Below are 55,771 nucleotides of genomic sequence, written 5' to 3' on the forward strand. Positions count from 1 at the left end.
GGACTGCAGGCTTGCACCAGCGAACTCCCCGCGCGGGGGTGTGGATGGCGTCGGCCTCAGGCCTTGTCTTCCGGGGCGCCGTGCTTGCCTTGCTGCGTGCCGTCGGCCCGGTCGTGCCCGGGGCCAACGTGGCCGGAGTCGGCAAAAAGGCTCCATGCCGCCATGAACAGCGCCGCGATCACCGGCCCGATCACGAAGCCGTTGATGCCGAAGATCGCCATGCCGCCGATGGTCGACATCAGCACGATGTAGTCGGGCATCTGCGTGTCCTTGCCCACCAGCACGGGGCGCAGGATGTTGTCGACCAGGCCGATCACGAACACGCCCACGAAGATCAGCGTGCCGCCCTGCCAGAAATGCCCCGTGGCGAGGAAGTAGATGGCCACCGGCCCCCAGATCAGCGCCGCGCCCACGGCCGGCAGCAGCGACAGGAAGGCCATCAGCACCGCCCACAGCAGCGCGCCCTGCACGCCGAGGAACCAGAAGGCGAGCCCGCCGATCGAGCCCTGCGCGACCGCCACGGCCACGTTGCCCTTGACGGTGGCGCGGATCACGGTAGTGAACTTGTTCAGCAGGTAGTGGGTGTGCGGCTTGGCCAGCGGCAACGCGTCGCGCACCTTCTTCGAGAGATCGGAGCCGTCGCGCACAAGGAAGTAAAGCAGGTACAGCATCACGAAGAAGCTGACGATGAAGTCGAAGGTGTTCTGCCCGATGGTCAGCGCCTGGCTCGCGATGATCTGGCTGGCCTGACCGGCGGCGGCCGAGATGCGCGCCTGCCAGGCCGCCATGTCGCCGAGGTTGAAGCGCTCGACCAGGTTCAGCAGCCACTGCGGCGAGGCATCGAGGATCTGCTGGAAGTAGGCCGCGAAGTTGATCTGCCCCGACCGGATGTTCTGCGTGACCAGCGCGACTTCCTGCACCAGCGAAACCCCCACCATGGCCAGCGGCAGGATCACGATGAACAGGCAGATCGCCAGCGTGGACAGCGCCGCCGCATTGGGCTTGCCGCGCATCCTCCTCAGCAGCTTCTTGTAGAGCGGCGTGAACAGGATCGCCAGCGCCACGCCCCACAGCACCGCGCCGAAGAACGGCATCAGCACCCAGAGGAAGGCGGCAGTCACGGCGGCGAGAAGGGCGAGGAACACGCCGCGCTGGAGTTGGGGTGAGTTCATAAGTGTCTCGGACTGTAGCCGAGCGCGGCGACGGCAGGCCCCATCGGCCGGCTGCAATTCACGCGATCGATCCGGGGGCTGCTTTCTTGCATTGCGAATATCGAGATAAATCGCACCAAAGCCCGCTCGTTATTCCAGGGTGGCCGTGTTTGCGCCGGCTCGCTTCCTAGAATTATTTGCAACAAACAAAAAGAGGGAGGTGGGCGTGAGCTCAATTTGCAATTGTTATTCGTGCACGGCCATTGCTTGGCGGGCCGTGGATGTTTTGTGGTGCTTGCACGCATCGGTACATCACATGATCCGACGCACCCGAATTCGGGTCACGTCGGCAGAGGCGCCGTAATTCCGCAGGTCGGCAGCCCGGTTACATAGCCATAGCCACTTTCGCCGCCGGTACCGCAGCCGGTTCGGTGCGGCAGGCGCTGCCACGCCTCTTTCTTTCCCAATTGATTTTCGCCACGCAAACAGACGCAGTCAGGGAGACTGAACAATGGGAACAGGCACGCCCCAGCGGCCACCATCGGGCATACCTCAAGGCCAGCCCGCATCGACATCGAATGCCGAGCGAGAACCTCAGACGGCCGTCGCCCCGCTGAACACCATCGCCAAGGAAGATATCGCCGCCGCGAGCAAGGTGGTGGACGAATGGCTGCGGTCCTTCACCGGCGGTTATGTCACGCTCGAGCGGCTGACCACGGTGCTGGGCAGCATCCCGATCGTGGGCAACATCATGGCGCTGGTGGATGTTTTTCTCGACATCGTCACCATCCTCGAGAAGAAGTCGACCGATGCCGCCACCAGGTTCCTGAACTGGGCCAGCCTGGGCATCAATCTCATCGGACTGATTCCCGCACCACCCACCATGGCCGCAGCGCGCATGAGCCTGCGACCCACGCTGCATCTGGTCAAGCAGGAGCTCCTGCATGGGGCCAGGAACCTCGGCGGGACCATCGTCACCATGCTCGTGGGGCACCTGAATGCATCCATCGTCGGTGAGCTGGAAACCTTCATCGATGGAGCCATCGCAAGGCTCTCGGGCATTCTGGAAGATTGCGCGAGGCTCTCAGACGGCATCCTGGACAACCTGATCGGCATCCTTCAGCGCGTGCTCGGCGGCCAGGACCTCTTCACCGTCGCCAGGCCGGGCGCGGCGGAAGCCAACGACTACGACCCCAAGACCCAAAGCGCGTGGAGCGGCATGTGGCGCCGGGCGGTGAAGTATTCCGAAGGCACGGCCAAGCGCGCCGCCAACTACGCCGCCAGGAAGGCCGCCGCCTATCTGCCCGAAAGCGTCAGGGCCAGGGTCAACGAGGTGATCGATAGCCTGGGTGCCCTGAAGGCGGACTTCCGCAGGCAACTGGCGGACCTAGCCAACCAGGAACTGCAGGGCAGCATCATGTGGCTGCTGCGCCAGCTGCTGTCGGCCATGGCGCAGAAGAAGAGCCTGCGTGCGGCCATGGTGCCGCCCGGTGCAGGTGCCGAAGCAAGAAGAAGCAGGCCCGACACCCAGGTCGAGCACCTCCGCGTGCAGGCGCCCGTCAAGGGTGATCCCGGTTGCAAGAACTGTCCGCTTTCCGGCGCACAGGTTCCCTCTTCAAGCAAGTTCGCCATCAGCCTTGCGACCGGCTGCGAAAGCTTCACCCATGTCGACTTCGCGCTGGTTGCGCCGTTGCCGATCACCTGGGCGCGCACCTACCGCAGCAATCTTGGCGCTTTCGACGAGGGCAGCCTCGGCGCAAGATGGCTCACGCCCTACAGCACTCGCGTGGACATCGCCACGCCGGCCCAAGGTCTGCGGGCCGGCGAGCTCAGCCTGATCTACCACGGCGCAGACGGCCGCAGCCATGCCTACCCGCTGCTGGCCGTGGGTCAGAGCTACCGCGATGCCATCGAAGAAGCGACGCTGACGCGGCTGAGCGAGACGCTGTTGAGCGTTGATTTCGGCAAGGCCGCACCGGCGGGGGAGGCCGGCGACTGGCGCGAGATCTACGAGCTGGTGGATACCGCGGCTCGCAAGGTCGCTACGCAAGGCAGGCAGCACTTCCGGCTCGTCTCGCAGCATGCCGGCAAGGAAGCCAGCATCGGCCTGCGCTACGACCACGTGATCGCATCCACCGGCGAACAGGTCTTGAGCGACATCGTCAGCAAGCAGGGCGATGTCACGATGGCCCATGTGGGCACTCGTCCCGATGCGCGAAGCGGGTTGATTACCAGCCTGTGGGAGATCAAGGGCGGTCAGGTCGTGCGTCAGCTCGCCGCCTATGTGCACGACGCCGAAGGCGACCTCGTCTCGGCTCAGGACGAAAACGGCGAGACCTGGAACTACCGCTACAGCCATCACCTCGTGACCCGATACACCGACCGCACGGGCCGGGGCATGAACCTCGAATACGACGGCACCGGCGTCGATGCCAGGGCGGTGCGCGAATGGAGCGATGACGGGAGCTTCGCCCTCAGGCTGGAGTGGGACAGGAACATCCGCTTGACCTATGCGACCGACGCGCTCGGCGCAGAGACCTGGTACTACTACGACATCCTTGGCTACACCTACCGGATCATCCATCCCGACAAGCGCCAGGAGTGGTTCTTTCGCGATGAAGCGAAGAACATCACGCGGCATGTCCGTACCGACGGCAGCACCGACGACTTCAGCTACGACGCCGACGGCAACCTGCGGACACACACGCGGGCCGACGGCAGCCAGGTGCACTTTGCGCACGACAGTCGCGGACGCATGACGGGCCTGCGCGACGCCGAGGGTGGCGTCTGGACGCGCGACTACGACGCTGGCGGCAACCTCGTCGAAGAGATCGACCCGCTGGGACACAAGACCGCGTACGCCTACGACAAGGCCGGCCGGCCCGTGCGAATCACCGATGCGAAGGGCGGCATCAAGACGCTGACCTACACCCCTGCGGGCCAACTTGCCAGCCACACCGATTGCTCGGGCAAGACCACGCGGTGGGAATACGACGAGCAGGGACGCCTGGTCAAGGCGACCGATGCCATGGGCCACAGCACGCGCTATCGCTATACGAGCGCGAACGAACAGGGAAAGGCGGCTGTCGCAGCGGACGCCAACCGTCCGGGTCGACTCGAGGAAATCATCCTGCCGGACAACAGCAGCGAGCATTTCGTGCACGATGCCGAAGGGCGCCTGCTCGCGCACACCGATGCGCTGGGGCGCAGGACGCGCTATGGCTACACGCGGTCCGGCCTCGTGTCCCAGCGCACCGACGCGGCAGGGCACACGCTCAAGTACCGCTGGGATCTTCTGGGACGTTTGAGCGAACTGCACAACGAGAACGGCAGCCGTTACGACTTCCGCTACGACCCCGTGGGGCGCTTGCTCGAAGAAGTGGGCTTCGACCGCAAGACCACAAGCTACATCTATGACGACTCCACTGGGGCGCTGACGGAAGTGGTCGACGGCGGTCAAACCACGCATCTGCAATTCGACCCGATCGGCCGCCTCATCGAGCGCAGCGCCGACGGTGCTGCCGAGAGCTTTGCCTACGACCGGAACGGCCGATTGGTCAAAGCCGGCAATAGCGACGCGAAGCTTCAATGGTTCTACGACCCCGCGGGCAACCTGACGCGCGAGCACCAGCACTACCTGGAGGGCGCCCGCACCGCGGTCTGGCAGCACGGCTACGACGAACTCAACCAGCGCGTCGCGACCATCCGCCCAGACGGTCATGTGACTCAGTGGCTCACCTATGGCTCCGGCCACGTGCACGGATTGCTCGTCGACGGGCAGGAGATTCTGGGCTTCGAGCGCGACGACCTTCACCGAGAGATTGCGCGCGAACAGGGCAACGGGCTCCTGCAAAAGCAGAGCTACGACCCGGCCGGCCGATTGCTGGAGCAGCAGATCTCCCAGACCAGGCGCGACGCGCTTCAGCCCACCGGCATCCGCCGCAGCTACCAGTACGACAGGGCCGGCCAGTTGATCTCCATCGGCGACAGCCGGCGCGGCAACCTGAGCTACCGCTATGACCCCGTAGGGCGGCTGCTCGAAGCCAACAGCCGATTGGGACGGGAGACCTTCGCGTTCGATCCGGCGGGGAACATCGGCAACCCTTCTTCAGAAGCCGAAGGCACAGCGGAGCCGGCAGGCCGCATCACCCATCGCGTCCCCGTTCGCGGGGGCGCTGACGGTCGCGGCTCGGTCGGCAAGCTGATGGACAACCTCCTGAAGGACTACGCCGGCACCCGCTACAAGTGGGACGAGCGCGGCAACCTCGTCGAGCGCAGCCGCAAAGGCGAGAAGACCGTGTTCACCTGGGACGGCTACAACCGAATGCGCAGCGCCGAGACCTTCGGCGAAACCACGACCTTTAGCTACGACCCCCTGGGCCGGCGCATCGCCAAGCGCACGCGGCATGCCTGCACCTTGTTCGGCTGGGACGGCGACACGCTGGCGTTCGAGAGCACGCAGAGCACGCAGAGCACGCAGAGCACGCAGAGCACGGAGGGCACGCAGAGCACGGAGGGCACGCAGAGCACGGAGGGCTGGCGGGCGCATGCCTGGCAAGGCGACAGCGTCCACTACATCCATGAACCCGGGTCGTTCGTGCCGCTGGTGCAGATTCGACAAGCCCAGCCGGTCGTGTTGAGCCAGACGACGGATGTGAAGGCGCTGATGGCCGACAACGGCGGTCGCTACGACATTGATCTGGACCCGCTATGGAACGGCGAACAGAGTCGAACGCCCGCGCCATTCGCCAGGGAAGAGATCGGCTTCTACCAGTGCGACCATCTGGGCACGCCGCAGGAGCTGACGGATCATGAGGGGCGTGTGGCGTGGTCGGCGAGCTACAAGGCTTGGGGGGAGGCGCGGCAGGCGATCAGTGAGGCTGGACGGCGGGCTGGTTTTCGAAACTCCATCCGCTTTCAAGGGCAGTACTGGGATGAAGAGACGAGGCTGCATTACAACCGGTATCGCTATTACGACCCCTTCTGCGGTAGGTACGTAAGTCGAGATCCGATCGGCCTGGATGGCGGGAATAATATTTACCAATATGCGCCAAACCCTTGTCAATGGGTGGATCCGCTAGGCCTAGCCAGAAATGATCAGAAAAAACAAAAACCATGTCAAAGCAAGAAAAACTCTACTGAACCGAAGTTGCCTGAAAAAGTCATTGCACAAGATGGCGCGCTACGTTTGGAGCACTACGTTCGAAGCGGCGATCATGCGCCCGCTCATTTTCATTTGAGAGGTGAGGGGGGTTTGAACATTCAGATCGGACAAAATGGAAAGCCAATAAATCGATCCGAAGAGTTGACCGCCGTACAGCGGGATTTTATTCAAAACAATAAACCTAAATTAAGATCGTCTGTTGATAAAATCCAGCGGTGGCATCGATATGGAAATTTGCCTGAGGAATGTGAATGACTGATATTAAGGAAGTTTGGGTTTTTAATGGGGTTAATGCGAAATTTCCTTCGGCAGTATTTGCGATCAAGGAGGATGCTTTGGGTTGGATAAAAAAGTATCAATTAACTGGAGTTTTAACTAAATACCCACTGGGTGTTTCGGCTTATGATTGGGCGATTGAAAGTGGTAATTTCAAAATCAGGTCGGAGAGGGATTCAACGCCGGAGTTCATAGGAAGGTTCTCGAGCGCAGCGCAAGAACACATGCATTTCGAAGATGGAAATTCGGATTAATTTGGGCTGAGTTTGAGTTTCGATTTAAATTCGTAAAATTGAATTTCCCAATGATCCCGTCTGCTTGAAATTCGACTCCCTTCCCTGATGAAAATATTCCCCCGCTACATCCGTGAGCTGGATTACTTTCTTCTGGCCATGAGTGATGATGATCTGGATGACTTTCACATCAACGAAGAGAACTGTCGTTCCAGACTCTTCGATGCAATGAAAGCAGACTTTGATCGCTTTGGTCCATTGAGCAAACAGAGGGTTCTGGAAGCCATCGGGTTCATCTTGTCGTCCGGCAAATTCGAACAGTTCTGGGGCTACGTGGTCCCACAGTCCGTATCCTTGGACGAAGTCGAAGATAAGCCTGCTTACCTTCGAGCTCTGTACGAGAGGCTGTCGGGCCAAGTGCCGCCGAGATACGACTTCGGCTCTGATGTGGAGGTGGTTTCGGCCATCAACCCGCCTGGCATCGACATACGCGAGTAGCCCCAGCTACGAGACTCGACTTGGATGTGAAGTTTGTCGATACCGCTGGGCCGCATGGGGCCCACATCAGCAATGGAAACCCGACGTTCGATTCGGTGTTGGGGAAGCCCAGGCCATTAGCAGCCCATCTCTTCAGCGAGCGTGTATCTGACTGCTGCCGCCGTAGAGCGACGGATCACCAAAGGCGCATTTCCTGACGGGACACGGATCACTGCAAGCCGAGCGGCTAGATCAACTGCTCCAGCGCTGCGGGCGCAAACCCCGCGACTCACCGCCGCGCCCGCGGCAACGCCACCGGCGCCAGCGTAGCCCTCAGCCTGCTGGTCGCATCCGGCTCCGCCGCCGCATCCACCTCCAGGGCCCGCTCGACATTGCCGATGTGCTCCAGCATCAGCCGCCGCGCCCCGGCCGTGTCCCCGGCCTCTAGCGCCGCGACGATCGCGCCGTGCTCCGCGCAGGACTGCCCGGCCTCGTGCTTCGATTGGTAGAGCGTGGCCGCCAGCGTGGTCCGTGCGGTGAGGTCGCGCAGCACGTCGACGAGCAGCTGGTGCCCCATCTGCTCGGCCAGGCAGACGTGGAAATCGGCCAGCAGGAAGGCGCGGGTGGCGGCGTCGGCACCCTCGATGGCGCGCTGTTCGTCGGCGATGTGGTCGCGCAGCTTGCGGATCACCTTCGCGAGCGGCCGGCCTTCGCTGGCCTCGAGGATGCCGGCCTCGACGATGCGCCGGGCCGAGAACGCGTCGCGCGCTTCCTCCGCGGAGGGCTCCACCACGTACCAGCCGCGGCGCGACTGCACCTCGACGAAGCCGCGCGCCTGCAGCTGCATCAGCGCCTCGCGCACCATGGTGCGACTCACCGAGAAGTTCTCCGCAAGCGCCTGCTCGCCGAGCCGTTCGCCCGGCGCGAGCTTCTGCGCGAGGATGGCCTCGACGACGCGTTCGGCGATGACGGTGGGGCTGACGTCGGGGGCGGGCATGAGGCGGTCCGGTCTTTCCTGTGGTGGTCTCTTCAGTGGCTCGCGGTGTTTACCACGGCCCCGGCTTCGGCCAGCGGCTCGTCGTCGGGCGAGTAGTTGCCGTCGAGCACCGCATGGGCGCGTTCGCGGTCGATGTCGCCCTCCCAGGCGGCGATGGCCACGGTCGCCACGCAGTTGCCGATCAGGTTGCCCAGCGCGCGGGCGATGCCCATGAACCAGTCGACCGACAGCACCAGCACCAGCCCGATGGCGGGAATCGCCGGAATGGCGTGCAGCGTGGCCGCCAGCACCACGATGGCCGAGCCCGGCACGCCGTGCGCGCCCTTGGAGGTGACCAGCGCGATCGCCAGGATCGTCAGCAGGTCGGCCATCGAGATCGGCGTGTTGGTGGCCTGCGCGATGAACACGGCCGCCAGCGTGATGTAGATCGAGAACGCGTCGAGGTTGAACGAGTAGCCGGTGGGAATGACAAGGCCCACCGTCGAATCGCGGATGCCCATGCGGCGCAGCTTGGCCATGACCTGCGGCAGCACGCTGTCGGAAGAGGTGGTGGCGAAGACGATGGTGAGCTCCTCGCGCAGGTAGCGCAGCAGCTTGATGAGGCTGAAGCCCGACATGCGCATCACCACGCCCAGCACCACGAACACGAAGACCAGCACCGCGCCGTAGAAGAGGGCGACCAGCATGCCCAGCTGCTTGAGCGAGCCGATGCCGTACTGGCCCACCGTGAACGCGATGGCGCCCAGCACGCCCAGCGGCGCCAGCTTGATGATGATGCCCATGATCTTGAAGAGCACCAGCGAGAGCGCATCCACCACCACGGCCACCGGCTTGCCGCGCTCGCCCAGCAGCGTGAGCGCGCAGCCGAAGAGCACCGCGAACAGCAGCACCTGCAGCACGTCGCCAGTCGCGAAGGCGTTCACCACCGTCGTGGGGATCAGCTTCATCAGGAACTCGACCGTGCCGCCGCTCGTGAGCTTGTCGGCGTTCGAGGCATAGGCGCTCATCGCGGCCGGGTCGAGCTTGGACGGGTCGACGTTCATGCCCGCGCCCGGCTGGAACACGAAGCCCAGCACCAGCCCCATGGCCAGCGCGATGGTGGTCAGCACCTCGAAGTAGATGAGCGACTTCACGCCCACCCGGCCCACGCGCTTCAGGTCTCCCGCGCCGGCGATGCCGTGCACCACCACGCAGAACACCAGCACGGGGATGATCATCTTGATCAGCTTGATGAAACCGTCACCGAGCGGCTTGAGCTTTGCGGCGAACTCGGGAGCGACCAGCCCCACGAGCACGCCGAGCACCAGCGCGATGACCACCTGACCGAAAAGCGATTTGGCGAAGCGGGGCATGAGGAAGATCTCCTGTCAGTCTGTCTTGTCGAGGTTTTGCATGCAAGGCTTGCCATTTCTTGCATGCAAGAAATGTAGGCAAGAAGACTTCGAGGCGATCAGAGGGTATTCCCGGGCATCGCCGGGAGCGCACGACCGCGTTCGCCGACAGATCGGGCGCACGCAGCGGCTCGTTCAGAAAGTGGGCTGAGGAGTCGCTTGGAGCCGCGGAACGCAGCGCCCCGGCAGCGGTTTGGTGAGGCCGTGGCGGGTCAGGGCCGACGGCACGCCGGACAGCAAGCGGGCGCCAGACGAGCCCCGGTTCCCGGCTCAGGCGGCAACCGGCTGCGAAATGCCGCAGAGTGCGTCTGTCACCGGCCTGGTGCTTCGCTGCTTCACTGCCACGTCGGCGAGAGAGAGGATGCCCACGAGCCGCTTGTCGCGGTTGACGATCGGAAGGCGCCTGATCTGGTGGGCAGCCATGATCTGCGCCGCGTGGTCGAGGCGATCGTCTTCGTACGCCCAGCGGATGCCGGCGGACATCACGTCGCGCACCTTGGCCTTTGCGCCGCGGCCCTCCGCGATGCCGCGAACCGCGATGTCGCGGTCCGAGATCGCGCCCACCATGCGGTCGTTCTCGCCCACCGGCATCATCCCGAAGTCGCCGTCGCGCATGCGCTGTGCGGCTTCCTCGACGGTCGCATCGGGGCTGATGACCTCGACTTCGCGGGTCATCACTTCGTGGATCTTTCGCATCTGGGGGGCCCTTTCCTGAGAGTCATGGCTTGCGTGAGGCTGCGACTGCGTACAGCCCGGGTCTATTCCACTCCAGCGCCGAACGTGTAGGAGAAGCGCGGCAAAGGCAGTGGTGTCGAGGGCGACGTGAAAGAGCTATCTGCTGCGAGGTGCACCCGGGGCCTGCTCGCCCGGTGGCAGGGGCGCCGTCGGCGTGGCGGGCAGTTCCGCCGGCACTTCGAATCGCTTCTGCAGCACGTGGAAGTAGGCACCCGCCGCCAGCAGCGCGACCACTGCCGCCACGATGCCCCAGGCGAACACCCGGCGGTCTTCGCGCCGGGCACCTGCAGAGCCGCGCTCCTGCTGCATGTCGTGCATGTCGTTCACGTCGCTGGGCGCCTTCTCGTTCGCTCGTTGTTCTTCCATCGCATCACTTCGTCGTCGCCTGGAAGTCGGCCTTGCCCTTTTGCTCCTCGATGGCATCGCATGAGGTCCAACCAGCCTTGCATTCGGAACCTGCAGCATCGCCCGCGGGCGTCGCCGGAACATTCATCTGCGCACGAGTCGAGAGTGCCTTGGGGCAATGAGCGGCAGCGCAGCTGTAGGTGAGTTTCTTCATATCGATCTCCTTGGGGCGGCGGCTCTCGTTGCACCCAGAAGGGGGACCTAGGAACGGATCGGCTCCTCATTCGCCCGGCCCGATCAGTTCGCGATCAGTTCGCGGCGCACGAAACCCAGGCTAGAAAGCATCAGGGGTGCGTCGATAGGACGTGCGGCGATGCAGCCGTCAGTCCACGCCGACGCACCGCCGCGCTGCCGGACGGGTCTCACGCCAGGCTGCTGCCGATTCCCACCGAAGCCACCCATACGCGGCGCAACATGGCTGCGCACGGGAAAGGAAGCTTTCATGCAGATGCTTCAGTTATCCAGCGAACGGCGCGCACGCCTGCTGTCGCACGGCCTCCTGGCCATCAACGCGAGAAGCCAGGAGGTTCTTCAAGGGCTCACATTCGAGGAGTCGCAGTTCCTGATCGATTTCGACGATGGCGGACATGGCGCGGGCGACGCCGCTTCGAGGGAGCGCCGCGAAGAACTTGCGCTGCGGCACGAGCAGGCGCGGCTTCGCATTGCGAGGGCCGACGACGAGAGCAGTGCGGCCGAGGAGCCGCGGCCGAGCGTGGCTTCGAAGTTCTGAGGCGCTCAGGGCACGCGCTTGTTCGGCGATGCGCCGCTGGGGTTGGTGGGCGGGGCGGGCCGTTGATCCTGAATGACGGTGTCGTTGCCGGCGTAGTCCTTCTCGGCCTGTGCGCTGCATGCCGCTCGCGCCGCCGCGGCCTGAAGCTCGTCGCACTTCTTCAGGGCCGCGCGGTAGTCAGACTCTTTCCGAGCCTGCTGCGCTGCGTTGCGCGCGTTGCCTTCGCCCTTGGGCTTGCCCGGGCCGCTCGCGTCGATCTCGGCGGGCAGGGGCAAGGGCGCCCGCTGCGCTGCAGCCTGGGCCGCAGCCAGGCAGAGCGCTGCGATGGCGGCAAATATCCTGAGGTCGGGTCCGTCCATGGCGGCCTCCGCAAAGAAACCAATCTGGGCCGCGGTTGCGGGACGCCATGTCGGACGACTGCCCCTCGCGCCGACGGAAGTGATGCGGGGCGCCGGGAACACGCTGGGCGCGCTAGCGCCGCACGAACACCTCGATCTCGACGCGGCGGTTCGGCGCGAGGCAGTCGATCAGTTCGGCCCGCTTCGCGGGCTGCGTGCACTGCACCTTCGGTTCCGTCTCGCCCTTGCCCTGCACGTGGATGGCCTGCGCGGGGACGCCCGAGCGCACGAGGTAGTCGCGAACGGTCTCGGCACGCGCCAGCGAGAGCGCCTGGTTGTAGGCGGCGCTGCCGAGGCGGTCGGTGTGTCCGGTGATGCCGATCGACTCCACCGGGCCGGCGCTGCGGATGTCGCTTGCCAGCGTTTCGAGCCTGCGCCGGCCCTCGGGCAGCAGGTCGGACAGCGAGCGGCCGTCGAAGCGGAACAGGCCGTCGGCGCCGAGGGTGGTCCTCGTGGCCGGGGCCGCCGACGGAGTGGTGGCAACGGGCGCGGCCGCCACGCGCGGCGGCCGCAGCAGGTCGGCACAGCCGGGGCCCTTCCAGTACATGCCGTTCGTCAGCACGTCCGCGTTGAAGCGCACCATGTACTGGCAGGTGAGGTACTCGGGGCCGGCGCCCGTGCGGAAATGGAAGATGTAGTTCCACTCGCGCACGCCGCCCAGCCCCTCGCTGAAGTGCGGAAAGCCCAGCAGTTCGCGCACCTGGTCCTTGCCCATGCCGGTGCGCATCGCGCGCAGGGCCTCGAGATTCGGGAAGGCGCCTTGCTTCCACGTGGCCGAGCCCGGCGCGGGGAAGTCGTCGTCCCTCGGCGGTGCCGGGTTCTCCGCGGCGGCCCGGGCCTGCATCTCAGGGGTGATCGAGTAGCTGGCGCACCCGCCGGCCAGCAGCGCGGCCATGCAGATCGTGGAAGCGGTGAAAACGGCCCTGGTGCGAAGAGGCTTGTTCATGATGGAGTTCGTCCGGTTCATCTGTGTCGCCTTCCCTTCAGTTGAAGACCCATTCCGCGCCGACGGTGGCGCCCACGCCGGCACGGCTGGTGGCCACGCCGCCGGTGATGCTCCAGGCGTTGTTGTCCGCGGTGCGGCGGAAGCTCACCCCCACTGCGCTCTGGCCCTTGAAGGAGCCCGCGCCGATGCGCATGACCGTCTTGCCCGGCACGTAGCTGCCGGGCATCTGCAGCGCCATCGCGGCGGCGACACCGGCGTAGGCGTTCTTTTCCACGCCGTCGAGTCGGTCGCCCAGGGCGTTGATGCGGTTGTTCAGGCCGGCGCTGGTCGCGTTGAGCTGGTTGACGTTGACGGCATCGGTGCCCGCCACGCCCGGTGCCACGTTGTGCACCGTCACCGGACCGGTGGCATTGCTGCCGCCCATGGTCACGCTGTTGTAGTTGGTCGAGCCGTCGGGGTTGGTGTCGTACTTGACCGTGGATTGGTCGATCACCGCCACCTGGCCCTGCACGCCCCGCAGCTGCGACACGTTGACGGCGTCGCTGTCGGCCGTGCCCGCGGCCACGCCGGTGATCTGGCGGAACTGGCCGCTGGCGGCATTGCCTACCGACACGGCCGCCAGCGTGCTGGTGGTCGCGCCGATGGCGATGCGCTGCGCGTCGGTCGCGGTGGGCGGAACGTAGCCGGCCACGCCCGCCGCGGTGGACGCCACCGAGCCTGCGCCCAGCGCCACGCCCCCGGCCTGCGTCACGCTGGTGCCCGCACCGAGCGCCACGCCCTGCACGGCGGCGGCGGACGACTGCGTGCCCAGCGCGATCGAGTCGGCCAGGTGCGAGGTCGAGCCCTGGCCGATCGCGATGCCGCCCGGCGCGCTCTGCTGCACCACCGCGCCGTTGCCGATGCCGATGCCGTTGTTGCCGTTGACCACCGTCTGCGGACCGACCGCCACCGACTCCGCGCCGATCGCCAGCGAATCCGCCGCCGTGGAGTTGGCGTGGAAGTACTGGATCGGCGTGACCGCGAAGGACTGCAGCGCGCCGCTGAGCTGGCGCAAGGTGACCGCGTCCTGCGCCTGCGTGCCGTCGGCGACGTTGGTGATCTGGCGGTAGGTGGTGGCGCTGCCCACGGAGAGGGCGCCCAGCAGCGTGCGGTCTGCAGTGTTGAAGGGGATCAGCGAACTGCCCGCGGGGATGTTGCCGGTGCCGGCGGCGATCGCGCGGTCGGAGACGGAGCCCGAGCCGATGGCGACGGCGCCGTCGATGGTGGCGCTGGCATCCTTGCCCACAGCCACGGCGTCGGGCGCCTGTGCACCGTTGTTGTTTTCGTTGCCGCCGCCGGTGGACTGGACGCTGAAGTACCTGATCTTGTTCGCGGTGACCGTGCTGCTCAGATTCTCGATCGACTGATTGGTGGCGAACAGCTGTGAGCCGTTGATCGCATCGGTCGAGGAGCCGGAAATCCTGCCGGCCGCCACGTTGGTGATCGTGCGTTCGCCGCCGACCGTGCCGACGCTGACCGTACTTGCTGGCGTGGTGCCGGCGAAGTTGTAGGTCGTGCCGTTGATCACCGTGTTCGCGGTGCCGACTGCCACGTCCGTCACAGAACCGGAGCCCAGCGCAACGGCACCAGCGTTGTTGGCCACGGCGTTCGGCCCGATGGCCACGGAATCCGTCCCCAGCGCCTGCGAGTCGGGTTGGGTCGAGTTCGCGTGGAAGTACTTGATGCCTGCACCGGCGTTGATGTTCGTGATGTCTGTCGTGTTCTTCGTGACCTGAAGGTTCGTGGCGTACAACTGCGAGCCGTTGACGGCATCGGTCGAGGTGTCGGAGAGCCGGCCCGCGGCCACGTTGGTGATCGTGCGCTCGGCGCCGGGAGCACCGATGCTGACCGTGCTGCCCGGAGCAGCGCCGGCGAACTTGTACGTCGTGCCGCCGATCACCGTGTTCGCGGTGCCGACTGCCACGTCCGTAACAGAACCGGAGCCCAGCGCCACGGCGCCGGCGTTGTTGGCCACGGCGTTCGGGCCGATGGCGACGGATTCCGCTCCCACCGCCTGCGAGTCGGGCTGGGTCGAGTTGGCGTGGAAGTACTTGATGCCGCCGCCGGCGTTGATGTTGGTGATGTCGGCGGTGTTCTTCGTGACCTGAAGGTTCGTGGCGTTCAGCTGCGAGCCGTTGATGGCATCGGTCGAGGTGTCGGAGATCCGGCCGGCCGCCACGTTGGTGATCGTGCGCTCGGCACCCACGCTGCCCACGCTCACGGTGCTCGCCGGCGTGGTGCCCTTGAAGTTGTAGACCGTGCCGCCGATGGTCGCGCTGGGCGTTCCCACCGCTGTCGCGGTGACCGAACCGGAGCCCAGGGCGACGTCACCCGCATTGGCCGCCGCCGTCGCCGCATCGCCGACAGCCACGCTGCCCGCCTTGCCGATGGCACCAGCGGTGGAGCCATTGCCCAATGCCACCGACCCTTGGCCGATCGCCTTGTTGCCATTGCCGATGGCGACCGCGCCATTGGCCTGGTTGGCGGCAGTCGCCGAGGCCGTGCCGTCGCTGTTGGCGATGTTGTCCGCGCCGCCGACGAAGGCACCCGTGCCGCTCGCGAAGCTCGGGTCGCCGATGGCCACGGCGCCGTTGCCGTAGGCAGTGTTGCCGGAGCCGATCGAGACCGCCTTGCCGCCTGTGGCGGTGGCGTTGGTGCCGATCGAAACCGCCTGGGCCGAATCCGCCCGGGCGTTGCTGCCGACGGCGATGGTGTTCAGGGCCGAGGCGGTGGACAGGCGGCCCACTGCGATCGCTTCCGTCTGGGTCGCGGAGGACTCACCGCCGACGGCAATCGCATTGGTACCCGCTGCATTGGCGCCTGCGGTCGCATTGCCGCCAAGCGCCAGCGATCCGGTTCCCGAGGCGCGTACGGCGTTAGCTGCGGTGGTGCCGCCCGAGCCGAGCGCAGTGGCATTGTCGGCAGCCGCGTTCGTCCGCGTACCGATCGAAAGTGCGTCGACGCCGCCCGCGCGGTTTGCGAGACCCATGGCGATAGCGCGAGTCTGGGACGCCTCCACGTCCGTACCGACGGCGATGGCGCCCTCGGCCGTGGCGCCCGTTCCCGGCACCGTGCGCGAGCCAAGATTGATGGAATTGAGCTTTGATGCGATCGACTGGAAGCCGATCGCAATGGCATTCTGGGCAGCCGCGTTGGCGCTGTTGCCTTGCGCGATAGTATCGAGCGCGAGCGCGTTTGCGCGGTATCCAAGGGCGACGCTGCGCAGCCCGGTCGCCGTCGTATTGAAGCCGATGGCGGTCGCGTATGTATTGCTCGCGGTCACGTCCGTCCCGATTCCGATCGCGCTCTCGCTCAGGGAACCTGTCGCCGGGGCGGTGCGAGCGCCCAGATAAACGGAGTTGACTCCCGAGGCCTTGGCTCCGGCGCCAACTGATATGCCGTTGAATGCCGAACTTGCAGCACCGCCACCTACTGCAACACCACCCTCCGCTCCCGCAATGGCCTGCGCCCCCATGGCGATGCCATTCTTTCCAGTTGCTTGCGACTGCACGCCGATTCCGATAGCCGACAAACCGCTGGAGGTGACGTCGGTGCCGATGGCGACCGACGACTCGGCGGTCGCGCCCGTGCCGGGCGCAGAGCGAGCACCCAGGTAGAGCGCATTGACCGCCGAGGCGATGGCGTTGTAGCCGAGGGTCGTGGCATTTATCTGCGTACTGAGGGCGTTGAATCCGATGGCCGTAGCTCCGCCCATCGTCGCCTGGGACTGGAACCCCGCGCACGTCGAACTGCCGCTGTAGACAAAGTACGGCGACACCGTGCAGTTCGCCTGCGCCTGCGCCATCGAGGCGCCTCCGAGTCCGCCCAAGGCCATCAGCGCACTCATGACCCCCGCGCGAAAGTGCCCCGAAGGGCGCAAGGTGAGCGCGCGGGGCGTGGTTGCCACCCGGGTTCCGCTGCGTTTTCCCCCAGCGGAAGTGATCTCGGACGCCGCCACCCAGGCGCCGAGGGATTCGTTCCACAACGAACGATAAGTCTTGTTCATGAGCCCCGTCCCATCCATTTAAAGGTAGTTGAATAGCCAAAAGCCATCCGGGCTCCCTGTGCAATTCGAATTATTTTTTGCAGGCAAATCTTATGAAATGAAATGGTGGCGGCCGTCTTTGTTGTCTCATTTTGGAGTCATTTTGTCGAAGTTATTCGAAAATTAAATCGAGCTGAATATGCGAATAGTAGTATGAAGATACTCAATGAATTATTTTTTACAATATTAATCATTTCGGATATTAGCTATAAGTTGTAATCAGTATTTTTCAAAATGAACGATTTATGAATATATTGATTTTTCATTGAAATGCTGATTCGCCTAGGGGCAGCGGCTCGTCATGAGCACGAGTGGGCATCGAGAATCGGCTGGTTTCGGTGTATCCCGTGGCATGCCGCGATAATCCTGGCCGTTCTGAAATGCCGATGCCTTTTCAGATCCTCACTACTTTTTTTGCTCTCTCGTCATGTCTTTCCACTCTGCATTTAGGGCATCCACAGCTCTCGCATTCGGCCTGGCGCTGACCCTGCCCGCCATGGCTCAAATCAGTGCATTGGCGCCGCCTATGCAGTCCGACCTGAAAGACATCCGAATGAAAGCGATCACCAGCCTGCCCAGGGCCGGCGGCAGCGCCGGCGACCGCGACGGCTGCCCTTTGAGCGTGATCGAGCCCAGGTCGGCAGCGGCGAAGCTGGTGGCAGCGCAGGGCTGGGCCGTGATGGCGGACGTGCCGCTGGGCGCCTATCGCGCCGTCAGCTTTGCCGGCCGGATGAAGGCCGGCACGAGCGGCACCTGCAGCATCACCCAGGGCAACGTGGCCGTGTTCGACGGCGACAGGCTCCTTGCGCTGGCCTACGGCAAGTCGGACGAAGACACCGCCATCGGCAACCTGACGCCGCTCGAAGGCGGCAGCGTGCGCGTATGGAGCGGCGGCATCGTCGGCTCGCCCGTGGGCGACCTGCGCGTGGAGGCCGACGGCACCGTGCGGCTGGGCAGGGTGGCCGACGAGGAGACCGTCTGCCGCGGCCGTGCCAGCGTGCCGAACGTCTACGGCATGCCGATCGACAAGGCCCGCAAGGCGCTGGCCGACAAGGGCTGGAAGCCCGTTCGCGTCAAGCCCGACGGCGAGTCGCGGCAGGCCGGGTTGATCAGGCGTGGCATCGTCGAGGTCGAGTCCTGCGCGGGTACGGGCCTGGCCTATTGCAGCTTCAGATACACCGGCGCGGCGGGCACGCTGTCGCTCGTCACCGCAGGCGAAGAGGGCCTTCCGCACACCGTCGGCTACGACGTCAAGTGCCGCTGAACACGATGAAGAAGATGAACATGACCAAGACCCGGTGCTTCTCCCTGCACGCCGCGTGCGTCGCCCTGCTGCTTGCCGCCGCAGGCCCCGCCCACGCCATCGATTGCAGGAAGGCCGGCAACCGCGTCGAGCACATGATCTGCGCCGATGCCAGGCTCAAGGCCGCCGACGCGGAAATGGGCAAGGCCTATGCAGCCCTCGTGCAGCAGGCCGGCAACGACGCCGAACTGCGCGCGATGCTGGTGCGCAGCCAGAAGCGCTGGATCGAAGCGCGCGACACGCGTTTCGACTCGCCCATGGACTACCCCGGCGCGCCCGACGCCGCCGCCTTGCCCCGCAACCTTCTGCAGGAAATGCGCCGCCGCACCCGCACGTTGAGCGAGCCCGGCAAGACCGACCGCGCCGTGCCGCGCCTGCTCGAAGCCGCGCAGGCGCAGCGCAAGTTCCTCGCGCAGTTCACAGGCGGCCCCTTCGCTGGCTTCGCGACCTCGTGCGACTTCCTGCCCGGCGGCCAGCAACTGAGCTACGGCTGCTTCAGCGACCGCAGCTACCAGCACCACGAGCGCGTCTGCACGCTGCGTGACGACTGGGCCAGCGGCAGCTACTACCAGACGCGGCTCGTCGGCAATGTCGTTCAGGGCCGCCTGCAGCCCGTCGCTGCATGCGGCGACGGATCCGAGGGTGGCAGCCCTTGCCCCGAGGCGGATGGCAGCGGCAGGCCGGGCGCGCGCTGGAACCTCCAGCCGGGCATTGCGGCATCGACGCCGAAGCCTTCGCCCAAGCTCGATGCGGAAGCCGAACTCGAGGCCGACGACACCGCCTGGCTGCGGGCCTGCCTGACCGACGCACGCTATCCGCAGAGCGCGGCGCGCTGACGCCAGACGCCGCCAGCCGCCAGGCAGCGCGGCGTTTCGGGGCGGCCCTTGCCTGCGCACCTACATCGGCTGTCCTGCCGTTCCCACATCCATTGCGATGGCAGCGCAAAAGCATGGGTTCCGGATCGACCACCGCCCCGGAGCGCAGCCTTGCCGACATCGTCCACCCGCACCAGCAACCGCAAGCGCTCGCCGGCGGCCAGCGGAGCGCGGGGCGACATCCGCATCGGAATCTCCGGCTGGCGCTATGCGCCCTGGCGCGGGCGCTTCTATCCGGCAGGGTTGACGCAGCGCAACGAGCTCGCCTTCGCCTCGCGCATGCTGCCCAGCATCGAGCTCAACGGCTCTTTCTATTCGCTGCAGCGCCCCGAGTCGTACGAAGCTTGGCGCGACCAGACGCCCGACGGATTCGTGTTCGCGGTCAAGGGCTCGCGCTACATCACGCACATGCTGCAGCTCAAGGACGTGCGCCCGGCTCTCGCCAACTTCTTCGCCTCGGGCGTGCTCGCGTTGGGCGCCAAGCTCGGTCCCATCCTCTGGCAGCTGCCGCCGAGCATGCGCTACGACCCGGAGCGCATCGACGCATTCCTGTCGCTGCTGCCGCGCGACGCCAAGGCCGCCGTCGCGCTCGCGCGCGAGCATGACGAGCGCATGGAGGGCCGGTCGTCGCTGAAGGCGCCGCGCAGCCTGCGCATCCGCCATGCGATCGAGGTGCGCCACCGCAGCTTCGCCGACCCCGATTTCATCGCCATGCTGCGCCGCCACGGCGTGGCCCTGGTGGTGGCCGACACGGCGGGGCGCTGGCCGCTGCTCGAAGACCTGACCGCGGATTTCGTCTACATCCGGCTGCACGGCGACAAGGAGCTCTATGCCAGCGGCTACGGCGATGCGGCGCTCGACCGCTGGGCGCAGCGTATCGAGGCATGGAGTCGGGGCCACCAGGTCGGCGACGCGCGGCTGGCCTCGGATGTCGCCGCGCGGCGGGGAAAACGCGATGTCTACTGCTACTTCGACAACGACATGAAGGTGCATGCGCCATATGACGCGGCGCATCTGGCGAAGCGGCTGGGGCTTGTGACGGGCTTCGGGCCCGACGACTCGTCCATCGATGAAGCCGCATCGGCCCTGCCGAAGAAGAAGGCCAGCCGCCGGGAATGAGAGAGAGGGGGAGAGCAGCGCGGCCGGCTCGCCGTGCGGCGCATTCTTCTTCAACTACATTGCCCGCATGACCGAATCCCTGCCGGGCGAAGCGCCTGTCTACCTCGAAGCCGCAGCGAGCGGCGAATTCTTCGAACTGCACGAACACGACAATCGCCTGCGCGTGCGCGCCGGCGCGATCGGCCGGCCCTGTCTCGTGCTGCACGCCGGCTTCGAGTCGCCAGACAAGGCACATGCCCATCGCCAGCGCCTGCTCGATGCCTGGCGCGCCCGCGGCTTCGTGGAGTGTCCGCCATTGGCGCAGGTGCTCGAAGGCAGCGTCGCCGAAGAGCTGCATTGCGACGGCCGCGTGCCTCATCCGCTGCTGGCCCCGTTCTTCCAGATCGACGGCGCCGACGAACTGCAGGGCCAGCCCCGGCGGCTCGCGCTGTTTCGCGACGGCCTGCGCTGGCATGGCGACTTCGACCTGGAACGCATCGCCGAACTCGGCCTGTACGCGGGCGTCATCGTGGCCGGCGATGTCGACGTGGACGGCGTGTTCAGCCAGCTCACCCACACCTATCCGCGCCACGTGCTCGTGGGTGGCGACGTCCGTGCCGCCAGCTTCGGCCACGGGGACAGCCACATGCGCGTGCTCGGCGACGTGCGCGTGCGCAACATCGTCTACGGCGAGTACAACGACGGCAGCCTGCGCATCGATGGCGCCGTACATGGCCGCGCGTTCATCTCCGCCGACCATGCGATGCACGTCAAGGCCGGCTGCCATGCACCGGTGTGCGACTGGAACAGCGGGCAGAACTGGTCCGACTGCCTCCATCCGGGCCTGTTCGAGGCGGACGATCCGCAGGAGGCCGAGACCGGCGCCATGATTTCCCCCGACGCCATCCGCACCTTCATGCGAGAAGGCCGCGACCCGTTCCGTGATGGCACGCAGCCGGCGATGGACGAGTCGCCGCGGGCCACAGCGGAGCCTTCGCCGCTTCCACCGCCTTCATCGTCCTTTGCAGAGCGCCTGTGCGAGTGCGTCGAGGCCGGCGACACCGAAGCGATCACACAGCTGATCGAAACCTGGCCGCAGCGCGACGAGGAATGGCAGCAGGCCCTGACCGGCCGTCTTTTCGCGCCGAGCACCACGCCGCAGCAGCGTGTGCGGTTGAAGGCGGTGCAAGGCCAGGTTGTCTCCCGCACATGATCTTCGACCGCGACACCTACCGCCGCTTCTTCGACGGCTACTTCATCCGAGACTGCACCATCGGCATCGAGGACGGCCGCCTCGGCTTCCTGCTGTTTGAGGAGCAGGAAGACAAGGACCATGACGAGCCGTTCAAGGTCCGGCTGCTCGCCGTCAAGCTGGCGAATCCGGTCGAGACGCGGTTCTTCGCGCTGACCACCCAGGCGCTGGGGCTGGGCTGCGATCTGTCTAGCGCCTGGGCGCCAGACCATTCGGAGTTCGTCTCGGTGGGCATCGGACGGGAGACGCTGGCCTACAAGCCGAAGGTCCACAAGGGGCAGGAGGCAAGCATTCCTTTTCATGGCGCAGGCGAGCCGCATCCGGTGTCAGGGCTCCAGTACGACAGCATCGTGCTGCGCACCGCACGCGCCGGCACCACGGTGTTCTCGGTCGGTGCGCCGTTCCGGGTGTACGAGCGGCTGGGCCCTGAACAGTGGCGCGAGCACATGGAGATCCCGCTGCCCGAAGGGCTTGGCAGCACGGAGCCTGATGTTGCGGACGACACCTTGTCGAACTCGAACTTCAATGATCTTGCCGGCCTTTCTGCGCAGGACCTGTACGTGGTCGGGTCGCGTGGCGCCGTCTGGAGACGGCATGAAGGGCTCTGGAAGCAGCTGCCCTTTCCCTCGACACTGGATCTGAAGACCGTGGCTGTCGCGCCCGACGGCACGGCCTATGTCACCGACGAACGCGGCCACGTATGGCAAGGGCGCGACGACAGCTGGCGTTGCCTGACTCCGAAGCCACACAGCGAAAGCTTTCTCGACAGCGCCTGGTTCGCCGGCCGGCTCTGGTGCACTGGCAGGACGGGCGGCTGCTACGTGCTGCAGGGCAGCAGGATGGTGCTGGCCATGGATGCGCGCCGGCAGCCGATGCCCCATGACTACTCGCTGGTATCGCAGCGGCTGGATGTGTCGCCGGATGGCCGCAGGATGCTGGTTGCCGGTTGGCACGGGGCACTGGAGTTCGATGGCGAGCATTGGACGGTGCTGTTCTACGGCGAGCCCTGAGCCCGGCTATCCACCAGCTGCTAGGCTCGCGTGCTCATCCCCGCGAGAAGCTTCTCACCCATGTCCAGCAACAAGTTCCAGATCGGCAAGTGCGCGTTCGAGTTCGCACCGGATACCCAGGTCGTCTTCGAGGACGACGGCATGTCCTTCGAGCTGAAGGCACGGCCCGTCGCCTTCGACAAGGCGCTGCACGCGCCGCCCTTCGACCCGGAGGGCTCCGACAATCCTGCGCCGGGGCAGATCGCTCCTTCGTTCCGCTCCTCGACCTTTCACTTCTACGACAACCACGACACCCCGCAGCGGCGCGTGCGCTACCTGAAGGACCAGCCGACGCACGGCTTCTACATGTGGGAGAAGGGCTTCGCGTACGGCACGCGCTTCTTCGGCGAGATCGACCTGCGGCCCGACCGGATCGCGATGCACGGCCTGCTGCGGCACGACTACGAGACGGACGAGGAGGGCGCCGCGGTGGATGTGGTGTGGCACTGCACGCCCGGAGAAGTGGAGCTGCGCCAGCACACCTACGGCAGCCTCGAGGAGGCGATGGCCGCGCCGCCCGAGCGCGTGCGCCGGCTGCTCGTCGGCGCATGGGACGCCCGCTGGCACGACGAGCTGCTTCGCTTCACGCAGCTCGAGTTCCTGTCGATGCAGGCCCTGTGGACCGGCGATGCGGAGAGTGCCGTCAGGGTCTTGCCGGAATCGCTCTGCACGCTCACGCGCCTGCGCGAGTTGCATCTGCGAAGCAGCAGCATCACCCGCCTTCCCGAGAACCTGGGTGCGCTCGAATCGCTGGAGGTGCTTTCGCTGCAGCATTGCCGGCTCGAAGCCTTGCCCGACGGCATCGGCAAGCTCGCGCGCCTGAAGAGGCTGCTGCTGGACGGCAACCAGCTCAAGACAATTCCCGAGTCGGTGGGCCATCTGCCGGCGCTCGAACTGCTGAGCATCGACGGCAACCCCTTCGAATCGCTGCCGGCTTCGCTGCAGAACATCGAGAAGGTCAGCATAGAGAAGAAGAACGAGGCGCTCTTCCGCGACATCCGCTATCGACCGGAGTTGGAGATCTCGGTCGATCGCGAGGCCTTCATGGCCCGCAGCAGCCCGCGAGCGGCGGCGCTGCTGGGCGATGCCCTCGCGCGACATGGGCTCTCGAACTACGCAGGGCCGCTGCGGCGCCATGCACGTCAGACGCTGCGTCTGCGCACCACCGAGCCCGAGGACTACGCGACGCCCGGCAGCACGCGCATCGGCGGCACGCCGGACCTGCCCCCCGGCCTCGACTACCCGAGCACCGACGGAAAGCTTTGGCGCTTCTTCGCGCAGATCGATCTCGCCGCGATCGCCGCGCTGCAATCGTGGCTGCCGCGCACCGGCCGGCTCTACTTCTTCTGCGAAGGGCAGGAGCATGGCGACGGTGTGCGCGTCCTGCATTCGGATGCGCCCGCTGCCGAACTGCGGCCCCATGCCTGGCCCGAAGGAGCGGAGTTCGCCGATGGCTTCGACGTGGGCGACGCGCACGCGGGCTACAAGGTCGAGATCGACTCCACGGTGTCGGTGCCGAATCTCTACAACGCAGGCGGAGGGCGCCTCATCGGCGAAGACGCCGTGCTGCTCGAGATCGAGGGGGACGACGAACTGCAGGAGGCCTGGTGGGCGCTCGAGGCCGAGCTCACCGGCGACGACGAGCGCAGGAACGGCGCGCACCTGATGAATGCCCATGTGTTCACGCAGCACGAGAACCCGCAGGAGCAGGCCTCGCGCGAGAAGGGCGGGCTGCCCGAGGAGTGGATCAACCTGCTGACGCTGCGGTCCGACGACAAGCCCGGCTTCTGCTTCTGGGACGCCGGCACCTTCACCTTCAGCATCCACGAGAAGGACCTGGCGCTCGGTGATTTCTCGCGCGTGCACGGTAGCCTGGAGAGCAGCTGAAACGGCCTTGCCGATGCGGACTAGAACTTTCGCAGTCCCGCCTGCGTTGTTCTTTCGCAATACCCGCATTTCGCCGCGCCAGATGGGACATCGGCGCGCATTCCGATACCTAGAATCGCGCCGGTCCGGGCGTCCGCCCGGCTCTGCCACTCCGGAGAAACCGCGATGTCCTTTTCGTTCGGTGCCGTCGTCGTCACGTACTTTCCCACCGACGGGCAACTGGCGAATCTCCATGCGCTTTCACGTATGTGCCCGCGCCTGTGCGTGGTCGACAACACGCCGCAGCCCGGCGACTGGCACTGCAAGATCGCCGAAGAACGGGTCGCCGTGCTGCACAACGGCAACCGCGGCGGCATCGCGGGTGCCTTCAACTGCGGCATCGCCGCACTCGAAGCGCAGGGCTCGGAACTCTTCTTCCTTCTCGACCAGGACTCGGTGCTGCCGCCGGGCTACTTCGAGGCCATGTGCGAGGCGGCGGAGAAGGCACAGGGCATGGCTGAAGGCGAGGGCAAAGACGACGCCGCCTTCCTGATCGGCCCGCTCGTGCACGACACCAACCTCGATGCGCTGATCCCGCAGTTCGGCCTCCAGGGCAAGCGCGTCTACCAGTTCGACCTGCGCAAGCCCTTCAACGAGCCGCTGATGCGCTGCGCCTTCATGATCTCCTCGGGCTCACTGATCTCGCGCGGCGCATGGGCCAGGCTCGGCCGTTTCGACGAGCGCTATGTGATCGACCACGTCGACACCGACTACTGCATGCGCGCGCTGCGCAGCGAGGTGCCGCTCTATCTCAACACGCAGGTGGTGCTGCACCACCGGATCGGCGAGCTCGAGGCGAAGTCGCTCTTCGGCTGGAAGATCTACGTCATCAACTACCCGGCCGTGCGGCGCTACTACATCACGCGCAATGCGCTCGACCTCTCGCTGGCGCACATGCGCGCCTTTCCGGCGATCCTGTTCATCAACGTCTACACGCTCAAGCAGATCCTGCCCATGCTGATCTTCGAGCGCGACCGCCTGAGGAAGAGCGTCGCGCTGCTGGTCGGCTGCTTCGACGGCCTCTTCGGCAGACTGGGCGGTATCCGCGAAGCTCGCCCGCGCGTTGGCAGGTACCTGAGCCGCAGCGGGTGAGGGCCCAGCGATGAGTTCAGGCCCCCAAGCACTTCACGCGCCGCGCGTGCGCCGCGCAGCACTCGCCTTCATCTTCGTGACGGTGCTGATCGACTTCCTGGCGTTCGGCCTCATCCTTCCCGGGCTGCCGCATCTCGTGGAGCGGCTGGCCGGCGGCAGCACCGCGGCGGCGGCCTACTGGATCGCGGTGTTCGGCACCGCGTTCGCGGCGATCCAGTTCGTGTGCTCGCCGCTCCTTGGCGCGCTGTCGGACCGCTTCGGCCGGCGGCCGGTGATCCTGCTGTCGTGCCTGGGGCTGGCGGTCGACTTCGCGTTCATGGCGCTGGCCGACAGCCTGCCGTGGCTCTTCGTCGGCCGCGTGGTGTCGGGCGTGTTCTCGGCCAGCCTCACCACCGCCAACGCGTACATCGCGGACGTGACGGCGCCGCAGGACCGCGCCAGGAGCTACGGCATCGTCGGCGCGGCCTTCGGGGTCGGGCTGGTGCTCGGGCCGGTGCTCGGAGGGCAGCTGAGCCACGTCGATGCGCGCCTGCCTTTCTGGTTCGCGGCAGGCCTCACGATGCTCAACTTCTGCTACGGATGCTTCGTGCTGCCCGAATCGCTGCCGCCCGAGCGGCGCAGCCCGAGGCTCGACTGGTCGCACGCCAACCCGGTCGGCTCGCTGATGCTGCTCAGGCGCCATCCGCAGGTCTTCGCGCTGGCGGCGGTGATCTTCCTGGTCAACCTCGCGCAGTACGTGTACCCGAGCGTGTTCGTGCTCTTCGCCGACTACCGCTTCCAGTGGAAGGAAGACACGGTGGGCTGGGTGCTCGGCCTGGTGGGCGTGCTCAGCGTGATCGTCAATGCATTGCTGGTCGGACCGGGCGTGAAGCGTTTCGGCGAGCGGCTGGCACTGTTGTTCGGGCTGGGCTGCGGCGTGCTGGGCTTCGCCATCTGCGGCGCAGCCGATGCCGCCTGGGTCTTCATGCTCGCGCTGCCGTTCTGCACCTTGCTGGCCTTCGCGGGGCCGGCCGCGCAGGCGCTGGTCACGCGGCAGGTCGACGCGGCGGAGCAGGGGCGCATCCAGGGTGCGCTGACGAGCCTGGTGTCGGTGGCGGGCATCGTCGGGCCCGCGGCCTTCGCTGGCAGCTTCGGCTACTTCATCGGCGCGGATGCACCGGCGCGGGTGCCGGGCGCGCCGTTCTTCATTGCCGCTCTGTTCCTGTGCGTGAGCGTGCTGGTCGCGTGGCGCTGCACGCGACCCGTGGTGGCGGCTGCAGGCGACGCAGCGGTAGAGCCAACCTGAGGCGCGCCGGCAGGCCGCTTCAGCCCAGGAACTCGCCCTCGTTGAACTGCTCTTCCATGCGCTGAGTCGCCTTCGCGACATGGGCGGCGAGCATCTCGTCCAGGTCGATGCCGGTCAGGGCCTTCTGGCAGAGCGGCTTGTATCGCGCCACCCAGTCTTCTTCGCCTGCGTCGTGCTCGTAGACGACGTTGTGGAAGGCGCCGTCCCGGTCGAAGGCCAGAAGGGTGCGGTCTTCATAGCGGTGATGCGCCCAGCCGAAGACCACGTAGTGCTCCGTCAGCGCTTCCTGCGAGGCCGGCTTCAGACCGCCGAACTCCTGCCGGCTGCCGAAGGTGCACAGCGCGCCCATGAGGCTGGGCCAGGCGTCGTCGACGTCCGGGCTCTCGCCCCAGGAGAGCAGTCTGTCGATGGCGAGCAGGTCGACATGGCGCATGCGGTTCTCGGGCAGCAGCGAGAAGGCGCCCAGCGATCCATAGAGCGCTTTCAGCGGCTCGGGCAGGCGCATCCCGATGCGGGCCTCCAGGCTCTCGATGGCGTCAGCGCTCTCGGGGCCCTGGCGAACCGCGGAGAAGGCGCATCCGAAATCCTCGGCAGTGTCTTCGTCCTCGATCCGGGCGACCTGCCTGGCGAGTTCCTCGACCCTGGCTTCGTGGCGGTCGAGGGCGGCGGTGAAGCGGGGGAGGCGGTCGGCCAGGGAAGGAACTGTCTGCATGGTCCGTGCGGCGGGGCAGGGCGCCAGCCGTGCTGTTTGGGGCGCGGCGAGTATAGGCGGGCGGTCTCCGGACGGCAGCCGGGCAGTACTGGCCGCATGGCCCGTACGTAATTCCCCTTACGGTCCGGTCAGATTGCAATCAGTTTGACGCCAGAGCATGCAGGGGTCCGGCTTTCCGCCCGGATGGAGACGATCAGTGCCGGTTCGCCGGTGCCGGTGATTTCGAAACCCATCGCACAAGAAGAGATGAAAAACAGAACCCTTGTCAGAGGCTTGTTCCTCATGGCGATAGCGTTGGCCTTCGGCCTGACCTCGCTTCGCTACCCCATCGGAGACTTGAGCCGCGCCGGCCCCGGTTTGTTCCCCGCCATGATCAGCGCCATGCTGCTGGTGATCGCGGTTTCCACCGTGATCCGCTCGTTCTTCGTGGAGAGCGTGAAGCTGGAGTTCAACTTCAAGAACATCTCGCTCATCCTCGGCAGCCTCTGCGGTCTGGCCGTGATCTCCATGTACGTGAACATGATCGCCGGGATCATCTTCATGGTCTTCTGCTCGGGCTTCGCTGCATCGTCCTACTCGGTGATGCGCAACGTGAAGATCTCCGCCGGGCTGGTCATCATGGCGCTGGCCCTGCAGAAGCTGCTCGGCCTGAACCTGCCGCTGTATTGAGGAAAGACACGACACCATGGAAGTCCTCAACAATCTCGCGTTCGGGTTCTCGCATGCCCTGACCATGCAGAACCTGCTGTTCTGCGCCATCGGCTGCACGGTGGGCACGCTCGTCGGCCTGCTGCCCGGCCTCGGCCCGCTGGCCACCATCAGCCTGCTGCTGCCGCTGACCTACTCCATTCCCACCACCGGCGCGCTCATCATGCTGGCCGGCATCTACTACGGCGCCCAGTATGGCGACAGCGTCAGTGCCATCACGATGAAGATCCCGCATGCGAGCAGCATCGTGGCCTGCATCGACGGCTACGCGATGACGCTCAAGGGCCAGACGGGCCTTGCGCTCTTCACGGCCGGCTTCTCCAGCTTCATCGGCGGCACCGTGGCCATCATCGTGCTGTCGTTCCTTGCACCGGTGCTGGGCGAAGTGGCGTTCCTGTTCGGCCCCGCCGACTACGTCGCGATGATGCTCGTGGGCTTCGTGTGCGTGAGCTTCGTGACCACAGGCAGCCTGCTCAACGGCCTGGCGATGTGCATGATCGGCGTGCTGCTGGGCACCATCGGCACCGACGTGAACAGCGGCATGCAGCGCTTCACGCTCGACCTGCCGTTCCTGGTGGACGGCGTGGGCATCGTGAGCATCGCGCTGGGCTGCTTCGGCATCGCCGAGATCACCAAGAACCTCGACTCGCGCGAGGAGCGCTCGCCCTTCAACGGCAAGATCAACCTGATCCCGACCTGGGCCGAGTTCAAGCGGATCATCCCCAGCGCCCTGCGCGGCAGCGCGATCGGCTCCTTCCTTGGCATCCTGCCCGGCGGCGGCCCGACCATCGCCCAGTTCGCCGCCTACGCGATCGACAAGAAGGTCAGCAAGTACAAGCACGAGATCGGCACCGGCTGCATCGAGGGCGTGGCCGGCCAGGCCGCTGCCGACGAGGCCGCCGCGCGCACCAGCTTCATCCCGCTGATGAGCATCGGCATCCCCGAGAACGCGGTGATGGCGTTGATGCTGGCCGCCTTCATCATCAAGGGCATCCAGCCCGGCCCGAACATGATCGGCAGCCACCCCGAACTCTTCTGGGGCCTGGTGGCCAGCATGTGGATCGGCAACGTGTTCCTGCTGGTGCTGAACGTGCCGCTGGTGCGCTACTGGCTGTCGGTGTTCAAGATCCCGTACGCCGTGCTGTTCCCGTCGATCCTGTTCTTCTGCTGCATCGGCACCTACAGCGTGAACAACAGCCTGGAAGACATCTTCATCACCGCCGCCTTCGGCTTCATGGGCTACATGTTCATGCGGCTGGAGCTCGACGCGGCGCCGCTGATGCTGGGCTTCATCCTCGGCCCGATGCTGGAGGAGAACTTCCGCCGCGCGATGCTGCTGAGCCGCGGCAGCTTCGGCATCTTCGCCACCCGCCCGATCAGCGCCACGCTGCTGAGCCTGGTCGGCGTGTTCATCGTCTGGCAGGTGGTTTCGTTCCTGAACAACGTGCGCAAGAGCAAGGGCGCCGCGTTGCCGCCGCAGTCAGGCGCGGCGCTGGAGCCGCAGGAGTAAGCGGCCCGGCCGCCTTCCTGCAAGCGGACGAAACTGCATTCGCCGCGTTGCCCGATCCGGGTGACGCGGCGAATTGCTTTTCGGGGCGTGGTCGCCTGGCGCGCCTGCCTCGCCTCGCCTCGACCTGAATCAATGCATGTCAATGCATGCGTGCGAACTTCCCCGGCGGCTGTCCCACGTGCCGGCTGAATGCCGTGCTGAAGGTGCTCGCCGATCCGTAGCCTACCCGCTGCGCCACTTCCGCGATCGCAAGCTCGTCGCCGCGCAGAAGCTGTTTGGCCAGGGCCATGCGCCATGAGAGCAGGTATTCCATCGGAGGCATGCCGACCGCTCGGTTGAAGCGATCGAAGAAGGCCGAGCGCGAGAGCGCGCTCTTGCGCGCCAGCTGCTCCACCGTCCAGCTGCGTGCGGGGTCTCCATGCATGTGGCGGAAGGCGGCAGCCAGCCGCCTGTCGGCCAGGCCGCGCAGGAGCCCGGGCGAGGCCTGTTCGCCCGAGCTGCTGCGCAGCGCCTCCACGAGCAGCACTTCCACGAGCCGTGTGAGCACCAGTTCGCGGCCCGGCCTGCGTTCCAGCGATTCCTCGCGTACCAGCTTGGTCAGCAACGGCAGCTTCTGCGAACCCTGCACATGCAGCACGGCGGGAAGCAGCGACACGAGCATGGCCGAATCGGGCGAGTCGAACTCGAAGTAGCCGCCCAGCATCCGTACGTCGGGACGGCCGCCGCGCGTGCCGTGGCGGATCTCGCTGCCGCTCGTATCCATGGCGGCCTTGCGCGCATCGATGGCCACCGGTGTGCCGGGCTCCAGGCTCGTCATCGTGAAGCCGGGCGTGGTGGGCAGCAGCACGAAGTCTCCAGCGGCAAGCGTCAGCGTTTCCTCTGCGTCGACCGACAGCAGGCAGCTGCCTTCGAGCAGCGCGCAGAAGCTCGGAAGGCCGAACTGCGTGTAGCGCACGCCCCAGCGCCCGGCTCCGCTGATCACCTTGGAGAACACCGCGCGGGGCTTGAGCAACGAGATCACCTGCGACAACGGATCGACGGCCATGGCTGGACTCTCGCAAATGAATGATGGACTGATGATTGTAGATAGTCCGATCGAAGGCGCCTATCGTACGGGCTCCTTCCAACGCTCATTCACTCATCCACACAGAGGACCCCATGAAGACTGTTCTGATCACCGGCTGCTCGTCCGGCTACGGCCTTGCCACCGCGCGCCACTTCCATGCCCAGGGCTGGAAAGTCATAGCGACCATGCGCAAGCCGCAGGAAGGCCTGTTCGAGGACTCGCCGCGCATGCGCGTGCTGGCGCTCGACGTGGCGCAGCCGGAGAGCATCGCCGCAGCGCTCGAAGCGGCCGGTCCGGTCGACGTGCTGGTCAACAACGCCGGCGTCGGCCTGTTCGGCGCCTTCGAGGCCACGCCCTTGGCGACGACGCGCGAGCTCTTCGAGATCAACACCTTCGGCGTGATGGCCATGACCCAGGCCGTGCTGCCCGGCTTCCGCGAGCGCCGCAAGGGCGTGATCGTCAACGTGACATCGAGCGCGACGCTCGCGCCCATGCCGCTGGTCGCTGTCTACACCGCCAGCAAGACCGCGATCGAGGGCTTCACCGCCTCGCTCGCCCACGAACTGCAGGCGTTCGACGTCGCAGTGAAACTGGTCGAGCCCGGCTATGCACCCACGACACGCTTCGCGGACAACGGCCGCGAGCGCATGCAGGGCCTGATCACCGAGCCTTACGCGCCCCTTGCACATTCGATCTTCGGCATGCTGGCGCAGGCCACGCAACTGACGCAGGAGTCAGACGTCGCCGAGGCGGTCTGGCGAGCGGCGAACGACGCCACGGGGCAACTGCGATTCCCGGCGGGCGCCGACGCGGTCGCGCTGGCGCAGCGGGCCGCGGGTTGAAGCAGTCGGTCGGCGCTTTCGCCAGCCTCAGCCGGCCGAAGTCACTGCCGCGGTGGCTGGCTAAGAAGCCTCGGGCTCGCGCTGCAGCGCAGTGTCGGTATGGGGAATGGGCGCGGTCAGGATCTGCGCCAGCCAGTGATCGAGCGTGTCGCCCGATGGCCGTGCCGGGCGATGGCCGCCGGGCGAGGGTTGCGCGGCGCTTTCCGTGCGGCGCGTGATGGGCCCCACCTCGTCGGGAAACCATCTGAAGATGCTGAGCTGGCTCTTGTAGCCGTCACCCTGGCGCACGAACAGAAATCCCTGCTGCGCGTTGCCTTCCGCATCGACCGGGACACCGGCGGCACGCAGGGCCGTGACCCTTGCACCTGTGTCCATGTCGCGCGGCAGCTTCAAGGTGATGGTTGCGTTGTGGACCATTCGTCTCGCCATGTTCTTACCCTCATGCTTTCTTGTGGCTCGCTGACTCGAAAAGCTTTCCCAGGGGCCCGCGCTTATGTGTGAGGGAGGCGCGGGCCTCCCGGAACTTCATTGCGCTACCGCTTACTTGTCGTGATGCAGGTAGCTCGCCTGCTTCGGCAGCAGCAGGCTCACGGTGAAGGCGACGACCATCATGGCCGTCACGTACCAGTAGAAGTACGACTCGTGCCCGATCGACTTCAGGCCCAGCGCCACGTACTCGGCGCTGCCGCCGAAGATCGCGTTGCCCACCGCGTACGACAGGCCCACGCCGAGCGCGCGGATCTCGGGCGGGAACATCTCCGCCTTCACGATGCCGCTGATCGAGGTGTAGAAGCTCACCACCGCCAGCGCGAGGGTGATCAGCGTGCCGGCCACCAGCGGGCTGCTGACGTTCTGCAGGTTGCTCAGCACCGGCACCGTCATCAGCGCGCCCAGGGCGCCGAACAGCAGCATGTTGCTGCGGCGGCCGATGCGGTCCGACAGCGCGCCGAACAGCGGCTGCATGCACATGTAGATGAACAGGCAGGCCGTCATCACGTTGCTGGCTGTCTTGATCGACATGCCGGCCGAGTTCACCAGGTACTTCTGCATGTACGTGGTGAAGGTGTAGAAGATCAGCGAGCCGCCGGCCGTGTAGCCCAGCACCACGAAGAAGGCGCGCTTGTGGTGCGTGAACAGCTCGCGCATCGTGCCTGCGCCCTTGGCGGCACGGGTCTTGGTGCTGGCGGTCTCGGTCAGCGTGCGGCGCAGCATGAGCGCCACCACGGCCGCGATGGCGCCGAGCACGAAAGGAATGCGCCAGCCCCAGGCCTTGAGCTCGGCCTCGTCGAGCACCTGCTGCAGCACCACCACGACCACCACCGCGAGCAGCTGGCCGCCGATCAGCGTGACGTACTGGAACGACGAGAAGAAGCCGCGCTGTCCGCGCATCGCCACTTCGCTCATGTAGGTGGCGGTGGTGCCGTATTCGCCACCCACCGACAGGCCCTGCAGCAGGCGTGCCAGCAGCAGCAGCGCGGGAGCGGCTGCGCCGATCTGCGCATAGGTCGGCAGGCAGGCGATGACCAGCGAGCCCACGCACATCATGACCACCGAGGTCACCATCGAGGTCTTGCGGCCCTTGCGGTCGGCCAGCCGGCCGAACAGCCACCCGCCGATCGGGCGCATCAGGAAGCCGGCGGCGAACACGCCGGCGGTGTTCAGCAGCTGAACGGTCGGGTCCGACTTCGGGAAGAAGGCCGGCGCGAAATAGATCGCGCAGAAGGCGTAGACGTAGAAGTCGAACCACTCCACCAGGTTGCCCGAAGAGGCGGCGAAGATGGCGAAGATGCGCTTGCGCTTTTCCTCGAAGGTATAGGGCGTGTTGTTGTTGGCGGAGGCGGTTGCCGCGTCGGGGCTCGATGCGCCGGCGGCCGCGCTTGCGATGGCGGTCATGGAAGGGGTCCTTGTCTCTGGCTGCGGCCCGCGGCGTAAGAAGAAAAGGCACGCGCGGGCCGTTGCGGCGAGTCTGTCCCGCTCGTGCGGCGCTGTCGTCCGTAGCTGGCCGTTGGCTGGCTACGTATCGGTACGCAAGGGTAAACCCCTAGATCGGGGCGCCCGGCAGCCTACAGCCCGTGTTCCCGCAGAAACCGATCCAGCTGGTGGCTGTTCGCTAGCCCCAGCTTCGCGAACACATGCGCGCGATGCGTTTCCACCGTGCGCTGTTCCAGCGGCGCCAGCTCCTGCGCGATCTGCTTGTTGGGCTTGCCCTCGGCCACGAGCCGGGCGACCTGCATCTCGCGCGGGGTGAGCTTGTCCCACAGGGCCTGCGCGGCCTGGCGGGCCTGGCGGCGGGTGGCGATTTCGCCGGCCTGCTGCAGGGCGCGGGCGATGGTGTCGAGCAGGCGCTCGTCGTTGCAGGGTTTCTCGAGCCAGCCGAAGGCGCCGTTCTGCACGGCCTCCACGGCCATGGGGATGTCGCCGTGGCCCGAGAGGAAGATGACCACCAGCGGGCTGTCCTGGCTGCGCAGCGCGTCGAACACCTGCAGGCCGCTCATGCCTTCCATGCGCAGGTCCAGGATCACGCAGCCGGCGCGCTGCAGGTCGGTGCCTTCGAGGAAAGCCTCGCCCGAGGCGAAGGTCTGCACCGCGTAGCCGCGCGACAGCAGCAGCAGCCCGAGCGAGCGGCGCACGGCCTCGTCGTCGTCCACGATGCACAGGTTGTTGGCGGCAGCGGCGGTGTTGTTGGTCATGTCGGAGGCGATATTTCGAGCTCGAGGGTGAAGACGGTGCCACCGCCCGGACGGTCGGCGAAGGTGAGGCGGCCCCGGTGCGCCTCGACGATGGTGCGGCAGATGTTCAGGCCCAGCCCCAGTCCGCCGGTCTTGGTGGTGAAGAAGGGCGAGAACACCTGGTCGGCCACGGCTGAATCGATGCCCGGGCCGCGGTCGGCCACATGGATGTGCATGCGGCCTTCCTTCAGCTCCGCCTCGATCTCCACCAGCCGCTGCTCGAGCGGCACGGCCTGCATGGCGTGCAGGCTGTTCGACAGCAGGTTGAGCAGCACCTGCTCCAGCAGCACGCGGTCGCCGCGCACCTCGGGCAGACCGTCGGGAATGCGAAGCTCCGCGCGCGCCTGGCGCATGCGGATCTCGCCCTGCATCAGCGCGATGGCGTTGCCGGCCAGCGCGGCCACCGAGCACTCCTCGGTGCCCACGGTGCGCTGGCGCACGAAGCCCCGGATGCGCCGCACGATCTCGGCGCTGCGCTGGGCCTGCGTCACCGCCTCGTCGAGGCTGCTCACCAGCAGCTGCTGGTTGCCCTGCTCGGCGAAGGCCTTGGCGGCGCTCGCGAAGTTGCTCAGCGCCATCAGCGGCTGGTTGAGTTCATGTGCCAGCGTCGAAGCCATCTCGCCCAGGCTCGCGAGGCGCTGGGCGTGCTGCAGCTGCTCGTCGTTCTGGCGCTGGCGCAGCTCGGCGCGCTTCTGCTCGGTGATGTCCACCACCGAACTCATCCAGCCGGCGTGCTTGCCGTCGGCATCGATCAGCGCGGCGGTGTAGACCATGGTGATGACCTCGTGCCCGTCGCGGTGACGCAGGCGCGACTCGAAACCCGAGCGCGCGGGCTGTCCGCTCATCATGGCGTCGTAGTGGCGCCAGTGCTGCGTCACGTCGTTCGGGTGCCAGTAGGGGTAGGGCGGCAGCTTGCCCAGCAGCTCGTCGGCGCCGTAGCCTGTCATCTCGCAGAAGGCCGGGTTCACGTAGATGATGCGGCCCTCCAGATCTCGCGCGCGCATGCCCACCAGCAGCGAGTCTTCCATCGCCTTGCGGAAGGCATGGGCTTCGTCGAGCTCGTGGGTGCGCTCGCGCACGCGCAGCTCCAGGTCGCGCCGTGCGTCGCGCTGCTCGGCGAAGCGGCGCTCGCGCAGCTGCCAGTAGAGGCCCGCCAGCAGCAGCACGACGGCGCACAGCAGCCCCAGCATCCAGGCACGCTCGCGCGCGTTGGCGACCTCGGCGTGGTCGGTCATCACGGTCAGCGTCCAGCCGAGGTCGGGCAGGCGCTCGTCCACCGCGAGGTACTGGCGCGGTCGTCCGCCGATGCTGGTGCGCACCAGGTAGCCGAGTTCGCCTTCCTCGCGCTCCACCTTCCACGGCAGCGCGCCAAAGGCGGTGTGCGTGCCGTACTGCTGCTCGCGCCGCATGCCTTCGAGTTCGGAGGCCTGCAGCGGTCGCGAGGCGCGGTACATCCACGCCGGCACCGAGCTCAGGAACACGACGCCGCGCGCGTCGCTCAGCAGGATGGGGTCGCGCGCGAAGTTCCAGGTCTCCTGCACCTGGCGCAGGCTGACCTTGACCGTCACCACGCCCCTTATCTCGCCGCCTTCGCCGCGCACCGGCGATGAAATGAAGAGCCCCGGCTCGCCGGTCGTCTGACCCACGCCGTAGAACAGGCCGTTGCGCCCCGAGCGCGCGTCGATGAAGTAGGGCCGGTTGGCGTACGACTGCCCGACGAAGCTCTGCGGCGTGTCCCAGTTGCTGGCCGCCAGCGTGAGGCCCTGCATGTCGCTCAGGTATAGCGCGTCGGAGCCCGCCTGCCGGTTCACCTGCTCGATGTAGAGGTTGGCGCGCTGCTTGGCGGCCATGTCGTTGGGGCGCGCCAGCGCCGCCAGCACGTCGGGATGAAGGCCGGCGGTGAAGGGCAGGTAGCTGTACTTGCCGGCGGCATCGCGCAGGCCGAGCACGTGGACTTCCATGGCGCGGCGTATCGAATCGGCCAGGAAGTTCGATTCGCGCTTCGCCGCCCACTGCCCGGCCAGGCCGATCAGCAGCAGCGCCACCGCGCATGCGGCCACCCACGCGGCCACGGCGCGATGCCGGCGGCGCTGGCGGGCCGGGGAGGGCGCCGGCGCCATGTGCGTCGGGCCGGGAACGGGGGTGGACAGGGAGGTGGGCGGCATGGAGGGGCGGGGCCGACCGGCGGCGGGAGGAGGATTTTGCCCTGATCCTCCCGCACGGGCCCGGCAGCCCCTCCGGCGCTCCTGCAGCTCAGGCCGCCACCGGCTGCACCTGCGCAGTCGTGTGCTGCCCGGCTCGCGGCGCCGCTCGCGCGTCGAGCTGCTTCGCGAGCGCCGCCCAGCGCACCCGCGCCGACACCACGCTTTCTTCCTTCACATGCCCGAAGCCGCGGATCTGCTCCGGCAGCCGCGCCAGCGACAGGGCGGTGTCGAAGTCGACGGCGCCGAAGCGCGCGATCACGTCCTCGACCATCGCGCGGTAGTCCTCGATGAGCTGCCGCTCCATGCGCCGCTCGGCAGTGCGGCCGAAGATGTCGAAGGCGGTGCCGCGCAGGCCGCGCAACCCTGCGAGGACGCGGAAGGCGCCCATCATCCACGGCCCGAAGCTGGTCTTGAGCGCGCGGCCCTCGGCGTCGCGTCGGCCCAGCACCGGCGGCGCCAGGTGGAAGCGCAGCACCGGCTTGCCCTCGAACTGCTCGCCCAGCTTTTCCATGAAGCCCTTGTCGGTGTACAGGCGCGCGACCTCGTACTCGTCCTTGTAGGCCATGAGCTTGAAGAGGCCCGAGGCGACCGCCTTCGCCAGCACGTCGCTGCCGCGCTCGCGCTGTTCGACCGCGCGCACACGCTCCACCAGCTCGGCATAGCGCTGCGCATACGCGGCGTTCTGGTAAGCCGCGAGGAACTTGGTGCGGCTCTTCACCAGCGCCTCCAGGCCCTGCGGCCGCTGCAGCGCGACGACCTTCTGGGGCGAAGCCTCGCGCGTCACCGCCGCGAGGTCGAGCGCCGCCTTGCGGCCCCAGCGGAATGCCGCCTGGTTCGCCTTCACCGCCACGCCGTTGATCTCGATGGCCTTGTCCAGCGCCTCGGCCGACAGCGGCACATGGCCCTTCTGGAAGGCGAAGCCCAACAGGAACAGGTTGGCCGCGATCGCGTCGCCCATGAGCCGCGTGGCCAGCTGAGTCGCATCGACGAAGTCGGCGCGGCCCTCCACCGATTCCTCGATGAGCGCGCGCACCTGCGCGGCCGGGAACTGCCAGTCGGGCTGCTGCGCGAAATGGCCCGTGGGCTGCTCGAAGGTGTTGACCAGCGCATAGGTGCGGCCCGGCCGCATCCGCGCGATGGCGTCGGGCGCGCCGGCCGTGAGCATGTCGCAGCCCAGGATCAGGTCGGCCTCGCCGGTGGGAATGCGCTGTGCCTTCAGCTGCGCCGCATCTCGCGCGATGCGCACGTGCGAGGTCACCGAGCCGTTCTTCTGCGACATGCCCGTCATGTCGAGCACGCTCACGCCCTTGCCCTCGAGGTGCGCCGCCATGCCGATCAGCGCGCCGATGGTGATGACGCCCGTGCCGCCGATGCCGGTGATCAGGATGTTGTGCATGCCGTCGAGCGCAAGCTGCTTCGGCTGCGGCAGCGAGCCTTCTTCGGCCGCGGCCTTGGTGGCGACCGGCGCCTGCCTGCGCGGCTTCACGCCTTCGACCGTCACGAAGCTGGGGCAGAAGCCCTTGATGCACGACTCGTCGGCATTGCAGGCGCTCTGGTCCACCGCGCGCTTCAGGCCCAGCTCGGTCTGCCTGGGCAGCAAGGCGGTGCAGTTCGACTGCTCGCCGCAGTCGCCGCAGCCTTCGCACACCGCGTCGTTGATGAACACGCGCCGCGCGGCCTGCGGGAACTCGCCCTTCTTGCGGCGGCGGCGCTTCTCGGCGGCGCACACCTGGTCGTAGATCAGCACCGAGACGCCCTCGAACTCGCGCAGCTCGCGCTGCACCGCGTCCATGCTGTCGCGATGGTGCACGGTGAGCACGAAGCCATCCCGGTCGGGCGGCAGCACGCTGCGGTCGGCCCAGCGCGACGGGTCTTCGGCCACCAGCGCGAGGCGCTTCACGCCCTCGGCCGCCATCTGGTGCGCGATGCGCGGCACGGTGATGGGGCCGTCCACCGGCTGGCCGCCGGTCATCGCCACCGCGTCGTTGTAGAGGATCTTGTAGGTGATGTTCACGCCCGCCGCCACGGCCGCGCGGATGGCGAGCGAGCCCGAGTGGTAGTAGGTGCCGTCGCCCAGGTTCGCGAACACGTGCCTGCGCTTGGAGAACCAGGCCTGCCCCAGCCACGGCGCGCCTTCGCCGCCCATGTGCGTGGTCGTGCGGTTGTGCTCGGGGTAGATGGCGGTGGCCATCACGTGGCAGCCGATGCCCGCGAGCGCGAGGCTGCCTTCGGGCACCTTGGTCGAGGTGTTGTGCGGGCAGCCCGAGCAGTACCAGGCCGGTCGCGAGGGCGTGGCGACGGCCTTGCCCAGGACCACGTCCTTCGCGTCGAGGATGGCGAGCCGCATGCGGATGCGGTCGCTGGTGTGGAAGCGCGCCACGCGCCCCGCGATCACGCGCGCGATCTGCGCCACCGAGAAATCGGCCGTGGCCGGAAGCAGCCACTTGCCGCGCGGATGCGCTCCCCATTCGCCCTGCTCGTCGAACTTGCCGATCACGCGCGGGCGCACGTCCTCGCGCCAGTTGTAGAGATGCTCCTTGAGCTGGTACTCGACGATCTGGCGCTTCTCTTCCACCACCAGGATCTCTTCAAGACCTTCGGCGAATTCGCGGATCGAATCGGGCTCCAGCGGCCACGGCATCGACACCTTGAAGAGCCTGATGCCGATGCGCGCCGCCTCGTCGGCGTCGATGCCCAATTCTTCCAGCGCTTCGAGCACGTCGCGGTACGACTTGCCCGAAGCCACGATGCCGAGGCGCGCCTTCGGCGAATCGATGGTCACGCGGTTGAGCCGGTTGGCGCGCGCATAGGCGATGGCGGCGTAGATCTTGTAGTCCTGCATCAGTGCTTCCTGCTTGCGCGCCTGCACGCCGAGCGTGTCGGTCGACAGGCGCGCATGCACGCCGCCGGGCGGGAAGACGAAGTCGGAAGGCAGCTGGGTGTGCACGTCGAGCACGCCGGCCGGAATGGAGCCCGAAGACTCCACCGTATCGGCCAGCGCCTTGAAGCCAACCGGCAGCCCCGCGAAGCGCGACATCGCGAAGCCGTGCAGGCCGAGCTCGATGTACTCCTCCACGCTCTGCGGATAGAGCATCGGGATCATCGACGCGGCGAACAGGTGGTCGCTCTGGTTCGGCAGCGTGGACGAAGACGCGCCATGGTCGTCGCCCGCCACCAGCAGCACCCCCCCGTGGGGCGAGGTGCCCGCGTGGCTCATGTGCTTGAATACGTCGCCGCAGCGGTCCACGCCCGGCGCCTTGCCGTACCACATCGCGAAGACGCCATCGACGGCGGACTCGCCCGTCAGGTGCACCTGCTGCGTGCCCCAGACGGCGGTGGCGGCCAGCTCCTCGTTCACGCCGGGCAAGAACTTCACGGCGTTGGCTTCGAGCTGCGGCTGCGCCTTCCACAGCGCTTCGTCCAGGCCGCCCAGCGGCGAGCCGCGGTAGCCCGAGACGAAGCCTGCGGTGTTCAGCCCGGCCTTCTGGTCGCGCCATTTCTGCACGAGCATCAGGCGCACCAGTGCCTGGATGCCGCTGAGGTAGATCCGGCCTTCGGTGGCCGTGTATTTGTCGTCCAGCGCAACGCTGGCCAGTTCGTGGGATGCCATGACTGAAAAGGACTCCGGGTAGGACTCGTCGGAATGCGGGCATGGCCCCGGTAGAGGGCCGGCTCGCGGAACGCCCCGGCGGGGTAGACGCCGGGACAGCAACGATTCTTCCGCCTCGTCCACGGAAAGTGCTTCTTCGTTTTGGCAAAGAGCGATCCATTCCGGAAGATCTGTCTTCTGCAGGTGCAATCCTCCGAAAGTATTTCGGAGGAGGCTGCGGCTCCCGCCGGCCCGACAATGTCGGCCTTGCAGACCTCTCCCGCACCCCATGAGACCCGACCTCGATTCGCTGGCGCTCTTTCTTCGCGCCATTGAGCACGGCAGCCTGTCGAAGGCCGCAGCCGAGAGCCACATGGTGCTGTCGGCCGCCAGCCGCCGCCTCGCCATCCTCGAAGAGCAGCTGGGCGTGGCGCTGCTCAACCGCAGCTCGAAGGGCGTGACGCCGACCGGCGCCGGCGAGTCGCTGGCCATGCATGCGCGGCAGATCCTGCGCGACGTCGACCGCATGCGCGCCGACCTCTCGGACTACGCGCAGGGCGCCACCGGCCGCGTGAGGCTGCATGCCAACGCATCGGCCATGGGCCAGTTCCTGCCCGACGACGTGGCGAGCTTCCGCCAGCGCTACCCGGAGATCCGCGTGAGCGTCGAAGAGCACCGCAGCGTCTACATCGTGCAGGCCATCCGCGACCGGCAGGCCGACGTCGGCGTCATCACCAGCGAGGCGGCCGACCCGGCGCTGCACTTCATTCCCTACCGCACCGACCGGCTCGTGGCCATCGTGCGCCAGAAGCATCCGTGGCGCGGCCGCGAGGTGTCGTTCGAGGAACTGCTCGACTACGACTTCGTCGGCCTGGAAGACGACTCCGCCATCTCCCGCACCATGGAAGACGCCGCGATGAGCGCACGCAAGGTGCTGCGCCTGCGCGTGCGCGTGAAGAGCTTCGAGGCCGTGTGCCGGATGATCGAAGCGGGCATGGGCGTGGGCATCCTGCCCGAAGGCGCTGCAGTGGCCTATCGCAAGGAGATGAAGCTGCGCTTCATCAATCTCACCGACGCGTGGGCCTCGCGGCGGATGTACCTGTGCACGCGGCAGGAGGCGTTGAGCTTTCCGCAGCGGAGGCTGGTGGATCACCTGCTGGCGCGCGGGATGTCGTGAGGCTCTGGCTCGGCTTCGGGGGCGTTCGGGGCGACGCTCACGCCGACGGGGTACCTTGCTCCGCGAATGTCCCCCCGGCCTTTGGCCTCCTCCTTTATTTCGCTGCGCAAGGCACCCCATCTGCGTGAGCGTTTGGGAGCCTGTGTGTGGACTCGCGAGGTCTGTGCAGAGGGCAGTGCTGAAGCTGCATTTGTTGGCAGTCTGTGCGACTTCGTGCTGCTGCAGCAGCTACTTGGCCGGCTTCTTCTCTAGAGTGAATGCCCCTGTCACTCGACACCCCACCAAGGGGATCAGAAAGGCGCAACACACCCGAGTCACTCAGATGTTTGAAGGCTGCTTGCCTCGCGGCAGGTCGTCGGTGCGAAAGCACTGATGCAGATGCGAGGTATCAAAAGGCGACGGCCAGGGTGTAACGAGCACCCCGGCCGTCTAACCAAGTTCGTGCAACTACCTTGGAGGAAACGCACAAAAATGGCTACCAAGACTATAGCCCGGCCAACTACGCCGGTAGCTTCCGCAGAAACCGCCCAACAAGACCCGGCGGATCTTCTCGAAAACACCCTTACTCAGCTCGAAGCTCTCCTGTGGGTCTGCCATGGTGAAGAGATCGACTGGTGCAGCGGTGATGGGCCTCGGCAACTCAACAATCTGCTTTGGCTTGCGGCCGAGATGGCGCGCAAGGCTGGAGATCTGTTTCAGATGAGCGAGAAGAGGCGGCGTGGGGCGCCTGGGGCTGGCGGTTGATTGCTGGTCTGCGGGCTGCGGGTTCGCGGCCCGACAGGAGCCAACTATCTATAGCTAGCTCCCTTTGCGATAAAGCCTCAGAATACGCCGCGCCGGTCTGGTCCCTCAAAGTGGAGTTCCGATATGAAGAATCGCTTCGCGCTCGTGCTCGCGCTGTTGACTGCCGTGCTCTGCATTGCGAATGCGGCAGCACAGCCGACCTTCCCGAGCAGCTTCAAGACCCGGACCGTCACCACGGCGGATGGCGCAAGCATCTTCGTCCGCTCCGGCGGTGCTGGTCCCGCCGTGGTGCTCATTCATGGATTCGGCGACACGGGCGACATGTGGGCCCCGCTGGCGCAAGAGCTGGCAAAGACGCACCTGGTGATCGTCCCAGACCTCCGCGGTATGGGGAAATCGTCAAAGGCCGCCAGTGGCTACGACAAGAAATCGCAGGCTGTAGACATCCGCGCGGTCGTGACTGCACTGAAGCAAGATAACACCGCCGTCGTCGGCCATGACATCGGCACGATGGTCGCGTATGCGTATGCGGCGAGCTACTCCGACAAAGTCGACAAGCTCGTCGTGATGGACGCACCGGTGCCCGGCATCGCTCCATGGGACCAGATCATCCTGTGGCCGGCGCTATGGCACTTCAATGCCGGCGGCCGCGATTTCGAGCGACTGGTGGCCGGCAGGGAGCGCATCTATCTCGACCGGTTCTGGAACGAGTTCGCCGGCACGCCCTCGAAAATCGACGAGGCAACGCGGCGCCACTACACCAAGCTCTACGCGCAGCCGGGCGCGATGCGCGCCGCCTTCGCTCAGTTCAATACCATCGCCAAGAGCGACGTCGCCGACAACATCGCGTTCGCCAAGACCAAGCTCCCCATGCCGGTGCTCGCCATCGGCGGAGAGAAATCCTTCGGCGAGAACATGGCGATCGTCATGCGCAACGCGGCAATCAATGTGCGCGGGGAAGTCGTACCGGGCGCAGGGCACTGGTTGATGGAGGAGAGCACCGGCGCCACGGTCGGTTTGATCGAAAAATTTCTGGCCGCTTCGCAGTAGGCTGTCGGCGCACATCTGTTGGCGAACGTCGGCTTCAGAGAAGCGCGAGGGAACGCAACAGGCCTATTGCTCCAACGATCTGCTTGGCTGCGGCTGGCCAGGACCAGACCTTCGTGGTCGGGGCAGAATGTGCTTAAAAGCAGCCGTTCCCGGGGCACGAGATGAAATTTCGCATCGAACACATCTTTCACCAGCAGCGTCCTGTGTCGCTCTTTGCGCGACAGCTCGAACCGGGTGAGTTCGCTGTCTCTGAGAGGTCTCGCTTGGGTGGGGTGCCCATCAAGCCTTACCTATCCCAACCTCGGGCGCTGACCACGGACGGGCAGCCGGACATTACGGTCTTCACGTTCGTGCTCGCCACTGCCAACGATTTGCCTAGACTTCAGGTAGGCCAAGATGCTGAACTCGAAGATGCGTGACGCGTCTCGGCCAGATGCAGTCGCTCTTCAGCAGAGTTCAGTTCTTTGATTCAACAAAGGGGCGTGAAAAATGCAGACTCCGAAGAGTCAGTCGATGTGGGGAAGACTTATCAAACGCCTCAAACTGGCGCTACTTCGGAGCGGGGCGAAGACTGACTGAGCCCGGCCAAAAACAGACATCTAGACAAGATTTCCCATGTCTTCAGCACTTGCCTTCTACGACCACATTTGCTGGGGGACTAACGCCGCGGTCCACGACATCCTCGGGAGGGCGGCATCGATTGCAGCTGAGCGCTATGGGGTCGGCGATCCGGTATCACAGCTACTTGCATGCGAGCTAGCAGAGTACTGGGGAGGCAAGGTCGTAAACCTGAGTGAAGCCGATCTGCCTGTCGATCAGCTTTTTGAGGTTCTCACTGCCGCCCGCGAACAAGCTTGTGCGAGCGATGAGTTCACTACGATGGGTCGGAGTTGGCTCACTGACGCAATGGCGACGTTCTGCAAGGAAGTGGAAACGGCAACTAAGCCGCCAAGACGAACTGTGCCTAAGTAGCACGGTGCAGTGTGGCTCCGCGTGCACATTCTCACATCCACAGACATGGCAAGATTTGGCCAGGAGCGGAAGTTCGTGCACGACGGCTTTCAGGTAGGCTATCCAGAAGACCACCTTAACAATCGTGAAGGCTGCCCATGGAATCCTATTCAACGCGCTGCCTGTTCGAGTGGGAACCTCGAGACGGACAGAAGAAGGCTCATCTATACGAGGAGCGCATCACGTTGTGGCAAGCCGAGTCCGCAGACGAGGCCATAGAGATGGCGGAACGCGAGGCGAAAGCCTATGCAGGGGAAGACTCGACCTTCCTTGACGTTTGCCAGTCCTATTGGCTCGTTGATCCCGTTGCGGCGTCGGGCGTCGAGGTCTTCTCTCTGTTGCGCGAGAGCGACCTTGAGCCGGATGCGTACATCAACGCGTTCTTCGAGACTGGCGACGAGCACCAGCGTAACGACTAGGCCTGCGGGGGCATCCCTGCAAGCTCTCTCTCGATTTTTGTCTGCTCCAGGACAGCAAATTCACGCGCTCCAATTTCTGCTGTGGGCCGAGGCTGTGTGAAAACGTGTGGCGCTCGTGTTTTCGTGGGTGGTCAAACCATTCCTTAAGCCTCAATCGTCGATCGTGGCGCGATCTGAGAGGTCGACTTTCAAGAGATCAGCATGACGGCAGCGTTTTTACACAGCCTCGGCCCGAAGCTGCCAGTCGCCAAATCCGAAGGAGGACATTCAAGTAAAGTCGTTCGCCCGCGAGCATCAGCGAACTGCCATGCCTAAGACATTACCCCGAACCATCAGCCTCGTGACTTGCAGCACGCGCGAGATGACAGTGCGGCATTCCTTCGGGAATCGCTTGGCCTTTGCGAACGCAGCAAGGACGTGACAAGCCGTCCGGATGCCCCGAGCCGCCGGCGGCCGTGGCTACAGTCGATGGTGGCTCTCGCCGTCGCGACATTCATCGGCTGGGGGTGCCTTATGGGCGCGAGCGAGGTGGTGGAAAGCCTGCGCACTGGGGTGCTCAACAACCGCAAAGGACCTGACATCCTTGCAGCAGAGCAGCCCGTCATTTACTGGGCCCTGATCGGCTTTTACACGGCGGCAACTCTGACTGCCGCCGGTTTGGGGCTTTTGGTGCTGGCCATTGCCGTGCGCGATCTGATCGGTGCAAGAGGTCCGGATCGATGAATGCGTCGTCCACACGCTTGGTGAACCGCGTGCCGGTGGTGACCAGCCTGTTGTCGGTTGTCCGTCCGGCGCAGTTCTCCCGGCCGACTGTAGCCAGACTCTTAGCCATTCACGCGCCCCGCGAAGAAATCGCGCTGACAATGCAAACTCCTCTGCGGGAGCCCCGGACGATCGCCTGCATCTGATCGGCCCTCAGGTCGTCAAGCCTCCATCCTCGTTCAAGCTTGAAGCAGGCTCCATTGCTCAGAAAAAGTTTCGAGGCTGATCGGCTTCGCATGAGGGTCCTCCTCCCTGAACAATCCGCGGCCAACACCGAGGTCCTGCACCGCGTCGCGAAAGCCTCCCGTCGAGCCTGATGCGATACCCCAGGCTCGACGTTTGCAAACCGCGAGGGGACTTTGGAGCAGCGTCGCGATGGCGGTCATTGCGGACCGGAGGTCGTCTCTGCGCGCAACGGGAGCGCCAGCTGTCAGCGCGACCACCAACACGGAACCGAACAGAGGCTCAATTCCATGTTGTACGTGAGGCGCCCGAAGCAGATGGAAGTAGAAGTCCGGCGCCTCGTGCTCTTTCACGCACACCGTCCACGATGGTGTCCATGCTTCCATTCCAAGGAATCTCCGAAGACTTGGCTCAAGGGCACCGGAGGGTGACCCGTGCGTCCAACGCAAATGCGACTTCGAGTCCCAGCCCATCTTTCCGAAAGCGATCGATCTAGATTCCTTTCCCACACCTGAGGTCTGGCTTGACCGGACTGTCGGATTTCCTCGGTCGGAAGAGACAAATGGCGCGAGCAACGGCTCGATCTTCATCCATACCTCCCATTGCCAGGGGAGCAAGTTTGGCGCACCAAGCAATGCATACACATCGTAGTTCTTGGCGTAGTACGGATTTGAGCTGTTCACGAGGAGTGGGTCTTTATTCAACTGAATGTACGCCCTGATGCGCGCCGCGAGCTTGTCATGGGTGCGTATGTCTGCGCCGGGCGCGGAAGAGGCCCTGTGACCTCAGGCACCGACCGGCGAACAAAGCTCCACCAGCGCCCCATCCGGACAGCGCACATACGACACTATTTGCCCCCAAGGCTTGGCACGAGGCGGTGCCAGCTCTGCAGCGCCGGCAGCCAGTGCCCGCGAATGCGCAGCTGCAACGTCGTCGGTGACAAGACCCAACTCCATCCCCAGCGGCTTCTCCGATTCCGACGCGGCAACGTGACCGCCATTGAAGTTCATCGATGCAAGCTCGTGTGCCGCGAACGCGAGCGTGGTCTCGCCGCTTTCCAGCTCGCCATACGTTCCCGATTCATGCAGGAAGCGCCTAGAGAAGCCGAATGCCTGCTCGAAGAACCGCAGCGAGTCTTCGACACTGGGGACGTAGATGATGGTGTAGCCGAGCTTCATTGATGCTTTCCGGTTGATTCGCCTGCTGGATCGATGCGGCGGCGTGTGAATCGATCTTGCCATGTGGCGATCGGCTGCTTGCCTTCGACACCGCACAGTCCATGGGGGAACCGATGAAGACGAAGACTGGCCCCCGCGGCGACCAGACAAGGACGTCATACGCCATGCGATGAGGCGTCCATAAGGCGTATGCCATCCTGTCTATGCCCTCCAGCTTGCGAGGTATTCGAGCTCGATGGAGCGAGTACTACGCAGCCGGGCGCTTCATTCGAAGATGCAATGTAGAAGGGCATCGAAAGCGCTCGACATCCGGCTTCGTGTGGATGCTTGAACCTTCGGTCGAGCACATCACCGCCTTGCAAAACAGCTGCCTCCTCATGACTTTGGTCATTTCGGGATCGCAATCACGAGCACTAAGATGCCCGCACCATGGTCAATGCCGCACCACTGCCACTGCATGTTGCGCCGTCGCGCAGCGAGGCCGGCGTGACCATACCGGCACGGGGCATCCTGGTGGTCGACGACCATGAGCTGGTGCGGCTGGGCCTGCGGGCGCTGTTGCTTGCGGAGACTGCGAGCGTGCCGGTGCACGAGGCGCGCAGCCTGGCGGACGCGTTGCGGCTGTACGAGTTCTATCTTTCTTCGCATCTGCTGGTGCTGCTCGATCTCGATCTTCCCGACTCCCAGGGGCTCGATACGCTGGTCCGTTTCAGGCGCGCGTTTCCTGCATCGCGTGTGGTGGTGCTCTCTGGCAAGGACAGCCAGGCGTTGATGCAGGGAGTGACGGCGCTCGGGGCGCAGGCCTTCCTGCCCAAGACGGGGCACCTGGGCGAGGTGTTGCGCTACGTGCGTGACAACGATCTGGTCGCGCAGCCGGGCTTGTCGACCGCTTCACCGGTTGCTGCACCTCACGCCGTGCCCGCGATGGCCGAGCCGCAGCCGCAGCTCAATGCGCGCCAGGTCGAGATCCTCGACTGGGTGCTGTCCGGCAAGTCGAACAAGGAGATCGCGCAGCTCTCGCACCTGACCGAGGGAACGGTCAAGAACCACGTGTCCACGCTGTTGCTGCTGTTCGGCATGCGCTCGCGCGCGCAGCTCATCAGCAGCCTGCGGTAAGGGACGCGATCGAATCGCGCGATGCGGCTCTCTGGATGGCTGTCCGCATGCCGGCGATGAATGACCCTCAATCGCCGGAACTCGCCCAGCGCGTGCTGCGCGAGCAGGTGGCCTCGGTCCATGCCAATGCGCCAGGGGCCTATCTGGCGGACCTTCTCACGGCGCAGTCGCTGGGCATCGCGCTGTTCCTGTCCACGTGGCGCTGGCAGGTGCTGCTTTGGATGGCGCTGCACCTGGCGTTGACGCTGCGGCGTGCGTACCGGCGCTATCGGCGCAGTCCCGACGCGGCCGATCACCCCGAGTACTGGGCGCGCTTCAATGCGCGCAATGTGCTGCTGCGCTCCTGCGTCTGGGGACTCGCTCCGTGGCTGTGCGTGCCGCCGGGGCGCCACCTGGGTCTGTGGGTCATGGTGATCGTGATGATGATGGGCGGCTGTGCGGGCGGTGCGCTGTCGCTGGCCGTGCTCAAGCGGAACATTCCGCGCTTCATCGTGCCGAGCATGGCAAGCCTCACTCTGGCACTGGCCTGGCGCGGAGACAGCACGCATCTGTTCCTGGCAAGCGGCTGCCTGCTCTACATGTGCGTGATGATCATGTTCGCGCTGCAGCACCACAGGCTGCTGACCGCTTCGTTGACCATGCGCTTCGAGAAGGAGGCGCTGGCCGAGCAGCTCAGCCTCCAGATCGCCGCCACGCAGCGCGCCAGCGAGGAGAAGACGCGCTTTCTCGCTGCGGCGAGCCACGACCTGCGCCAGCCCATGCACGCGATCGCGCTGTTCGGCGCGGTCATCGAGAAGAAGCTTCGCGGCAGCGAGGACTGGGATCACGCCGCGCGGCTGATGGATGCGGTCGGAACGCTCGGCGATTCGCTCGACACGCTCCTCGACATCTCGCGGCTGGATGCCGGCGAGGTGGCACCGCAGATACGGCCGGTGGAACTCAACCCGTTGTTCCTCGCGCTCAACAATGTGTTCGCGGCGCAGGCGGCCGACAGGGAGCTGCAGCTTCGGCTGCGCGCCACGCCTTGCTGGGTGCTGAGCGATCCACAGCTGCTGCAGCGGCTGTTGTCCAACCTGGTGGACAACGCGCTCAAGTACACGCAGCGCGGCGGCGTGGTGGTGGCCGCGCGTGCACGCGGGCCTCTGGTGTGGATCGACGTGCGCGACACCGGCATCGGCATTGCCGATGAGCACCTCGGCAGCATCTTCGACGAGTTCTATCAGATCGGTAACCCGGGGCGCGATCGGGCGAGAGGCCTTGGCATCGGGCTGTCGATCGTGCAGCGGCTCTCGCGCCTTTTGGGGCATCCGCTGCAGGTGCGTTCGCGCTCGGGGCGGGGCAGTTGCTTTCGGCTGGTGCTTCCCGCGGTGTCGGCCCTGGGCGTTGTGCAGGCGACGGCTCGCCCGGGTACCGCCTTGCCGCTGCCTCGGCGTGTGCTGCTCCTCGACGACGAGGCCGCGATACGACAGGCCGTCTCGGGGCTGCTGCATGCCCATGGCGTGGCCATCGACGCGGTGTCCGGCGAAGCAGAGGCCGAGGCCGTGCTGGCGCACGCCGCGGAAGGGAGCTCGCCCGTCGAGGTGCTGCTTTGCGATGTGCGGCTGGCAGAAGGCGCCGACGGATTGGCCGCGGCGCAGCGTCTGCGCGCACGCTTCGGACCCGGTCTGCACGTGATGCTGATCACCGGCGAAACCGCGCCGCAGCGGCAGCAGCAGATGCGCGACTCCGGGCTGCAGGTCCTGCTCAAGCCGGTGGCTGCCGACAGGCTGCTGCAGGCACTCGCATCGATGGCACAGCTCGACAAGGCACCCGCCGGCATGCGCTCGTGAGCATGAATTTTTTGCTGCTTTGCGATGACCTTCGACACTGGATCGGGGGTGTTGCCTTCCATACCGTGGAGCCTTCTCGTTCACTCCACTTTGAAAAAAGGAAGGCCCATCATGAATTCCACACGTACAGCTTCCCGCGCATGGCGTGCACCCGTTGCACTTCTCATGACGAATCTCCTGCTGGCCGCCTGCGGCGGCGGTGGGGGAGGCGGCGGTGGCTTCCCCGGGTTCGCCGTCGCTCCTGCGCCGGCCCCTGCGCCTGCGTCGCAAGGAACGCCGCCACCCGCACCTGCACCTGCGCCCGAGGAAACCGCGGTCGCCATCACCACGCAGCCGTCGGATATCACCATCGGCCAGGGCGTGGCCGCCACGTTGAAGGTGCAGGCGGTGCGCGCGACGGCCTACCAATGGCAGCGCAGCGTCGATGGCGGCAGCAGCTGGACCGATGTTTCCGGCGCCACGAGCGACAGCTTCACCACTGCAGCCAATCAGCTCGCCGACAGTGGTCAGAAGCTTCGCGTGCGCGTGAGCGGCGCCGATAGCAGCGTGACCAGCCAGGCTGCGACGCTTACGGTCAAGCCCTGGGTCGCGACCGTGCTGGCGACCACGGGCGTGACCTACAGCAGTCCCTATCAGATGGTGCTGGACTCCAGCGGCGCGAATCTCTACGTGGCCATGGGCGGCAACGGTGCGGTCTACAGGATCGACACGGCCAGCGGCAACGGTGCCGAAGTGGTACCTGTCTCGAGCATGAATGCGCCGTTCGGCCTGGCACTCGCGGCCGATGGAACCCTGTATGTGAGCGAGCGGCATCGCATCAACAAGATCGCTCCCAACGCGACCACGTTCACGACCTGGGTGGGCTCCGGCAGCAGCGGCTATGCAGACAGTCCTTCGGCTCCGTTGTTCAACACCCCCGCCAGCATCGCGCTGGACGGCGCAGGAAACCTGTTCGTGGCGGACCTCGAGAACAAGCGCGTGCGCAAGGTGGCAGCTGACGGCACCACCACGACGCTCGCCGGTGACGGTACGCAGGCCTATCTCGACGGAGTCGGCACCGCCGCACAGTTCGCCCGCCCGCAGGGCCTGGCGATCAGCCGCGACGGACGCACGCTCTACGACACGGACACCGACAGCCTGTGCCTGCGCAAGATCGACGTGGCCACCGCCGAAGTGAGCACGCTGCTGGGCGATTGCACCAACGCCACCTCCGGCCTTGCCGACGGAACGGCAGCCACGCCGGCCAAGATCGGCTACACCTACGGCGTGACGGTGGACGCGAGCAACAACGTCTTCCTGACCCACGCCTGGGACGGCGTGGCGCGAGTGGTCGCGCCCTCTGGCGAGATCAGCACGCTGCGCGACAGCACCGGCGCGGCACTGAGCTTCAACTTCCCCATCGGCGTGGCGGTGGCCGGCGATGGCACCGTGTACGTGGGGGCCTCGCACGGCAACAAGATCTTCAAGCTCACGCCGGCGCCTTGAAGTGCATCGGAAAGTCCGGCTTGCAGGTGCAGGCTGGACTTGGGGCGTATGGATGCAGCGCTTGGCTTCGCTTGCGAAGAAGTCTTGCGTCGAGTATGCGTCTCGCAGGAGATGAGTGGCTCGCCTGAACGGCGAGCGTCTCTCAGCCCAACTGCTCGGCCAGCCCGACCATGATGCCCTCGGGACCGCGAATGTAGGCGAGCCGGTACGACTGCCCGTACTGCATCTGGCCGATGAGTTCGGCGCCATGCGCCTGCATGCGCGCGAGGACGGCGTCGAGGCCGTCGACGGCGAACATGATGCGGCGCAGGCCAAGCGTGTTCACCGGCGCATCCACCGGTCCGAACCTGATCGCGTCGGGCGTGTGGAACTTGTCGAGCTCGATGCCCTGACCATCGGGCGTGCGCAGCATGGCCAGGGTGGCGCGCACGTCCGCGAGCCCGATGAGGCTTCCGACGGAGGGCCCCTCGACCGTGGTCTGGCCCTCGAGCTCGAGGCCGAGTTCGAGGAAGAATGCCTTCACTGCCTCGAGGTCGTCGACCACGATGAGGACGTTGTCCATTCGCTTGATCGTCATGTCCTTCGATCTCCCTTCTTTCGATTGGCGGTGATCAGGCAGGAGCGGCGAGCAAGGCCTTTGCCCGTGCCAGCAGCTCCTTGACCGTCTTCTTGGACGGCCGTCGATCCGCGATCCTTGCGGCGAGCCGCTCGACGATGGGGCGGTGACCGATGCCGATGGCGATCTCCAGGAGCTCCTCCTGGTGCGGATGGATGGCCGTGTAGTCCCTGCCGATCTCGGCGCACCGCGCCACGGCCTCATCGAAGAGCTGCGCGAAGCGCTCGGATTCGCCGCGGGCGTTCAGCAGCAGCTGGAAGAAGCCCCATTCCACCATGTGGCTGTCCTGCGCCAGCCCGTGGCCGGCCCAGTCGAAGGCGATGGCCTGGCGCAGCAAGGGTTCCGCGGTCTCGGCCTGCGCCGCGCGATTGAAGGCGATGCCTGCGCGCACCAGATGGTTCATCGCCTGGTTGGGCTTGGACTGATCCGAGCGGTGCTCGGCCTCGGCCCTTTCGGTCGCGAGGCAGAAGAGCAGGGCGGCCTCCGCGTGGAGTTTCCTGTCCTGGCGCTGATGCGCGCGGCTGGCGACATCGAAGGCGGAGAAAGGTGCGTCGGCTTTTTCCTTGATCAGGGCGCGCGCCGCGTCTCGGTCGTAGGTCGGCAGTTTCATGCTGAGGAGAGGCGGGGGTGGTGTGTGTCGGTGTGTCAGGCATCCACGCTGCGGCCGCAGCCGGCGGCGGCGCTACATGACGTGGATGTCGTTCAGCCGCACCGTGAGCCCGTCGGCGCCCTGTTCGACGTGGAAGGTCGCGGTGAGGTCGGAGGCATGGCCGTCGATGTTCAGGTCGTACCAGATCTCGCCGATGCCGCTGCTGCCGTCTTCGTGCCAGCGGCTCACTTCCTTGCGCTGGGAGATGTCGGTGGGCTTGCCGTGCAGTGTGACCTTCTGGCTGGCGCTGCATTCGCCGTACGACTTGATGACCTCGCGTATCAGTTCCGGCGTCCATCTCATCGATGGCTCGTGCGCAGTGAACGCGAAGGCCGCCGCGTAGTCTTCCGCCTCCAGCAGGCTGGCCCATTCGTCTGCGAAATGGATCAGGTCCTCGTCGGATGCGGAGGCTGGGAGGTGGGCCATGGTGGCTGATGCGAAGGAAGAATGGACGCTGCGCGCACGGGCCTCGTGCAGGCGAGGCCCGGGTCTTTCAACATGCTTTCAATGGGCTTTCAAACCCCTTCGATGATCCGCAGGTCGCGCTCGGCGCCATCGCCCAGTGCATCGAGCGCGGCCTTGTATTCGGGGCTGTCGTGCGTGGCGGTGGCCTTCTCGAGGCTGTCGAACTCGATCAGCACGGTGCGTTCGGACAGGCCGGACTCGTAGACCTTGGCAGGCAGGCCGCGCGCGAGGAAGCGTCCGCCTCCTGCCGTGATCGCCGGACCTGCCAGCTTTGCGTAGGCTGCGAGCTTGTCCGCATCCTTGATGGCGCGATAGGCGCTGACCCAATAGGCTTTTGCCATGTTGGCTTCTCTCTCGTTGTTGGACCAGCGGGCAATATAGCCTGCCTGTCCGAGAAGCCGCTGGCCTCAGCAGGTTGCGGGAATCTCCGCGCGACCCACGGCCACCTGCGCATCCTTGTCGCGCCACATCAGCAGGCCCCTTTGCATCGCCTCCCGCACGGCCTGCGTGCGCGAGCGCACACCGAGCTTGCGGTACATGCTCTTCACCTGCGCCTCGATGGTGTTGATCGAGCGGTGGGTCGCATCGGCGATCTCGCGATTGGTGGAGCCGCCGGCGATCATGCACAGCACCTTGAGCTCGCGCGACGACAGCGGCGAGGTGAGCGCATCGGGCGTCGGCTTGCAGCCCGCAGCGGAAGACGCGATGGCGCCGAGGATGCCCTGCGCCGCACGTGCTGCGGCCGGCGCGTCGCCCGTCTCGATGGAGCGCAGCAGGAACGCGAGCTGCACTTCGCTGGCCTGGGTGAACAACTCGCACAGGGCACCGGCCACCGCCATCGCATGAGCGGAGCGGCCGGCGTGCACGGGCATGGAGAAATCCTCTGGAGCGTGAACGGACTGCATCATGGAAAGTGGAAGGGGAGGCTGTATGGGCCCGACGGCTTCCGGACCGTTGTCCTTGGCGCTACCGAGCGAAGTCGATGGTATTAATCGCCTCGCTCCGGCGCACTCGCTATATCGGCCCGGATGTGCTGTGGATCACATTCCGGTGCAAAGAGTCCGAAGCTCGTGGATCGGCTCCAGCGCTACCGCGTTCGAATGCAGTCTGGCCGATCACGACCCCTGGAAAGCCCCGCGGACGCGGTCCGTACTGCTCCACTCGGATGTACGAAGAAGTAATTAATCTGGCAATATCGCGCCCCAGGCGCCGACGGCCATGCTGAACTTCACCACAGACGACATCCGACCCCAGGACCGCTTCGACCACTGGTGCGAGGTGCGTGGGCGGCATCTGTTCGGCGTGACCATCGAACTCGACCGCGCGCGGCGCGACAAGTTCGAGGGCCGGTTCGCCGCGGTGGCGGTCGGCACGGCCACCGTGTCGGAGCTGCGCGCGTCCTCCTACCGCGTGAGTCGCACACCGTCCGACATCGCGCGTGTCGCGGGGCGCAGCCTGTGCATCGGGCTGCAGGTGCGCGGCCCGGGGTGGATCGGCGTGGGCCGTGCGCCGCCGCAGCGCGTGCGCGAGGGCGACCTGCTCGTCAATCATTCCGACCTGCCTTATGCCGGCGTGCCGGAGCGCTCCGACGGCTTCGACTTCCGCACCCTGCGCATCCCGCTCACGCACGAACTGCTGCTTGGGGCCGAGGCCGAGGACCTGTTCGCCACGCCGCTCGACAGGAGCCTGCCGGCCGCGCGACCGTTGATGGCGCTCTTGCATGCGCTGACCACGAGACCGGCCGACATTCCCGATCCGCACGCCGAAGTGGCGCACATCGTGCGATTGGCCCTGGTGTCGCGCGGCCGGCTCGCACCGGGCCTGCCGGAGAGCCGCGCTGCGCTTCGCAGCGGCCTGCTGCATGCGGCACGGGGCATCCTTTCGCGCGACCTTCGGCAGCCGGGACTGTCGCCTGGTGCTGTGGCGCGCGAGCTGGGCATCTCGCTGCGGCAGGTGCATGTGCTGTTCGAGCCGACAGGGCAATCCTTCGCGCGCACGCTCACTGCGATGCGGCTGGCCGATGCATCGCGCATGCTGGTGGCGCAGCCGGCGCGTTCGGTCACCGACATCGCCTACCGTTGCGGCTTCGACAGCATCGCGACCTTCTATCGCGCGTTCCGTGCGGCCTACGGCATGACGCCCAACGATGCACGGGAGAAAGGCCGCCACACGGATCGCTGAGCAACTGGCACGGCAGCATGGGGCGCCTGCGCGCATTGAGAAGACGCGGCGCGCGCTTTCGCGAATCATGCGCGTCCATGTATCTGCATCCCCTGACAGCCAGCCTGCCGGCGGCGGAGCGTGCGTCGTTCGCCCGGCTGTGCCGGCTGTCGCATTTCAAGCGCAACCAGACCGTGCTCGAAGCCGGCGCATCGACCGACCAGCTCTACTGCGTGGCGACAGGGCTGCTGCGCGTGGTCACGCCCGAGTGCGGCGACAGGCCCGAGGTCACGAGCGAGTTCATCCGGCCCGAGGGCTTCTTCGATCTGCCGGTTGGCGAAGACCGCTACCGCGCAGAGCAGTCGCTGGTGGCGGTCCTGCCTTCGTCGGTGTACCTCGTGCCGGTGATGGCCATGCGCGAGCTGTGCGCGCGCCATCCCGAAGTCGCGGTGGCGCTGCTGGGCCTCGTCGTGAGCCGCATGGGCATGCTGAGCGGGCAGATGCGGCGCGTGTCCACGCTGCCTTCGGAAGAGCGGGTCCATCGCGTGCTCCACCAGCTCACCCAGCTTGCACCGGTGCGCGAGGGCGGCTACGACAAGCGCATCTCGCAATCGATGATCGCCTCCTACTCGGGCCTGTCGCGCGAGGTGGTCAACAAGACCATGCGCGACATGGAGCAGCGCGGCCTGCTGCGGCGCGA

The 55,771-nt window shown here is 66.0% G+C and carries 50 protein-coding genes and 1 pseudogene (1 of these 51 cut by a window edge); 27 read left to right on the plus strand and 24 right to left on the minus strand.

Going from position 1 to position 55,771, the window contains the following annotated elements; translation table 11 throughout:
- Nucleotides 1-56: 56 nt before the first annotated feature.
- Nucleotides 57-1,172, minus strand: coding sequence for an AI-2E family transporter (locus ACTJLF_RS20740; protein WP_126183289.1), 1,116 nt, complete (start codon nt 1,170-1,172; stop codon nt 57-59).
- Nucleotides 1,173-1,662: 490 nt separating this feature from the next.
- On the opposite strand from ACTJLF_RS20740, the gene ACTJLF_RS20745 reads away from it, so the two are divergent.
- From ACTJLF_RS20745 to ACTJLF_RS20755, 3 genes are all read left to right on the plus strand, one after another.
- Entirely contained in the window at nt 1,663-6,570 is a 4,908-nt protein-coding gene (locus ACTJLF_RS20745; RefSeq protein ID WP_440883841.1) for an RHS repeat-associated core domain-containing protein, read from the plus strand.
- A complete protein-coding gene (locus ACTJLF_RS20750) occupies nt 6,567-6,845 on the plus strand; it encodes a DUF7710 domain-containing protein (RefSeq protein ID WP_132801065.1) in 279 nt (92 codons plus the stop codon). Before ACTJLF_RS20745 ends, ACTJLF_RS20750 begins: the two co-directional genes overlap by 4 nt.
- Nucleotides 6,846-6,932: 87 nt before the next feature.
- Nucleotides 6,933-7,322: a hypothetical protein gene (locus tag ACTJLF_RS20755; RefSeq protein WP_132801068.1), complete on the plus strand. Its 390-nt coding sequence runs from the start codon at nt 6,933-6,935 to the stop codon at nt 7,320-7,322.
- Nucleotides 7,323-7,590: 268 nt separating this feature from the next.
- On the opposite strand, the gene ACTJLF_RS20760 is transcribed toward ACTJLF_RS20755, so the two are convergent.
- The 5 genes from ACTJLF_RS20760 to ACTJLF_RS20780 all read right to left on the minus strand — a co-directional run bounded on the left by ACTJLF_RS20760 (nt 7,591) and on the right by ACTJLF_RS20780 (nt 10,983).
- Nucleotides 7,591-8,298 carry a GntR family transcriptional regulator gene (locus ACTJLF_RS20760; RefSeq protein ID WP_019657009.1) on the minus strand — a complete coding sequence of 236 codons (708 nt, stop codon included), beginning with the start codon at nt 8,296-8,298 and terminating at the stop codon, nt 7,591-7,593.
- Nucleotides 8,299-8,330: 32 nt separating this feature from the next.
- The gene (locus ACTJLF_RS20765) at nt 8,331-9,650 is read right to left on the minus strand and encodes a C4-dicarboxylate transporter DctA (RefSeq protein ID WP_132801071.1); all 1,320 of its coding nucleotides are present in this window, start codon (nt 9,648-9,650) and stop codon (nt 8,331-8,333) included.
- A 309-nt stretch (nt 9,651-9,959) separates the two neighbouring features.
- On the minus strand, nt 9,960-10,385 hold the full coding sequence (locus ACTJLF_RS20770) for a CBS domain-containing protein (protein WP_019657011.1): 426 nt from the start codon (nt 10,383-10,385) through the stop codon (nt 9,960-9,962).
- Between the two features lie 135 nt (nt 10,386-10,520).
- Nucleotides 10,521-10,790 (minus strand): hypothetical protein, encoded by a 270-nt coding sequence (locus ACTJLF_RS20775; RefSeq protein WP_440883842.1) that lies wholly within the window; start codon nt 10,788-10,790, stop codon nt 10,521-10,523.
- A 4-nt stretch (nt 10,791-10,794) separates the two neighbouring features.
- A complete protein-coding gene (locus ACTJLF_RS20780; protein ID WP_132754939.1) occupies nt 10,795-10,983 on the minus strand; it encodes a hypothetical protein in 189 nt (62 codons plus the stop codon).
- A gap of 288 nt (nt 10,984-11,271) precedes the next feature.
- On the opposite strand from ACTJLF_RS20780, the gene ACTJLF_RS20785 reads away from it, so the two are divergent.
- The gene (locus ACTJLF_RS20785) at nt 11,272-11,559 is read left to right on the plus strand and encodes a hypothetical protein (protein WP_132801073.1); all 288 of its coding nucleotides are present in this window, start codon (nt 11,272-11,274) and stop codon (nt 11,557-11,559) included.
- Nucleotides 11,560-11,564: 5 nt separating this feature from the next.
- On the opposite strand, the gene ACTJLF_RS20790 is transcribed toward ACTJLF_RS20785, so the two are convergent.
- The 4 genes and pseudogenes from ACTJLF_RS20790 to ACTJLF_RS20805 all read right to left on the minus strand — a co-directional run.
- Entirely contained in the window at nt 11,565-11,918 is a 354-nt protein-coding gene (locus ACTJLF_RS20790) for a hypothetical protein (RefSeq protein WP_354327916.1), read from the minus strand.
- Nucleotides 11,919-12,030: 112 nt separating this feature from the next.
- Nucleotides 12,031-12,903, minus strand: a complete 873-nt coding sequence (locus ACTJLF_RS20795; protein WP_440883843.1) for an OmpA family protein — start codon at nt 12,901-12,903, stop codon at nt 12,031-12,033.
- Nucleotides 12,904-12,940: 37 nt separating this feature from the next.
- Complete coding sequence (locus tag ACTJLF_RS20800) at nt 12,941-16,777, minus strand: YadA-like family protein (protein WP_440883877.1); 3,837 nt, start codon at nt 16,775-16,777, stop codon at nt 12,941-12,943.
- A gap of 54 nt (nt 16,778-16,831) precedes the next feature.
- Nucleotides 16,832-16,966, minus strand: a pseudogene (locus ACTJLF_RS20805) (ESPR domain-containing protein); the annotation flags it as partial.
- Nucleotides 16,967-17,540: 574 nt separating this feature from the next.
- On the opposite strand from ACTJLF_RS20805, the gene ACTJLF_RS20810 reads away from it, so the two are divergent.
- From ACTJLF_RS20810 to ACTJLF_RS20845, 8 genes are all read left to right on the plus strand, one after another.
- On the plus strand, nt 17,541-18,251 hold the full coding sequence (locus ACTJLF_RS20810; protein WP_207902263.1) for a PASTA domain-containing protein: 711 nt from the start codon (nt 17,541-17,543) through the stop codon (nt 18,249-18,251).
- Nucleotides 18,252-18,256: 5 nt separating this feature from the next.
- Nucleotides 18,257-19,126 carry a lysozyme inhibitor LprI family protein gene (locus tag ACTJLF_RS20815; protein ID WP_440883844.1) on the plus strand — a complete coding sequence of 290 codons (870 nt, stop codon included), beginning with the start codon at nt 18,257-18,259 and terminating at the stop codon, nt 19,124-19,126.
- A gap of 150 nt (nt 19,127-19,276) precedes the next feature.
- Nucleotides 19,277-20,284 carry a DUF72 domain-containing protein gene (locus ACTJLF_RS20820; RefSeq protein ID WP_440883845.1) on the plus strand — a complete coding sequence of 336 codons (1,008 nt, stop codon included), beginning with the start codon at nt 19,277-19,279 and terminating at the stop codon, nt 20,282-20,284.
- A gap of 67 nt (nt 20,285-20,351) precedes the next feature.
- The gene (locus ACTJLF_RS20825) at nt 20,352-21,476 is read left to right on the plus strand and encodes a hypothetical protein (RefSeq protein ID WP_440883846.1); all 1,125 of its coding nucleotides are present in this window, start codon (nt 20,352-20,354) and stop codon (nt 21,474-21,476) included.
- The gene (locus tag ACTJLF_RS20830; protein WP_019657022.1) at nt 21,473-22,525 is read left to right on the plus strand and encodes a hypothetical protein; all 1,053 of its coding nucleotides are present in this window, start codon (nt 21,473-21,475) and stop codon (nt 22,523-22,525) included. Before ACTJLF_RS20825 ends, ACTJLF_RS20830 begins: the two co-directional genes overlap by 4 nt.
- A gap of 60 nt (nt 22,526-22,585) precedes the next feature.
- On the plus strand, nt 22,586-24,451 hold the full coding sequence (locus ACTJLF_RS20835) for a DUF1963 domain-containing protein (protein WP_440883847.1): 1,866 nt from the start codon (nt 22,586-22,588) through the stop codon (nt 24,449-24,451).
- Nucleotides 24,452-24,616: 165 nt separating this feature from the next.
- Nucleotides 24,617-25,582: a glycosyltransferase family 2 protein gene (locus ACTJLF_RS20840; protein WP_440883848.1), complete on the plus strand. Its 966-nt coding sequence runs from the start codon at nt 24,617-24,619 to the stop codon at nt 25,580-25,582.
- A gap of 10 nt (nt 25,583-25,592) precedes the next feature.
- Nucleotides 25,593-26,867 (plus strand): TCR/Tet family MFS transporter, encoded by a 1,275-nt coding sequence (locus ACTJLF_RS20845; protein ID WP_440883849.1) that lies wholly within the window; start codon nt 25,593-25,595, stop codon nt 26,865-26,867.
- Nucleotides 26,868-26,886: 19 nt separating this feature from the next.
- Here ACTJLF_RS20845 and ACTJLF_RS20850 read toward each other — a convergent pair whose 3' ends face one another.
- The gene (locus tag ACTJLF_RS20850) at nt 26,887-27,579 is read right to left on the minus strand and encodes an SMI1/KNR4 family protein (protein WP_145761973.1); all 693 of its coding nucleotides are present in this window, start codon (nt 27,577-27,579) and stop codon (nt 26,887-26,889) included.
- A 246-nt stretch (nt 27,580-27,825) separates the two neighbouring features.
- On the opposite strand from ACTJLF_RS20850, the gene ACTJLF_RS20855 reads away from it, so the two are divergent.
- Nucleotides 27,826-28,248, plus strand: coding sequence for a tripartite tricarboxylate transporter TctB family protein (locus ACTJLF_RS20855; protein ID WP_026346643.1), 423 nt, complete (start codon nt 27,826-27,828; stop codon nt 28,246-28,248).
- Between the two features lie 16 nt (nt 28,249-28,264).
- On the plus strand, nt 28,265-29,797 hold the full coding sequence (locus tag ACTJLF_RS20860; RefSeq protein WP_019657027.1) for a tripartite tricarboxylate transporter permease: 1,533 nt from the start codon (nt 28,265-28,267) through the stop codon (nt 29,795-29,797).
- Nucleotides 29,798-29,936: 139 nt separating this feature from the next.
- Here ACTJLF_RS20860 and ACTJLF_RS20865 read toward each other — a convergent pair whose 3' ends face one another.
- Nucleotides 29,937-30,842, minus strand: coding sequence for a cupin domain-containing protein (locus ACTJLF_RS20865; RefSeq protein WP_440883850.1), 906 nt, complete (start codon nt 30,840-30,842; stop codon nt 29,937-29,939).
- A gap of 113 nt (nt 30,843-30,955) precedes the next feature.
- Between ACTJLF_RS20865 and ACTJLF_RS20870 the strand changes: the two genes are divergently transcribed.
- Nucleotides 30,956-31,705, plus strand: coding sequence for an SDR family oxidoreductase (locus ACTJLF_RS20870; protein WP_440883851.1), 750 nt, complete (start codon nt 30,956-30,958; stop codon nt 31,703-31,705).
- Nucleotides 31,706-31,765: 60 nt separating this feature from the next.
- On the opposite strand, the gene ACTJLF_RS20875 is transcribed toward ACTJLF_RS20870, so the two are convergent.
- The 5 genes from ACTJLF_RS20875 to ACTJLF_RS20895 all read right to left on the minus strand — a co-directional run bounded on the left by ACTJLF_RS20875 (nt 31,766) and on the right by ACTJLF_RS20895 (nt 40,248).
- A complete protein-coding gene (locus ACTJLF_RS20875) occupies nt 31,766-32,122 on the minus strand; it encodes a hypothetical protein (protein WP_019657030.1) in 357 nt (118 codons plus the stop codon).
- Between the two features lie 123 nt (nt 32,123-32,245).
- The gene (locus ACTJLF_RS20880; protein WP_440883852.1) at nt 32,246-33,598 is read right to left on the minus strand and encodes an MFS family transporter; all 1,353 of its coding nucleotides are present in this window, start codon (nt 33,596-33,598) and stop codon (nt 32,246-32,248) included.
- 170 nt (nt 33,599-33,768) lie between these two features.
- Complete coding sequence (locus ACTJLF_RS20885) at nt 33,769-34,395, minus strand: response regulator transcription factor (protein ID WP_019657032.1); 627 nt, start codon at nt 34,393-34,395, stop codon at nt 33,769-33,771.
- Entirely contained in the window at nt 34,392-36,554 is a 2,163-nt protein-coding gene (locus tag ACTJLF_RS20890; RefSeq protein WP_440883878.1) for an ATP-binding protein, read from the minus strand. Before ACTJLF_RS20890 ends, ACTJLF_RS20885 begins: the two co-directional genes overlap by 4 nt.
- Before the next feature lie 133 nt (nt 36,555-36,687).
- Nucleotides 36,688-40,248 carry an indolepyruvate ferredoxin oxidoreductase family protein gene (locus tag ACTJLF_RS20895; RefSeq protein ID WP_440883853.1) on the minus strand — a complete coding sequence of 1,187 codons (3,561 nt, stop codon included), beginning with the start codon at nt 40,246-40,248 and terminating at the stop codon, nt 36,688-36,690.
- A gap of 268 nt (nt 40,249-40,516) precedes the next feature.
- Between ACTJLF_RS20895 and ACTJLF_RS20900 the strand changes: the two genes are divergently transcribed.
- The 7 genes from ACTJLF_RS20900 (at nt 40,517) to ACTJLF_RS20930 (ending at nt 45,351) form a co-directional block, all read left to right on the plus strand.
- Nucleotides 40,517-41,404, plus strand: a complete 888-nt coding sequence (locus tag ACTJLF_RS20900) for a LysR family transcriptional regulator (protein ID WP_019657035.1) — start codon at nt 40,517-40,519, stop codon at nt 41,402-41,404.
- 471 nt (nt 41,405-41,875) lie between these two features.
- Nucleotides 41,876-42,148, plus strand: a complete 273-nt coding sequence (locus ACTJLF_RS20905; protein ID WP_440883854.1) for a hypothetical protein — start codon at nt 41,876-41,878, stop codon at nt 42,146-42,148.
- 123 nt (nt 42,149-42,271) lie between these two features.
- Nucleotides 42,272-43,198, plus strand: a complete 927-nt coding sequence (locus ACTJLF_RS20910; protein WP_440883855.1) for an alpha/beta fold hydrolase — start codon at nt 42,272-42,274, stop codon at nt 43,196-43,198.
- A gap of 161 nt (nt 43,199-43,359) precedes the next feature.
- Nucleotides 43,360-43,617 (plus strand): hypothetical protein, encoded by a 258-nt coding sequence (locus tag ACTJLF_RS20915; RefSeq protein WP_019657037.1) that lies wholly within the window; start codon nt 43,360-43,362, stop codon nt 43,615-43,617.
- A gap of 196 nt (nt 43,618-43,813) precedes the next feature.
- Nucleotides 43,814-44,170: a hypothetical protein gene (locus ACTJLF_RS20920; protein WP_440883856.1), complete on the plus strand. Its 357-nt coding sequence runs from the start codon at nt 43,814-43,816 to the stop codon at nt 44,168-44,170.
- Between the two features lie 137 nt (nt 44,171-44,307).
- Nucleotides 44,308-44,628: a hypothetical protein gene (locus ACTJLF_RS20925; RefSeq protein ID WP_019657039.1), complete on the plus strand. Its 321-nt coding sequence runs from the start codon at nt 44,308-44,310 to the stop codon at nt 44,626-44,628.
- A gap of 345 nt (nt 44,629-44,973) precedes the next feature.
- Nucleotides 44,974-45,351: a hypothetical protein gene (locus tag ACTJLF_RS20930; RefSeq protein ID WP_440883857.1), complete on the plus strand. Its 378-nt coding sequence runs from the start codon at nt 44,974-44,976 to the stop codon at nt 45,349-45,351.
- Nucleotides 45,352-45,569: 218 nt separating this feature from the next.
- Here the strand turns inward: ACTJLF_RS20930 and ACTJLF_RS20935 are convergent, their stop codons facing one another.
- A complete protein-coding gene (locus ACTJLF_RS20935; protein ID WP_260310594.1) occupies nt 45,570-45,776 on the minus strand; it encodes a hypothetical protein in 207 nt (68 codons plus the stop codon).
- Between the two features lie 582 nt (nt 45,777-46,358).
- Entirely contained in the window at nt 46,359-46,751 is a 393-nt protein-coding gene (locus ACTJLF_RS20940) for a VOC family protein (protein ID WP_019657042.1), read from the minus strand.
- A gap of 429 nt (nt 46,752-47,180) precedes the next feature.
- Here ACTJLF_RS20940 and ACTJLF_RS20945 point away from each other — a divergent pair, with 429 nt between their 5' ends.
- From ACTJLF_RS20945 to ACTJLF_RS20955, 3 genes are all read left to right on the plus strand, one after another.
- On the plus strand, nt 47,181-47,867 hold the full coding sequence (locus ACTJLF_RS20945) for a response regulator transcription factor (RefSeq protein WP_019657043.1): 687 nt from the start codon (nt 47,181-47,183) through the stop codon (nt 47,865-47,867).
- Nucleotides 47,868-47,923: 56 nt separating this feature from the next.
- Entirely contained in the window at nt 47,924-49,696 is a 1,773-nt protein-coding gene (locus tag ACTJLF_RS20950) for an ATP-binding response regulator (RefSeq protein ID WP_038115874.1), read from the plus strand.
- Nucleotides 49,697-49,807: 111 nt separating this feature from the next.
- Nucleotides 49,808-51,181 carry an SMP-30/gluconolactonase/LRE family protein gene (locus ACTJLF_RS20955; protein ID WP_165940901.1) on the plus strand — a complete coding sequence of 458 codons (1,374 nt, stop codon included), beginning with the start codon at nt 49,808-49,810 and terminating at the stop codon, nt 51,179-51,181.
- Nucleotides 51,182-51,323: 142 nt separating this feature from the next.
- Here ACTJLF_RS20955 and ACTJLF_RS20960 read toward each other — a convergent pair whose 3' ends face one another.
- The 5 genes from ACTJLF_RS20960 to ACTJLF_RS20980 form a co-directional block, all read right to left on the minus strand.
- Nucleotides 51,324-51,758 (minus strand): VOC family protein, encoded by a 435-nt coding sequence (locus ACTJLF_RS20960; protein WP_440883858.1) that lies wholly within the window; start codon nt 51,756-51,758, stop codon nt 51,324-51,326.
- Between the two features lie 34 nt (nt 51,759-51,792).
- Nucleotides 51,793-52,407, minus strand: coding sequence for a hypothetical protein (locus ACTJLF_RS20965; protein WP_440883859.1), 615 nt, complete (start codon nt 52,405-52,407; stop codon nt 51,793-51,795).
- 72 nt (nt 52,408-52,479) lie between these two features.
- Nucleotides 52,480-52,872: a DUF7668 domain-containing protein gene (locus ACTJLF_RS20970; protein WP_440883860.1), complete on the minus strand. Its 393-nt coding sequence runs from the start codon at nt 52,870-52,872 to the stop codon at nt 52,480-52,482.
- An 89-nt stretch (nt 52,873-52,961) separates the two neighbouring features.
- The gene (locus ACTJLF_RS20975; RefSeq protein ID WP_184606369.1) at nt 52,962-53,252 is read right to left on the minus strand and encodes a DUF1330 domain-containing protein; all 291 of its coding nucleotides are present in this window, start codon (nt 53,250-53,252) and stop codon (nt 52,962-52,964) included.
- A gap of 66 nt (nt 53,253-53,318) precedes the next feature.
- Nucleotides 53,319-53,783 carry a response regulator transcription factor gene (locus ACTJLF_RS20980; protein ID WP_440883861.1) on the minus strand — a complete coding sequence of 155 codons (465 nt, stop codon included), beginning with the start codon at nt 53,781-53,783 and terminating at the stop codon, nt 53,319-53,321.
- A gap of 346 nt (nt 53,784-54,129) precedes the next feature.
- On the opposite strand from ACTJLF_RS20980, the gene ACTJLF_RS20985 reads away from it, so the two are divergent.
- On the plus strand, nt 54,130-55,092 hold the full coding sequence (locus tag ACTJLF_RS20985) for an AraC family transcriptional regulator (RefSeq protein ID WP_440883862.1): 963 nt from the start codon (nt 54,130-54,132) through the stop codon (nt 55,090-55,092).
- A 77-nt stretch (nt 55,093-55,169) separates the two neighbouring features.
- On the plus strand, nt 55,170-55,771 hold the 5' portion of the coding sequence (locus ACTJLF_RS20990; RefSeq protein ID WP_440883863.1) for a Crp/Fnr family transcriptional regulator. Its footprint extends 46 nt past the window's final position; only the first 602 of its 648 coding nucleotides appear in the window; its start codon is at nt 55,170-55,172; its stop codon lies off the right edge, out of view.

This window comes from Variovorax sp. 22077, assembly GCF_052044195.1.
In the GTDB taxonomy this organism is placed as follows: Bacteria; Pseudomonadota; Gammaproteobacteria; order Burkholderiales; family Burkholderiaceae_C; genus Variovorax; species Variovorax atrisoli.

Bases quoted from the DNA above. Each gene is read 5' to 3' on its own strand.
- ACTJLF_RS20790 (WP_354327916.1), bottom strand. From the start codon at position 11,918: ATGGACGGACCCGACCTCAGGATATTTGCCGCCATCGCAGCGCTCTGC.
- ACTJLF_RS20845 (WP_440883849.1), top strand. From the start codon at position 25,593: ATGAGTTCAGGCCCCCAAGCACTTCACGCGCCGCGCGTGCGCCGCGCA.
- ACTJLF_RS20745 (WP_440883841.1), top strand. From the start codon at position 1,663: ATGGGAACAGGCACGCCCCAGCGGCCACCATCGGGCATACCTCAAGGC.
- ACTJLF_RS20770 (WP_019657011.1), bottom strand. From the start codon at position 10,385: ATGCGAAAGATCCACGAAGTGATGACCCGCGAAGTCGAGGTCATCAGC.
- ACTJLF_RS20895 (WP_440883853.1), bottom strand. From the start codon at position 40,248: ATGGCATCCCACGAACTGGCCAGCGTTGCGCTGGACGACAAATACACG.
- ACTJLF_RS20880 (WP_440883852.1), bottom strand. From the start codon at position 33,598: ATGACCGCCATCGCAAGCGCGGCCGCCGGCGCATCGAGCCCCGACGCG.
- ACTJLF_RS20890 (WP_440883878.1), bottom strand. From the start codon at position 36,554: ATGGCGCCGGCGCCCTCCCCGGCCCGCCAGCGCCGCCGGCATCGCGCC.
- ACTJLF_RS20835 (WP_440883847.1), top strand. From the start codon at position 22,586: ATGTCCAGCAACAAGTTCCAGATCGGCAAGTGCGCGTTCGAGTTCGCA.
- ACTJLF_RS20815 (WP_440883844.1), top strand. From the start codon at position 18,257: ATGAAGAAGATGAACATGACCAAGACCCGGTGCTTCTCCCTGCACGCC.
- ACTJLF_RS20755 (WP_132801068.1), top strand. From the start codon at position 6,933: ATGAAAATATTCCCCCGCTACATCCGTGAGCTGGATTACTTTCTTCTG.
- ACTJLF_RS20825 (WP_440883846.1), top strand. From the start codon at position 20,352: ATGACCGAATCCCTGCCGGGCGAAGCGCCTGTCTACCTCGAAGCCGCA.
- ACTJLF_RS20750 (WP_132801065.1), top strand. From the start codon at position 6,567: ATGACTGATATTAAGGAAGTTTGGGTTTTTAATGGGGTTAATGCGAAA.
- ACTJLF_RS20780 (WP_132754939.1), bottom strand. From the start codon at position 10,983: ATGAAGAAACTCACCTACAGCTGCGCTGCCGCTCATTGCCCCAAGGCA.
- ACTJLF_RS20905 (WP_440883854.1), top strand. From the start codon at position 41,876: ATGGCTACCAAGACTATAGCCCGGCCAACTACGCCGGTAGCTTCCGCA.
- ACTJLF_RS20850 (WP_145761973.1), bottom strand. From the start codon at position 27,579: ATGCAGACAGTTCCTTCCCTGGCCGACCGCCTCCCCCGCTTCACCGCC.
- ACTJLF_RS20795 (WP_440883843.1), bottom strand. From the start codon at position 12,903: ATGAACAAGCCTCTTCGCACCAGGGCCGTTTTCACCGCTTCCACGATC.
- ACTJLF_RS20775 (WP_440883842.1), bottom strand. From the start codon at position 10,790: ATGGAAGAACAACGAGCGAACGAGAAGGCGCCCAGCGACGTGAACGAC.
- ACTJLF_RS20760 (WP_019657009.1), bottom strand. From the start codon at position 8,298: ATGCCCGCCCCCGACGTCAGCCCCACCGTCATCGCCGAACGCGTCGTC.
- ACTJLF_RS20800 (WP_440883877.1), bottom strand. From the start codon at position 16,777: ATGGCCTTGGGCGGACTCGGAGGCGCCTCGATGGCGCAGGCGCAGGCG.
- ACTJLF_RS20765 (WP_132801071.1), bottom strand. From the start codon at position 9,650: ATGCCCCGCTTCGCCAAATCGCTTTTCGGTCAGGTGGTCATCGCGCTG.
- ACTJLF_RS20830 (WP_019657022.1), top strand. From the start codon at position 21,473: ATGATCTTCGACCGCGACACCTACCGCCGCTTCTTCGACGGCTACTTC.
- ACTJLF_RS20980 (WP_440883861.1), bottom strand. From the start codon at position 53,783: ATGCCCGTGCACGCCGGCCGCTCCGCTCATGCGATGGCGGTGGCCGGT.
- ACTJLF_RS20810 (WP_207902263.1), top strand. From the start codon at position 17,541: ATGAAAGCGATCACCAGCCTGCCCAGGGCCGGCGGCAGCGCCGGCGAC.
- ACTJLF_RS20975 (WP_184606369.1), bottom strand. From the start codon at position 53,252: ATGGCAAAAGCCTATTGGGTCAGCGCCTATCGCGCCATCAAGGATGCG.
- ACTJLF_RS20965 (WP_440883859.1), bottom strand. From the start codon at position 52,407: ATGAAACTGCCGACCTACGACCGAGACGCGGCGCGCGCCCTGATCAAG.
- ACTJLF_RS20870 (WP_440883851.1), top strand. From the start codon at position 30,956: ATGAAGACTGTTCTGATCACCGGCTGCTCGTCCGGCTACGGCCTTGCC.
- ACTJLF_RS20985 (WP_440883862.1), top strand. From the start codon at position 54,130: ATGCTGAACTTCACCACAGACGACATCCGACCCCAGGACCGCTTCGAC.
- ACTJLF_RS20865 (WP_440883850.1), bottom strand. From the start codon at position 30,842: ATGGCCGTCGATCCGTTGTCGCAGGTGATCTCGTTGCTCAAGCCCCGC.
- ACTJLF_RS20970 (WP_440883860.1), bottom strand. From the start codon at position 52,872: ATGGCCCACCTCCCAGCCTCCGCATCCGACGAGGACCTGATCCATTTC.
- ACTJLF_RS20860 (WP_019657027.1), top strand. From the start codon at position 28,265: ATGGAAGTCCTCAACAATCTCGCGTTCGGGTTCTCGCATGCCCTGACC.
- ACTJLF_RS20920 (WP_440883856.1), top strand. From the start codon at position 43,814: ATGTCTTCAGCACTTGCCTTCTACGACCACATTTGCTGGGGGACTAAC.
- ACTJLF_RS20885 (WP_019657032.1), bottom strand. From the start codon at position 34,395: ATGACCAACAACACCGCCGCTGCCGCCAACAACCTGTGCATCGTGGAC.
- ACTJLF_RS20840 (WP_440883848.1), top strand. From the start codon at position 24,617: ATGTCCTTTTCGTTCGGTGCCGTCGTCGTCACGTACTTTCCCACCGAC.
- ACTJLF_RS20945 (WP_019657043.1), top strand. From the start codon at position 47,181: ATGGTCAATGCCGCACCACTGCCACTGCATGTTGCGCCGTCGCGCAGC.
- ACTJLF_RS20960 (WP_440883858.1), bottom strand. From the start codon at position 51,758: ATGACGATCAAGCGAATGGACAACGTCCTCATCGTGGTCGACGACCTC.
- ACTJLF_RS20935 (WP_260310594.1), bottom strand. From the start codon at position 45,776: ATGACCGCCATCGCGACGCTGCTCCAAAGTCCCCTCGCGGTTTGCAAA.
- ACTJLF_RS20855 (WP_026346643.1), top strand. From the start codon at position 27,826: ATGAAAAACAGAACCCTTGTCAGAGGCTTGTTCCTCATGGCGATAGCG.
- ACTJLF_RS20785 (WP_132801073.1), top strand. From the start codon at position 11,272: ATGCAGATGCTTCAGTTATCCAGCGAACGGCGCGCACGCCTGCTGTCG.
- ACTJLF_RS20950 (WP_038115874.1), top strand. From the start codon at position 47,924: ATGAATGACCCTCAATCGCCGGAACTCGCCCAGCGCGTGCTGCGCGAG.
- ACTJLF_RS20955 (WP_165940901.1), top strand. From the start codon at position 49,808: ATGAATTCCACACGTACAGCTTCCCGCGCATGGCGTGCACCCGTTGCA.
- ACTJLF_RS20875 (WP_019657030.1), bottom strand. From the start codon at position 32,122: ATGGTCCACAACGCAACCATCACCTTGAAGCTGCCGCGCGACATGGAC.
- ACTJLF_RS20940 (WP_019657042.1), bottom strand. From the start codon at position 46,751: ATGAAGCTCGGCTACACCATCATCTACGTCCCCAGTGTCGAAGACTCG.
- ACTJLF_RS20900 (WP_019657035.1), top strand. From the start codon at position 40,517: ATGAGACCCGACCTCGATTCGCTGGCGCTCTTTCTTCGCGCCATTGAG.
- ACTJLF_RS20740 (WP_126183289.1), bottom strand. From the start codon at position 1,172: ATGAACTCACCCCAACTCCAGCGCGGCGTGTTCCTCGCCCTTCTCGCC.
- ACTJLF_RS20910 (WP_440883855.1), top strand. From the start codon at position 42,272: ATGAAGAATCGCTTCGCGCTCGTGCTCGCGCTGTTGACTGCCGTGCTC.
- ACTJLF_RS20915 (WP_019657037.1), top strand. From the start codon at position 43,360: ATGAAATTTCGCATCGAACACATCTTTCACCAGCAGCGTCCTGTGTCG.
- ACTJLF_RS20925 (WP_019657039.1), top strand. From the start codon at position 44,308: ATGGAATCCTATTCAACGCGCTGCCTGTTCGAGTGGGAACCTCGAGAC.